General features: G+C 32.2%; 58 protein-coding genes and 1 pseudogene (1 of these 59 running past the window's edge). 40 read left to right on the top strand and 19 right to left on the bottom strand.

The features are described 5' to 3' along the window. The 4 genes from K8Z87_RS05300 to groL form a co-directional block, all read left to right on the top strand. Positions 1 to 560: the 3' portion of a hypothetical protein gene (locus K8Z87_RS05300; RefSeq protein ID WP_227476450.1), read on the top strand. 358 nt of this gene lie to the left of the window's left edge; 560 of the gene's 918 nt are visible here — the last part of the coding sequence; its start codon lies beyond the left edge, outside the window; the stop codon is at positions 558 to 560. Continuing rightward, entirely contained in the window at positions 557 to 910 is a 354-nt protein-coding gene (gene secG / locus K8Z87_RS05295) for a preprotein translocase subunit SecG (protein ID WP_227476449.1), read from the top strand. Before K8Z87_RS05300 ends, secG begins: the two co-directional genes overlap by 4 nt. 147 nt (positions 911 to 1,057) lie before the next feature. Continuing rightward, the gene (locus tag K8Z87_RS05290; RefSeq protein WP_227476448.1) at positions 1,058 to 1,333 is read left to right on the top strand and encodes a co-chaperone GroES; all 276 of its coding nucleotides are present in this window, start codon (positions 1,058 to 1,060) and stop codon (positions 1,331 to 1,333) included. A gap of 154 nt (positions 1,334 to 1,487) precedes the next feature. After that, positions 1,488 to 3,119, top strand: a complete 1,632-nt coding sequence (gene groL / locus K8Z87_RS05285) for a chaperonin GroEL (protein ID WP_227476447.1) — start codon at positions 1,488 to 1,490, stop codon at positions 3,117 to 3,119. A gap of 142 nt (positions 3,120 to 3,261) precedes the next feature. Here the strand turns inward: groL and K8Z87_RS05280 are convergent, their stop codons facing one another. The 8 genes from K8Z87_RS05280 to xrtF all read right to left on the bottom strand — a co-directional run bounded on the left by K8Z87_RS05280 (position 3,262) and on the right by xrtF (position 9,335). Beyond that, complete coding sequence (locus K8Z87_RS05280; RefSeq protein ID WP_227476446.1) at positions 3,262 to 4,992, bottom strand: amidohydrolase; 1,731 nt, start codon at positions 4,990 to 4,992, stop codon at positions 3,262 to 3,264. 77 nt (positions 4,993 to 5,069) lie between these two features. Continuing rightward, positions 5,070 to 5,801 (bottom strand): heavy-metal-associated domain-containing protein, encoded by a 732-nt coding sequence (locus tag K8Z87_RS05275; RefSeq protein ID WP_227476445.1) that lies wholly within the window; start codon positions 5,799 to 5,801, stop codon positions 5,070 to 5,072. 1 nt (position 5,802) lies between these two features. After that, positions 5,803 to 6,639, bottom strand: coding sequence for an NHL repeat-containing protein (locus tag K8Z87_RS05270; RefSeq protein WP_227476444.1), 837 nt, complete (start codon positions 6,637 to 6,639; stop codon positions 5,803 to 5,805). Between the two features lie 18 nt (positions 6,640 to 6,657). Next, entirely contained in the window at positions 6,658 to 6,996 is a 339-nt protein-coding gene (locus K8Z87_RS05265) for a heavy-metal-associated domain-containing protein (RefSeq protein WP_227476443.1), read from the bottom strand. 27 nt (positions 6,997 to 7,023) lie between these two features. Continuing rightward, on the bottom strand, positions 7,024 to 7,794 hold the full coding sequence (locus tag K8Z87_RS05260; RefSeq protein WP_227476442.1) for a hypothetical protein: 771 nt from the start codon (positions 7,792 to 7,794) through the stop codon (positions 7,024 to 7,026). A 110-nt stretch (positions 7,795 to 7,904) separates the two neighbouring features. Then, positions 7,905 to 8,306, bottom strand: a complete 402-nt coding sequence (locus K8Z87_RS05255) for an HYC_CC_PP family protein (protein ID WP_227476441.1) — start codon at positions 8,304 to 8,306, stop codon at positions 7,905 to 7,907. A 50-nt stretch (positions 8,307 to 8,356) separates the two neighbouring features. Next, the gene (locus K8Z87_RS05250) at positions 8,357 to 8,785 is read right to left on the bottom strand and encodes an exosortase F system-associated membrane protein (protein ID WP_227476440.1); all 429 of its coding nucleotides are present in this window, start codon (positions 8,783 to 8,785) and stop codon (positions 8,357 to 8,359) included. Continuing rightward, the gene (gene xrtF, locus K8Z87_RS05245) at positions 8,778 to 9,335 is read right to left on the bottom strand and encodes an exosortase family protein XrtF (protein ID WP_227476439.1); all 558 of its coding nucleotides are present in this window, start codon (positions 9,333 to 9,335) and stop codon (positions 8,778 to 8,780) included. The genes K8Z87_RS05250 and xrtF overlap by 8 nt, the downstream gene beginning before the upstream one ends. Positions 9,336 to 9,429: 94 nt before the next feature. On the opposite strand from xrtF, the gene K8Z87_RS05240 reads away from it, so the two are divergent. Further along, entirely contained in the window at positions 9,430 to 9,885 is a 456-nt protein-coding gene (locus K8Z87_RS05240) for a GAF domain-containing protein (protein WP_227476438.1), read from the top strand. A gap of 12 nt (positions 9,886 to 9,897) precedes the next feature. Here the strand turns inward: K8Z87_RS05240 and K8Z87_RS05235 are convergent, their stop codons facing one another. Next, a complete protein-coding gene (locus tag K8Z87_RS05235) occupies positions 9,898 to 11,148 on the bottom strand; it encodes an ABC transporter permease (RefSeq protein WP_227476437.1) in 1,251 nt (416 codons plus the stop codon). A 144-nt stretch (positions 11,149 to 11,292) separates the two neighbouring features. On the opposite strand from K8Z87_RS05235, the gene purH reads away from it, so the two are divergent. The 6 genes from purH (at position 11,293) to rodA (ending at position 18,491) form a co-directional block, all read left to right on the top strand. Then, positions 11,293 to 12,822: a bifunctional phosphoribosylaminoimidazolecarboxamide formyltransferase/IMP cyclohydrolase gene (gene purH / locus K8Z87_RS05230; RefSeq protein WP_227476436.1), complete on the top strand. Its 1,530-nt coding sequence runs from the start codon at positions 11,293 to 11,295 to the stop codon at positions 12,820 to 12,822. Positions 12,823 to 12,933: 111 nt separating this feature from the next. Further along, entirely contained in the window at positions 12,934 to 13,962 is a 1,029-nt protein-coding gene (locus K8Z87_RS05225; RefSeq protein ID WP_227476435.1) for a rod shape-determining protein, read from the top strand. A gap of 9 nt (positions 13,963 to 13,971) precedes the next feature. Further along, a complete protein-coding gene (gene mreC, locus K8Z87_RS05220) occupies positions 13,972 to 14,793 on the top strand; it encodes a rod shape-determining protein MreC (RefSeq protein ID WP_227476434.1) in 822 nt (273 codons plus the stop codon). Next, complete coding sequence (locus tag K8Z87_RS05215) at positions 14,786 to 15,289, top strand: rod shape-determining protein MreD (protein ID WP_227476433.1); 504 nt, start codon at positions 14,786 to 14,788, stop codon at positions 15,287 to 15,289. The genes mreC and K8Z87_RS05215 overlap by 8 nt, the downstream gene beginning before the upstream one ends. Continuing rightward, positions 15,286 to 17,208, top strand: coding sequence for a penicillin-binding protein 2 (mrdA, locus tag K8Z87_RS05210; RefSeq protein WP_227476432.1), 1,923 nt, complete (start codon positions 15,286 to 15,288; stop codon positions 17,206 to 17,208). The genes K8Z87_RS05215 and mrdA overlap by 4 nt, the downstream gene beginning before the upstream one ends. Before the next feature lie 2 nt (positions 17,209 to 17,210). After that, positions 17,211 to 18,491, top strand: a complete 1,281-nt coding sequence (gene rodA, locus K8Z87_RS05205; protein ID WP_227476431.1) for a rod shape-determining protein RodA — start codon at positions 17,211 to 17,213, stop codon at positions 18,489 to 18,491. Positions 18,492 to 18,543: 52 nt separating this feature from the next. Here rodA and K8Z87_RS05200 read toward each other — a convergent pair whose 3' ends face one another. Then, the gene (locus tag K8Z87_RS05200; RefSeq protein WP_227476430.1) at positions 18,544 to 21,180 is read right to left on the bottom strand and encodes a valine--tRNA ligase; all 2,637 of its coding nucleotides are present in this window, start codon (positions 21,178 to 21,180) and stop codon (positions 18,544 to 18,546) included. Positions 21,181 to 21,366: 186 nt separating this feature from the next. Here K8Z87_RS05200 and K8Z87_RS05195 point away from each other — a divergent pair, with 186 nt between their 5' ends. Next, entirely contained in the window at positions 21,367 to 21,792 is a 426-nt protein-coding gene (locus tag K8Z87_RS05195) for a DUF1573 domain-containing protein (RefSeq protein WP_227476429.1), read from the top strand. Between the two features lie 8 nt (positions 21,793 to 21,800). Here K8Z87_RS05195 and K8Z87_RS05190 read toward each other — a convergent pair whose 3' ends face one another. Then, positions 21,801 to 23,183 carry an aspartyl protease family protein gene (locus tag K8Z87_RS05190; protein ID WP_227476428.1) on the bottom strand — a complete coding sequence of 461 codons (1,383 nt, stop codon included), beginning with the start codon at positions 23,181 to 23,183 and terminating at the stop codon, positions 21,801 to 21,803. Between the two features lie 113 nt (positions 23,184 to 23,296). Between K8Z87_RS05190 and K8Z87_RS05185 the strand changes: the two genes are divergently transcribed. The 4 genes from K8Z87_RS05185 to K8Z87_RS05170 are packed head-to-tail and all read left to right on the top strand — an operon-like array spanning position 23,297 to position 26,885. Beyond that, positions 23,297 to 24,487 (top strand): pyridoxal phosphate-dependent aminotransferase, encoded by a 1,191-nt coding sequence (locus K8Z87_RS05185; protein WP_227476427.1) that lies wholly within the window; start codon positions 23,297 to 23,299, stop codon positions 24,485 to 24,487. Beyond that, the gene (murB, locus tag K8Z87_RS05180; RefSeq protein WP_227476426.1) at positions 24,487 to 25,500 is read left to right on the top strand and encodes a UDP-N-acetylmuramate dehydrogenase; all 1,014 of its coding nucleotides are present in this window, start codon (positions 24,487 to 24,489) and stop codon (positions 25,498 to 25,500) included. Before K8Z87_RS05185 ends, murB begins: the two co-directional genes overlap by 1 nt. A gap of 57 nt (positions 25,501 to 25,557) precedes the next feature. After that, on the top strand, positions 25,558 to 26,088 hold the full coding sequence (locus K8Z87_RS05175; protein ID WP_227476425.1) for an RNA polymerase sigma factor: 531 nt from the start codon (positions 25,558 to 25,560) through the stop codon (positions 26,086 to 26,088). Positions 26,089 to 26,099: 11 nt separating this feature from the next. Continuing rightward, positions 26,100 to 26,885 (top strand): RNA polymerase subunit sigma-70, encoded by a 786-nt coding sequence (locus K8Z87_RS05170; protein ID WP_227476424.1) that lies wholly within the window; start codon positions 26,100 to 26,102, stop codon positions 26,883 to 26,885. Positions 26,886 to 26,944: 59 nt separating this feature from the next. On the opposite strand, the gene aqpZ is transcribed toward K8Z87_RS05170, so the two are convergent. Continuing rightward, complete coding sequence (aqpZ, locus tag K8Z87_RS05165; RefSeq protein WP_227476423.1) at positions 26,945 to 27,631, bottom strand: aquaporin Z; 687 nt, start codon at positions 27,629 to 27,631, stop codon at positions 26,945 to 26,947. 135 nt (positions 27,632 to 27,766) lie between these two features. Here aqpZ and K8Z87_RS05160 point away from each other — a divergent pair, with 135 nt between their 5' ends. The 7 genes from K8Z87_RS05160 to K8Z87_RS05130 all read left to right on the top strand — a co-directional run bounded on the left by K8Z87_RS05160 (position 27,767) and on the right by K8Z87_RS05130 (position 35,071). Then, positions 27,767 to 27,970 carry a membrane or secreted protein gene (locus K8Z87_RS05160; protein ID WP_227476422.1) on the top strand — a complete coding sequence of 68 codons (204 nt, stop codon included), beginning with the start codon at positions 27,767 to 27,769 and terminating at the stop codon, positions 27,968 to 27,970. 7 nt (positions 27,971 to 27,977) lie between these two features. Then, the gene (locus tag K8Z87_RS05155; RefSeq protein WP_227476421.1) at positions 27,978 to 29,087 is read left to right on the top strand and encodes a glycosyltransferase; all 1,110 of its coding nucleotides are present in this window, start codon (positions 27,978 to 27,980) and stop codon (positions 29,085 to 29,087) included. Next, positions 29,078 to 29,641, top strand: a complete 564-nt coding sequence (locus K8Z87_RS05150) for an RNA polymerase sigma factor (protein ID WP_227476420.1) — start codon at positions 29,078 to 29,080, stop codon at positions 29,639 to 29,641. Before K8Z87_RS05155 ends, K8Z87_RS05150 begins: the two co-directional genes overlap by 10 nt. Next, positions 29,625 to 30,869 (top strand): NRAMP family divalent metal transporter, encoded by a 1,245-nt coding sequence (locus K8Z87_RS05145; RefSeq protein WP_227476419.1) that lies wholly within the window; start codon positions 29,625 to 29,627, stop codon positions 30,867 to 30,869. The genes K8Z87_RS05150 and K8Z87_RS05145 overlap by 17 nt, the downstream gene beginning before the upstream one ends. 52 nt (positions 30,870 to 30,921) lie before the next feature. Continuing rightward, positions 30,922 to 31,797, top strand: coding sequence for a lipoyl synthase (gene lipA, locus K8Z87_RS05140; protein WP_227476418.1), 876 nt, complete (start codon positions 30,922 to 30,924; stop codon positions 31,795 to 31,797). Continuing rightward, positions 31,797 to 32,813 (top strand): type I glyceraldehyde-3-phosphate dehydrogenase, encoded by a 1,017-nt coding sequence (gap, locus tag K8Z87_RS05135; RefSeq protein WP_227476417.1) that lies wholly within the window; start codon positions 31,797 to 31,799, stop codon positions 32,811 to 32,813. Before lipA ends, gap begins: the two co-directional genes overlap by 1 nt. A 71-nt stretch (positions 32,814 to 32,884) precedes the next feature. Next, positions 32,885 to 35,071, top strand: a complete 2,187-nt coding sequence (locus K8Z87_RS05130) for an ATP-binding protein (protein WP_227476416.1) — start codon at positions 32,885 to 32,887, stop codon at positions 35,069 to 35,071. Here K8Z87_RS05130 and lpxK read toward each other — a convergent pair. Next, a complete protein-coding gene (gene lpxK / locus K8Z87_RS05125) occupies positions 35,068 to 36,069 on the bottom strand; it encodes a tetraacyldisaccharide 4'-kinase (protein WP_227476415.1) in 1,002 nt (333 codons plus the stop codon). The two genes, K8Z87_RS05130 and lpxK, sit on opposite strands and share 4 nt — an antisense overlap. Positions 36,070 to 36,112: 43 nt before the next feature. Between lpxK and K8Z87_RS05120 the strand changes: the two genes are divergently transcribed. The 15 genes from K8Z87_RS05120 to K8Z87_RS05050 all read left to right on the top strand — a co-directional run bounded on the left by K8Z87_RS05120 (position 36,113) and on the right by K8Z87_RS05050 (position 50,309). After that, the gene (locus K8Z87_RS05120; protein ID WP_227476414.1) at positions 36,113 to 37,207 is read left to right on the top strand and encodes a Nif3-like dinuclear metal center hexameric protein; all 1,095 of its coding nucleotides are present in this window, start codon (positions 36,113 to 36,115) and stop codon (positions 37,205 to 37,207) included. Then, positions 37,207 to 37,989 (top strand): zinc ribbon domain-containing protein, encoded by a 783-nt coding sequence (locus tag K8Z87_RS05115; protein WP_227476583.1) that lies wholly within the window; start codon positions 37,207 to 37,209, stop codon positions 37,987 to 37,989. Before K8Z87_RS05120 ends, K8Z87_RS05115 begins: the two co-directional genes overlap by 1 nt. Before the next feature lie 121 nt (positions 37,990 to 38,110). Then, on the top strand, positions 38,111 to 38,776 hold the full coding sequence (gene msrA / locus K8Z87_RS05110; RefSeq protein ID WP_227476413.1) for a peptide-methionine (S)-S-oxide reductase MsrA: 666 nt from the start codon (positions 38,111 to 38,113) through the stop codon (positions 38,774 to 38,776). Between the two features lie 229 nt (positions 38,777 to 39,005). After that, the gene (locus K8Z87_RS05105) at positions 39,006 to 39,689 is read left to right on the top strand and encodes a hypothetical protein (protein WP_227476412.1); all 684 of its coding nucleotides are present in this window, start codon (positions 39,006 to 39,008) and stop codon (positions 39,687 to 39,689) included. A 240-nt stretch (positions 39,690 to 39,929) separates the two neighbouring features. Next, complete coding sequence (gene kynU, locus K8Z87_RS05100; RefSeq protein WP_227476411.1) at positions 39,930 to 41,204, top strand: kynureninase; 1,275 nt, start codon at positions 39,930 to 39,932, stop codon at positions 41,202 to 41,204. A 288-nt stretch (positions 41,205 to 41,492) separates the two neighbouring features. Then, positions 41,493 to 42,893: an FAD-dependent oxidoreductase gene (locus K8Z87_RS05095; RefSeq protein WP_227476410.1), complete on the top strand. Its 1,401-nt coding sequence runs from the start codon at positions 41,493 to 41,495 to the stop codon at positions 42,891 to 42,893. A 209-nt stretch (positions 42,894 to 43,102) separates the two neighbouring features. Further along, the gene (locus K8Z87_RS05090) at positions 43,103 to 43,543 is read left to right on the top strand and encodes a RidA family protein (protein WP_227476409.1); all 441 of its coding nucleotides are present in this window, start codon (positions 43,103 to 43,105) and stop codon (positions 43,541 to 43,543) included. A gap of 24 nt (positions 43,544 to 43,567) precedes the next feature. Continuing rightward, positions 43,568 to 44,353, top strand: a complete 786-nt coding sequence (locus K8Z87_RS05085) for a DUF6090 family protein (protein WP_227476408.1) — start codon at positions 43,568 to 43,570, stop codon at positions 44,351 to 44,353. A 144-nt stretch (positions 44,354 to 44,497) separates the two neighbouring features. Further along, entirely contained in the window at positions 44,498 to 45,202 is a 705-nt protein-coding gene (locus tag K8Z87_RS05080; protein ID WP_227476407.1) for a DUF6090 family protein, read from the top strand. A 43-nt stretch (positions 45,203 to 45,245) separates the two neighbouring features. Further along, positions 45,246 to 46,685 (top strand): aldehyde dehydrogenase, encoded by a 1,440-nt coding sequence (locus K8Z87_RS05075; RefSeq protein WP_227476406.1) that lies wholly within the window; start codon positions 45,246 to 45,248, stop codon positions 46,683 to 46,685. A gap of 283 nt (positions 46,686 to 46,968) precedes the next feature. Then, positions 46,969 to 47,751, top strand: coding sequence for an SDR family oxidoreductase (locus tag K8Z87_RS05070; protein ID WP_227476405.1), 783 nt, complete (start codon positions 46,969 to 46,971; stop codon positions 47,749 to 47,751). 33 nt (positions 47,752 to 47,784) lie between these two features. Beyond that, positions 47,785 to 48,321 carry a 3-hydroxyanthranilate 3,4-dioxygenase gene (locus K8Z87_RS05065; RefSeq protein WP_227476404.1) on the top strand — a complete coding sequence of 179 codons (537 nt, stop codon included), beginning with the start codon at positions 47,785 to 47,787 and terminating at the stop codon, positions 48,319 to 48,321. After that, entirely contained in the window at positions 48,314 to 49,399 is a 1,086-nt protein-coding gene (locus tag K8Z87_RS05060) for an amidohydrolase family protein (protein WP_227476403.1), read from the top strand. The genes K8Z87_RS05065 and K8Z87_RS05060 overlap by 8 nt, the downstream gene beginning before the upstream one ends. Before the next feature lie 11 nt (positions 49,400 to 49,410). Further along, positions 49,411 to 49,638 carry a hypothetical protein gene (locus K8Z87_RS05055; RefSeq protein WP_227476402.1) on the top strand — a complete coding sequence of 76 codons (228 nt, stop codon included), beginning with the start codon at positions 49,411 to 49,413 and terminating at the stop codon, positions 49,636 to 49,638. A gap of 29 nt (positions 49,639 to 49,667) precedes the next feature. Beyond that, the gene (locus tag K8Z87_RS05050) at positions 49,668 to 50,309 is read left to right on the top strand and encodes an O-methyltransferase (RefSeq protein WP_227476401.1); all 642 of its coding nucleotides are present in this window, start codon (positions 49,668 to 49,670) and stop codon (positions 50,307 to 50,309) included. Positions 50,310 to 50,315: 6 nt separating this feature from the next. Here the strand turns inward: K8Z87_RS05050 and K8Z87_RS05045 are convergent, their stop codons facing one another. The 6 genes from K8Z87_RS05045 to K8Z87_RS05020 form a co-directional block, all read right to left on the bottom strand. Continuing rightward, a complete protein-coding gene (locus K8Z87_RS05045) occupies positions 50,316 to 50,606 on the bottom strand; it encodes a Sec-independent protein translocase subunit TatA/TatB (RefSeq protein ID WP_227476400.1) in 291 nt (96 codons plus the stop codon). A gap of 78 nt (positions 50,607 to 50,684) precedes the next feature. Further along, complete coding sequence (locus K8Z87_RS05040) at positions 50,685 to 52,982, bottom strand: M1 family metallopeptidase (protein ID WP_227476399.1); 2,298 nt, start codon at positions 52,980 to 52,982, stop codon at positions 50,685 to 50,687. Between the two features lie 63 nt (positions 52,983 to 53,045). Next, positions 53,046 to 53,549 carry a DUF6702 family protein gene (locus tag K8Z87_RS05035; protein WP_227476398.1) on the bottom strand — a complete coding sequence of 168 codons (504 nt, stop codon included), beginning with the start codon at positions 53,547 to 53,549 and terminating at the stop codon, positions 53,046 to 53,048. Positions 53,550 to 53,592: 43 nt separating this feature from the next. After that, a complete protein-coding gene (locus K8Z87_RS05030) occupies positions 53,593 to 54,390 on the bottom strand; it encodes a carboxypeptidase-like regulatory domain-containing protein (RefSeq protein WP_227476397.1) in 798 nt (265 codons plus the stop codon). Beyond that, on the bottom strand, positions 54,380 to 55,156 hold the full coding sequence (locus K8Z87_RS05025; protein ID WP_227476396.1) for a carboxypeptidase-like regulatory domain-containing protein: 777 nt from the start codon (positions 55,154 to 55,156) through the stop codon (positions 54,380 to 54,382). The genes K8Z87_RS05030 and K8Z87_RS05025 overlap by 11 nt, the downstream gene beginning before the upstream one ends. Further along, positions 55,146 to 55,922, bottom strand: a complete 777-nt coding sequence (locus tag K8Z87_RS05020) for a carboxypeptidase-like regulatory domain-containing protein (RefSeq protein ID WP_227476395.1) — start codon at positions 55,920 to 55,922, stop codon at positions 55,146 to 55,148. The genes K8Z87_RS05025 and K8Z87_RS05020 overlap by 11 nt, the downstream gene beginning before the upstream one ends. 118 nt (positions 55,923 to 56,040) lie before the next feature. Between K8Z87_RS05020 and pepE the strand changes: the two genes are divergently transcribed. Continuing rightward, the gene (gene pepE, locus K8Z87_RS05015) at positions 56,041 to 56,754 is read left to right on the top strand and encodes a dipeptidase PepE (protein WP_227476394.1); all 714 of its coding nucleotides are present in this window, start codon (positions 56,041 to 56,043) and stop codon (positions 56,752 to 56,754) included. Positions 56,755 to 56,952: 198 nt separating this feature from the next. Continuing rightward, a pseudogene (locus tag K8Z87_RS13935) lies at positions 56,953 to 57,671 on the top strand (collagen-like protein); the annotation flags it as partial.

Here is a 57,671-nt window from a genome sequence, read left to right as displayed (position 1 = left end):
AACATATAAAAGCTACAGAAGGCGTTTTAGATCCGCATTTATTTGAAGAGAAAATCGTTTCAAAACCTATAATAGAATCCGAGAATGCTATTGAAAATGCCATTATAGATATCGATGTTAAAAACATAAAACCTGAAACTAAACTTAATTTGGGTAAACCCTTAGAGTTTAACAAATCTGAAACCCATTCTTTTGCAGAATGGCTTAAGATTACAAGTTTTAAACCTATTATAAGAAACGATGATCTCGATAGTGATGTAAAAACTACATCATCTTTAGACGCAAAAATGACTACTATAGATCGCTTTTTAGATAAGAACCCAAAAATTAAACCTTCTACAAAAGCCCCTAAACCTAAGTTAGTTAACAATGATGACGCGTCTGAAGACCTTTTAATGACAGAAACTTTAGCTCGCATCTATTTAGAACAAAAAAATTACGATAAAGCCATTCAATCTTACAGAATTTTAAGTTTGAAATATCCAGAAAAAAGTAGTTTCTTTGCAGACCAAATAAAAGCAGTAAAAGAATTAAGAGAACATAACAATACAGAACAATGACAAAGTTTACCATATTTTTAATACTAATCGTAATTGTCGCTTTTTTACTCGTTGTAGTAATTATGGTTCAAAATCCTAAAGGTGGAGGATTATCATCATCTTTTGGCGGAGGCGGAACTCAACAATTAGGAGGTGTTAAAAAAACAGGAGATTTCTTAGACAGAAGTACTTGGGTTTTAGCAACAGTACTAATAGCATTAATATTATTAGCAAACGTAACTATACCTGGCGCTGGTGGTGTTAGTGATTCTACAGCTTTAGATACTGACGAAGCTACTACGCAACAACCTGTAACAGCACCAGTAGAGACACCAACAACTCCAACTAATGATACTACAGATTCTAATTAATAGTATTTGAAAAAAGATAATTAAAAAGTCAACCTTAGTGTTGACTTTTTTTATGACTGAAACTTTGTCAGTTCGTTTCTAATGGCACAATTTTAGAATAACGCTTAAGCGTTAAATAAATTTCAAAATAACTTAAAACATATAAAAATGGCTTTAAACATTAAACCTTTAGCAGATCGTGTTCTAGTAGAACCTATGGAAGCTGAAACTACTACAGCCTCTGGTATTATTATTCCAGATAATGCAAAAGAGAAACCGCAAAAAGGAACTGTTGTTGCTATTGGCAACGGAAAAAAAGACGAACCTTTAACCGTAAAAGTTGGTGACACTGTACTCTACGGAAAGTACGGAGGTACAGAACTTAAATTAGAAGGTAAAGATTATTTAATGATGCGCGAGAGCGACATCTTAGCGATTATTTAAATTCTTATTCGCTTTTGGCTATTAGCCTTTAGCACAATAAAAAACACAATAAACTAACATTTTAGCTAAAAGCCAAGAGCTAGCAGCTAAAAGCAAAAATTAAAAACAAACAGATTTCCATTTTCGTGGAAACGCTAAAATTAAAATTTTAACGATGGCAAAAGATATAAAATTCGATATTGAAGCACGCGACGGACTTAAACGTGGTGTAGATGCATTGGCAAATGCTGTAAAAGTAACTTTAGGACCAAAAGGTCGTAATGTAATTATAGGTAAATCTTTCGGCGCACCACAAGTGACTAAAGATGGTGTTTCTGTAGCTAAAGAAATTGAACTCGAAGATGAGTTAGAAAACATGGGAGCACAAATGGTAAAAGAAGTCGCTTCTAAAACTAACGATTTAGCTGGTGATGGTACCACAACAGCTACTGTATTGGCTCAAGCTATTGTAAAAGAAGGTCTTAAAAATGTTGCTGCTGGTGCAAACCCTATGGATTTAAAACGTGGTATTGACAAAGCGGTAAGTGCTATTACTTCTGACTTAGAAAAGCAAACAAAAAAAGTAGGAAACTCTTCTGAGAAAATTCAACAAGTTGCTTCTATTTCTGCAAATAACGATAGTACTATTGGAGAGTTAATTGCTGAAGCTTTTGGAAAAGTTGGTAAAGAAGGAGTGATTACTGTAGAAGAAGCAAAAGGAACAGATACTTATGTAGATGTTGTTGAAGGTATGCAGTTTGATCGCGGTTACTTATCTCCATATTTTGTTACTGATGTAGACAAAATGATTGCTGATTTAGAAAATCCGTATATTTTATTATTTGATAAAAAGATATCTAATTTACAGGAGATTCTACCAATCCTTGAACCAGTAGCACAATCTAGTCGTCCGTTATTAATCATTGCTGAAGATGTTGAAGGCCAAGCCTTATCTACTTTAGTAGTGAACAAATTACGTGGTGGATTAAAAATTGCTGCTGTAAAAGCTCCTGGTTTTGGCGACAGACGTAAAGCAATGTTAGAAGATATTGCCATCTTAACTGGTGGTGTAGTCATTTCTGAAGAAAGAGGTTTCTCTCTAGAAAATGCTGATTTATCAATGTTAGGTACTGCTGAAACGGTTACTATTGATAAAGACAACACAACAATTGTAAATGGTGAAGGAAAAGCTTCTGATATTAAAGCTAGAGTTAACCAAATTAAAGCGCAGATAGAAACGACAACATCTGATTACGATAAAGAAAAACTTCAAGAGCGTTTAGCTAAATTAGCTGGTGGAGTTGCTGTATTATATGTTGGTGCTGCTTCTGAGGTTGAGATGAAAGAAAAGAAAGATCGTGTGGATGATGCTTTACATGCAACAAGAGCTGCTGTAGAAGAAGGTATTGTTGCCGGTGGTGGAGTTGCTTTAGTACGTGCTAAAAAAACTTTAGAAAAAATTACTACGGATAATTTAGATGAAACTACAGGTGTACAAATCGTAAATAAAGCAATTGAGTCTCCTTTGCGTACTATTGTTGAAAATGCTGGTGGTGAAGGTTCGGTAGTGATCAATAAAGTTTTAGAAGGTAAAAAAGATTTTGGTTACGATGCTAAGTCTGAAACGTATGTTGATATGCTTAAAGCTGGTATTATAGATCCTAAGAAAGTAACACGTATTGCATTAGAAAATGCTGCTTCTGTTGCTGGGATGATCTTAACTACTGAATGTGCTTTAGTAGATATTAAAGAAGATGCTCCTGCTATGCCGCCAATGGGTGGCGGTGGAATGCCAGGCATGATGTAATTTCGACAAGCTCAATTACCGCGGCGAGTCGCCACAGACAAATAACTCACTCTTGAATAAAAGATTTCAGTGAGTACATTGAATATAAAATAAAAGTCCTTGATTTTCATCAAGGACTTTTTAAATTATACTTTTTTAAAGTCTATTTATCCTCAAATACAACTTTGCCATCAAAAATAGTCATCACTACTTTTGTGTCAAGTACCTTATCTTCTGATACAGTCATTAAATCTTGATTATAAATAGCAAAATCAGCAAGTTTTCCTACTTCTATAGAACCTTTAATACCTTCTTCAAATGCACCATATGCCGCATCTAATGTATATGACCTCAAAGCTTGGGCACGAGTCATTTTTTGTTCTGGCTCGTAACCACCTTCCGGAAGTCCTTTCAATGTTTTACGGCTTATACTCGCATAAAAACTTGCTATAGGATTAACAGGCTCAACTGGCACATCTGTACCATTAACAATTGGCACACCACTTTTTAATAGATCTTGCCACATGTACGCTCCTTCTTTAATACGTTTTTCGCCGAGGCGATCTATTGCCCATGGACGATCCGACGACATATGTACTGCTTGCATCGCCGGAATGACTCCCAACTCAGCAAAACGAGGAATATCATCCGGATGTAAATGCTGTGCATGTTCTATTCTAAATCTATGATCTTCTGTTTTTGCTTTATCATTAACACCTTTCATTGCCATTTCATAACGGTCTAAAATTTCTCTATTGGCTCTATCTCCTATAGCATGTGCGCAGACCTGAAATCCATTTCGTAATCCATTATAAGCTGTTTCTTTTACAAATTCCATTGGCAACGTTTCATGCCCAAAATGATCTGGACGATCTGCATAGGGTTCTAACAACCAAGCTCCTCTTGAACCAAGTGCTCCGTCACAGTTTAATTTTACGGAACGGATTGTAAATTTATGATTTGGATCAATTCTAACTCCTTTAGAATACCATTCATTCAACAGTTCTTTATCCCAACCTGTTAACATAGCATAGATACGCACATCCATTTTATTGTTAGCTTGCATCTCATCATAAAATTCAATCGTTTCTCTTGGAATACCTGCATCATGAAAACTTGTAATCCCATTTCTATGCGAAGCTTTAACGGCTAAATCAAAAGCTTGCCTATCGGTTTCTGTTGTTTTTTCAGGAATATGCTTTACTATCAAAGTTTGCGCACGTTCGTTAAAAACACCCGTTGGTCGTCCTCCTTGATCTAAAATCACTTCTCCTCCTTCAACCTCATAGGCTCCCAAACCTTCTTTATACAAACCTGTTAAACCAGCAATTTCCATGGCTTTTGCATTTGCAAAACCTGCATGTCCACTAGCATGACTTAAATACACGGGATTATCTGGTGACACATCACTCAACCTAAAATGTGTTTGAAATCCCTTTACTAAATTCTCTGGTAAAGAATCCCATTTGCTTTGATGCCATCCGCGACCTGTAATCCATTCGCCTGGTTTTGCTGTTTCTACACGTTTTGCTACAGCATCAATAATAGATTGGTAACTTGTTGTCCCCAATAAATCTAAACTAATTTCATTATAACCTAATCCCATAAAATGACCATGTCCTTCAATAAGTCCAGGTGTCATTGTTTTACCTTTTAAATCTATAAGTTCTGTTGTTTCACCTTTAAATACTTCTGCTTCTGCCATGGAACCAGCAAAAAGAATAGTATCGCCTTTTACTGCAACAGCTTCAACAGTAGTTTGATTATCATTGACCGTGTAAATGGTACCGCCGTAAATAAGCATAGAAGCTTCTATTTTTTTATCGTTTGTGCAAGATGTAAAGCACAATGTCAGTGCTACTATAATTAAAAAAAGATTTGAAATTGGTTTCATTAGAATGCTTTTAGTTTTGCCCTAAATTATAAAAAAAAGCCAAGCTAATAGCATAGCTTCTATCAATTAAATCATATTTATAGATATAATTTTAGCAACATCACTATTGCCATAACTATCATGATACTGTTTTCAATAAATGTTGCTTTGGTCATTGGCAATTTTAATGCTGTTCCTAAACATGCACATTGAATTTTAGTTTTTTTTCGCAAAACTCTTGTAACACCTATAGTGGTAATACCTAAAATTAAAAGTGTTAGTATTAAAGCCTTTTCTATTTGAAATCGGAATAAAAAAGCTAATCCTAAGGCAACCTCAATAAACGGATACGTATGTCTATATAGAGGCATTACTTTTGCTAAAGGATCGTACATTTTAAAACTTTGAGAAAAGCCTTTTAAATCTAGTAGTTTAAAGAAGCTAAAAACGATATAAAACAACCCCATAAAATCGAGCATAAAAGCTTCTGTATTCCATGGGTTATTATTTAATAATACTGCGGTTATTGTAATATACCCAAAGATTAAAAACAATGGAAATAGTTGTTTTAATTCAGTTTGCTGAGATTTGTTTATCTCGTTTTCTGAAGTAAGATTATGATCTACACCAACTTCTGAAATACGATATTTCTCTGGTAATGCGTTTTGAAGTTCTGAAACTCCAATAGGTGTTTTTAGTTTTAATGTTGCTTCTGCTTTTTCAAGATTAATAGAAACATCACCGACATTAGGAATCGCTAAAAGTGCAGACAGCACAGAGGCTTTGCAATTATTGCAGGTCATTCCTGATATTTTATATGTACGTGTCATTCTATTTTTTTAATACAGATTCTAAAACATATGCATTTATAGTGCTCTGCCTATAATTTAATGTATACAGAATATTTTCTTTTATAATCATATCCGTTGGCTTATTAACCTTGTCTTTTAATTCTTGTTTTAAAACTCCCTTATGATCAAAGATTAAAACACGATCGTTTTCAAAATCTGTTACAAAGACTTCATCTTTAGACACAAAAATGCCTGTAGCAGCATTAATACCTTGATCCCAAGCAATAGCTCTCACAAAAACACCTTTTTTATCAAATACTTGTACTCTATGATTATACGCATCTGCGACCCAAATTTCATTTGATGTAATCTGTACATCAGTTGGGTAATAAAATTGACCATTAGCATTGCCTTCACTTCCAAAACTACTCCACTGATTTCCATTGTTATAATGAATTTGATTGTTATAAAAATCTACAATAGCTAGTTCGTCTTTATAAGTAGAAACACCTGCTGGGGCATCTAATTCTATCTGTAATGGTACTACTTTCCGAGTATTATTCGTTAAAACTGTAACAGTATCTATACCATATTGAGGAACATAAATAGAGGTTGTATTAGCATCTATATGCATGGGTCTATCAAAATCATTAACTGTTTTAATAATATTTCCCGTAGTATCTATCTGTACTAATCGATTATGATCTGAATCGGACAACCATAATTCTTCACCTTTAAGGGCAATACCAATAGGGTTAATTCCATCTATTTTAATAACCTCTTTTAATGTCCATTCTTTAATTGTCTTTTTTTCTTCTTTTTTAGGAGAATTACAACTAACAATAATTATGCTTAATAAGATTAAAACTTTTTTCATAACTGTAACTTTTTAGGGTCATTCTTTTTCCTTTTCAGAAACCTCTATTTCTCCATTAGCCCTAGTAATTTTTATAGTTACTGGAGTATAACCTGCTTCTTCAACCTGAGTTTTAACTTGTAAAAGCGTTAATTTCTTGTCTGAAGGAAATGTAAATGTAAAATCACCCGTTTCAATATCTATAGCTACATTCTTTATACCTTTAAACTCTTTAAACTTCTTCTCTAATCCATATGCACAGAATGGACAACCTAACCCATCTACTTGAATTTTAAAATCATCACGTTGTTTTTGTGCTTGTATTGTTGATACTGAAACTAGTCCTAGAATCAGCATTATTATTATTTTTGTTTTCATAATTTTCTTTTTTAATTGTTATTCTATTTAAAATGTATATCTCCCGCCGATGAATAATGAATAATTTAATTCTCGGTCAGCATCTACATCATTAACTATCGGTATTTGAGCAGAGAGTTCAATTGTATAATCTTTTCCTGCATATTGAATGCCTTGAGCGTAAAGTAATTGGTACCAATCACGTTCAAAAATCCAAAAGCTACTGTATTCAAAATAGAGGTTGATTTGCTTATTAGGAAACTGTGGCTTTAATAAAGGCAGTCCAAATCCTAACTTATAACGAAGATGATCTAGTGTTCCATCAGGAATCCAATTATACCCTAGTTCACTAGTAATTCCAAACTTTAAAGATTCATAACCTCCTAAGATACCATAATAACCTTGATATAAACCTGTACTTAAGCCTATTAAATCTAATGATTCACCTGTCGGTAATGTTTGCTCTGTTTTAATTAATATTCTAAAGGTTTTGCCTGTGGCATTTTTTTGATAGAATTGGTATTTACCTGTTAATCGTATATCTGCTAAACTACTTCCGCTAGACCCTGATTCAAAATCATAATTAATAAAAGGAACATCAACTGTAAAAGTTGTATTAGATGTAGGCAAATAACTTAGACTAAAAGGTGTATACACAAAATCTCCTCGTTCTGTATTTCTGTATTCTGTTAATGTTCTGGCTGTAAAACTATTGCTCCCTAACAAAATAATTTTGTCTAATATTATTGGTGGACCTTGTGCTAACCCGATAAGGTTAAAAAGCATTATAGCTATTAATGATCCAACATATTTTTTCATTATTATTTATTTTAATTATTATTTCAAGTGAAATTATACACGTATAAAATATAGTATACGCGCACATAACAAGTTTAGAAAATCTTGTTATTGAGAATAATAATTAAAAATCAAATGAGATAAGCCTCGTCAAGCTTGTAGAGTTGCCTGACTATGAGAGGCGGAGGATATTCTATAAAAGCTGAGTTATCTTGGCGGTTCTCAAAACGTTCTAGATAACTATATGTAAATGAGAAAACAAATAACTGTTGTTCTAGATCTAAACCTTGAAACGGAGTTACCTTTAATTCGTCTTGTCCTTGAATAATTTCAACTTCATTTTTACAACACGGTTTCTTCATCTGTGATTCTGAAGTCATTTCCATACCGCAACCTTTTGCTTCAGAAAACAACGCCACATCAACTAATGTACCTCCACAAAAATGCTTTTCTACAGTAATTGACATTGTAGAACATAACACCAGTATGGATAACATTACTGAAAAACTCTTATGTAAAAATATAAGCTTCACACTGCAAAGTTATAAAAATATGATTTAACTGTTTTTATTTTATTGAAGTCTTAACGTTTTAGCTTATAATAGTAGAGTGCTGGAAGTAAAAGAATTAAGATTAATGGTTGTATTAAAAAACGTCTTACATTAAAAAACAGGTAATACTCGTCTTGCTTTGGGTTAATTACAAAATATAAAAACAGAATTAAGAAACACACATATGCAATACCATAGATTAAACTTGAAAATTTAAGAATATTTTTATCTCTAAAAAAACAATAAATGATTCCTAATGATAATACTGAATTAATAAGATATCGTAACGATGTAAATAATACCAATTTTGCCACTTCACGCCTTGGGCTATCTATGTATAAGTAATCGTTTTGAAAAAACAACAGGTAAGGGTCATAAAACAATTCTTCCTCAAAAAGACGCACTAAAACTAAAAGCACGAAAAGAAAAAATGCAAGTATATATGCTTTTACTTTAGACATTAATTGGCTTCTTTAAATTTTTAGAAAAATGATTTACCCAAAACATCCAAAGTAAAAATACCATTCCATAAATAATAAGCGGAAAAATAACTGTATGTAATTCTTCTCTTCTCCATGGGTAATGATACAAACCTATAGATAGTATAACAATGCGTATTAAATTAACTGTATATATTAATACACTACCTGCCAGAATAAAGAGAAGCGTACGTTTTAAATTATCTGAAAATGCCAGCACAAAAGAGATAAATAGAATAATAACACTAATAGAATTACAACCTTCTATAACTCTAGCAATATATTTATCTTTAATAATCACCATCATTGATGGCTCATTAGGGTGTTTTTGTATTACAGTTTCATAACCTACAGAATTTAGTACTGCATTACTTTGCTCTGCGACCATGTTTGTAAAATAATCTGGATAATATTTTGATCCATCTGAGTATTCTAAATAAAAATAATATCCTAAAGAAAGTACAGCATATACTAACCCAAACGTAAGTATAAAACGAATAACTAATTTATATTTTGTAAGCAATGTCTTCAAGGATAATAATCTATGTTATTGAGTTGTTAAATTTATAGAAATGAGGTTTGAAAGTATGACTTTTTAGATATTTTTACCAAAATTTTAATACAAAATGAGTTTAGAGGAATTAAAACCACAAATACAATCTATTTTAAATGATTCAGAATCAGAAGTTAATAATCGCCTATTCATGGTTTGTGAATTGTTAGAAGCACATATAGATTACTACAATTGGGTTGGTTTTTATTTTAAAAATGGTGACAAAAATGAACTAAAACTTGGACCTTATGTCGGTGAACCAACAGATCATACTATTATACCTTTTGGTAAAGGCATATGTGGGCAAGTTGCTGTTAGTAGCGAAAATTTTGTAGTACCAGATGTACATGCACAAGACAATTATCTCTCTTGTAGTATTACTGTAAAAGCAGAAATCGTTGTGCCTATTTTTGTAAATGGTGAAAACATTGGTCAGATAGATATTGACTCTAGTACAATAGATCCGTTTACTGAAGCTGACGAACGCTTTTTAGAGTTTGTTTGTAAAGAAGTTGCTAAGATTTTATAGGAAAATTTATAATTACATTCCGGTTCTTATCGCTTCTACAGGATCTAAACGAGATGCTGATATTGCTGGTATAACTCCAGATATTAACCCAATAAAAGTTGATAAACCAAATCCTATAGCCATATTTTTAAATGAGAGCACAAATTCAAAATCTCCTGTAAAACTTGATGAAATTACAGCGATTAAACCTACTAAACCTAAACCAACCAATCCACCAACTACTGCTAGTATTATAGCTTCAAACAAAAATTGTAATAAAATAAATCGATTTTTAGCTCCTAACGATTTTTGTATCCCGATAAGGTTTGTACGCTCTTTAACACTAACAAACATAATATTGGCTATACCAAAACCACCAACAAGGAGTGAAAAGAAACTTATAATCCACCCGATTAAATTCATCCCAGAAATTATACCATCAATTAAAGAAACAAACCCCGATACTTTAGATATAAAAAAGTCTTCAACCTCGTCTGCCTTTAATCCACGATATCCTCTAAATTTTTGCTTTAACACACTTTCAAAAGCATCTACATCAATACCTTTTTTTGGCTTAATAACTATAGCTCCTGGCAAACCATTTTTACCTGTATTGATAAGGCTTCTTACAAAATTTACAGGTATAACAGCTTGATCATCTGGCGAATCTCCAAAAGAAACACCTATTTTATCAAGCACACCAATAACCGTTAATTTGCGTCCATAAATACGAATTTTTTTACCTATAGGATTTGTATTATCAAATAAAGTCTCTGCTAGTGAGTAACCCAAAACAACTACTGGAGATCCTGAGTTAGATTCTAATTCTGTATAAAAACGCCCTTTGCTAATTTTAAAATCGTTAATTTTAGATATACCTTGAGATGCTGGGACAATAGTAACATTTTCTGCACTTTCTGATTGATAACGTACAGTTTCATTAGAACCAAAAATACTATAAGCTACAGCATCAATACCACTTACATTTTTTTTCACAAACTCATAATCATCATATTGTAAAGGTTCAAAATTATCTCTAACCCAACGCGGAATCTCAGATGGGCCAAAACTAAAATGTGTTAAATAAATGGTATTGCTATCAATCCCCGAAAGACTTTCTTTAATATTTCTATCTAAAGAATCTACGGCAGCTAAAACTGCTATAATAGAAAATATCCCAACGGTAACACCTAAAAGCGATAAAAAAGTACGTAGTTTATTGTTACGTAATGCATTTATAGCAAATGCAAAACTCTCCTTAAAAACACGTAAATAAACTAACATAGTTGGCTCTTTTTTTTCAAATATAAAGATAGGACGTTTTCAACAATATTTTGTTACAAAAAACTTAAACAAACTCGTTTTTATCAACGTCTCTTTTTTAACTAATATGTATTTTTACGCTTTTAAAATTCACAATACATCATTATGAGCAACAAAACCATTTCATCAGCACTAATTTCTGTATTTAGTAAGGATGGCCTAGAGCCAATTGTGCAAAAATTAGACGCTCTTGGAGTTACAATTTATTCTACTGGAGGCACAGAAAAATTTATTAAAGATTTAGGCATTTCAGTTGTACCTGTTGAAAACGTTACATCTTACCCTTCAATTTTAGGCGGAAGAGTAAAAACTTTACACCCTAAAGTATTTGGAGGTATTTTAAATCGTCAAAACCATGATGGTGATGTTGCCGAATTAAAGGAATTTGAAATTCCACAAATAGATTTAGTAATTGTAGATTTATATCCGTTTGAAAAAACGGTTGCTTCTGGTGCTAGCAATCAAGATATTATTGAAAAAATAGATATCGGTGGTATTTCTTTAATTAGAGCTGCTGCAAAAAATTATGCCGATGTTGTTTGTGTATCTTCTGTTAATGATTATTCTGAATTTTTAGAGGTCTTAAACACTAAAAACGGCGAAACTTCGGAAGAAGATAGATATAATTTTGCCAGAAAATCATTTAATATCTCTTCGCATTACGATACTGCTATATTTAATTATTTTAATGCTAATCATGAAGAAGCTGCTTTAAAAATTAGTGAAACTAATGGAAAAGTGCTTCGTTATGGTGAAAACCCACATCAAAAAGGCTTCTTCTTTGGTGATTTTGATGCTATGTTTACTAAACTTCATGGTAAAGAATTAAGTTATAATAATCTTCTAGATGTTGATGCTGCTGTTAATTTAATTTTAGAATTTAAAAATGAAGATCCAACATTTGCTATTTTAAAACATAATAATGCATGTGGTTTTGCACAAAGAAGCACCATTCATCAAGCTTATGTAGATGCATTAGCTGGTGATCCTGTTTCAGCTTTTGGAGGTATTTTAATTAGTAATACTGAAATTGATAAAGCAACGGCTGAAGAAATTCATAAACTATTCTGTGAAGTGGTAATTGCTCCTTCTTTCGCTGACGATGCCTTAGACATTTTAAAAGGCAAGAAAAACAGAATTTTACTAATTTTAAACAATGTAGAATTACCAAAAACAACAGTAAGAACTTGCTTAAATGGTGCTCTAGTACAAGAGCGTGATAATATTACAGATAGCGTTGATGATTTAACTAACGTTACAGAAGTAAATCCATCAAATAATGAATTAGACGATTTAATTTTTGCTTCTAAAATATGTAAGCACACAAAATCTAATACCATAGTTTTAGTAAAGAATAGACAATTATGCGCTAGTGGAACAGGACAAACCAGTAGAGTTGATGCTTTAAACCAAGCTATTCATAAAGCACAGTCCTTCAATTTTGATTTAAAAGGTTCTGTTATGGCTAGTGATGCATTTTTTCCTTTTCCTGACTGTGTAGAAATTGCAGATAATGCTGGCGTTTCTGCTGTAATACAACCTGGCGGATCTATTAAAGATGAGTTAAGTATTAATTATTGTAATGCCAATAAAATGGCTATGGTTTTTACTGGAACACGTCATTTTAAACATTAAAAAAAAATTAATGAATCAACGTCTATTCTAATAAAAATATCGTATAATTAAAAACATTTATAAGCATTCAATATTTTTACTAATACAACCCCAATTAATTAATAATCGCACATGGGCTTTTTTGATTTCCTAACTGAAGAAATAGCAATAGATTTAGGAACTGCTAACACCCTAATTATCCATAACGACAAGGTTGTTGTGGACAATCCTTCTATAGTTGCCAGAGATAGAATCACTGGAAAAATTATCGCTGTTGGTAAAGAGGCCAACATGATGCAAGGAAAAACACACGAAAACATTAAAACCATTCGTCCATTAAAAGATGGTGTTATTGCAGATTTTGATGCTTCTGAGCAGATGATTAGCCTTTTCATTAAGAATATTCCTGCATTAAAAAAGAAATTCTTTAATCCCGCACTTAGAATGGTGGTTTGTATTCCTTCTGGAATTACAGAAGTTGAAATGCGTGCTGTAAAAGAATCTTGTGAACGTGTTAATGGTAAAGAGGTCTATTTAATACACGAACCAATGGCTGCTGCTATTGGTATTGGTATAGATATTATGCAACCAAAAGGAAATATGATTGTTGATATTGGAGGTGGTACTACAGAGATTGCAGTTATCGCCTTAGGAGGTATTGTTTGCGACAAGTCTGTAAAAGTTGCTGGCGATGTATTTACAAACGATATTATTTACTACATGCGTACACAACATAATTTATATGTTGGTGATCGAACAGCCGAAAAAATTAAAATTCAAATAGGTGCTGCAACAGAAGATTTAGAATTACCGCCTGAAGACATGAGTGTTCAAGGTCGTGATTTGCTTACAGGAAAACCTAAGCAGGTACAAATATCATATCGTGAAATTGCAAAAGCATTAGACAAATCTATTTTACGTATTGAAGATTCTGTAATGGAAACACTATCCCAAACTCCACCAGAATTAGCAGCAGACATCTATAACACTGGGATTTATTTAGCTGGTGGTGGATCTATGCTTAGAGGTTTAGATAAGCGTTTATCACAAAAAACCGACTTGCCCGTTTATATCGCTGAAGATCCTTTGAGGGCCGTTGTACGTGGTACTGGTATTGTGCTTAAAAATTTACCTAAATTCAAAAGCGTATTGATTAAATAGGATTAAATAATGCAACAAATTTTCAATTTTGTAATTAGAAACAAAACATTCTTATTGTTTTTATTACTCTTTGGTATTGCATTAAGTTTAACCATACAATCTCATTCTTATCACCGCAGTAAATTTATTAACTCTGCAAATAGTATTACAGGCGGGGTTTACGGAGCTTTTAGTGGTATCGATCAATATTTTAGTTTAAAATCTCAAAATGCACTTCTATTAGAAGAAAACAATAAATTGAGATCTCAAATTTTCAATTATTCAAATGAAACGGATTCAATTCTGATTGACTCTAGTTTTTCAAAACAAAAATTCAGAAGTATACCTGCTAAAGTTTATAGCAATAGTTACTCTAGGCCTAAAAACTATTTAACTCTAAACAAAGGTAAAAGGGATAGTATAAAACAAGATTTTGGAGTCATTACTTCAAAAGGTATTGTTGGTATTATAGATAATACCTCTAATGGCTATTCTACAGTATTGTCTATTTTAAACGAAAACAGTGCTATTAATGCGCAATTAAAATCATCGAATCAAATAGGGTCTTTAAGATGGAATACCATATCACCTTATATAGTGCAATTAGAAGACATCTCAAAATTTGCAAATATCGCTATTGGAGATACAATAATTACAGGGGGTCAGTCTTCTATTTTCCCTAAAGGTATTGGTATTGGCACTATTGCATCTTTTGAGGAAAACACAAATGGAGATACTTATAATATTGAAGTTAAATTATTTAATGACATGACAAATATTGGGCATGTTTTTATTATTGAAAACTTAGATATTGAAGAAATTAAAACCTTAGAGCAAAACAACGATGAATAATATTGTAACAAATAATATATTTCGTTTTGTATTACTTCTCATAACTCAGGTAATTATTTGTAATAACATTAATTTTCTAGGATATATCAATCCATACATCTACATTATTTTTATTCTGCTTTTCCCTGTTACGAATAACAGACTTGTTTTTTTACTTGTTGCTTTTATACTAGGCATGTTAGTAGATATGTTTTCAAATTCTGGAGGAGTGCATGCAGCAGCTGCTGTTTTATTAGCATATACAAGACCTGTTCTATTAAAATTTTCATTTGGCATGTTATACGAACACCAAGCCATAAAGTTTAGTAACTTAGAGTTAGGTAGTCTTATTTCTTATGTTTCATTAGCAACCGTTATTCATCATTTAGTATTATTTTCATTAGAAATTTTTAACACTTCTCAAATACTTCAAATACTAGAAAAAACGTTATTTTCAAGTATTTTTACCATTATATTAAGCATATTACTCATCATTTTATTCGGGAAACGTAAATGAGAAAACTATTCCTTTTAATGACAGTTATTGGTGTCGGCTTAATTTTTTTAGCACGACTCTACTATCTTCAAATCCATAACACTGAATCTTATAATGTTTTAGAAGATAATGCTGTCCGTAAGGTTTACGATTATCCCAAACGTGGTTATGTCTACGATAGAAATGGTGTTTTACTTGTTGCCAACCAACCATCTTATGATGTTATGGTAATCCCAAGAGAAGTTGAAGCCCTAGATACCTTAGAGTTTTGTAATCTTTTAAAAATCACCAAAGAAGATTTTATTAAAAAATATAATAGAACTTATAGATATTCTCCGCGTTTACCACAAGTTTTTGTATCTCATTTGGCAAAAGAAGATTATGCGGTGCTTCAAGAAAAAATGCGGAAATTCGATGGGTTTTATATTCAAAAAAGATCGTTACGCTCGTATCAAACCTCAATTGGTGCAAACGTTCTAGGTGATATTGCAGAAGTGAATCAATCTACTTTAAATAAAAATTCTTATTACAGGTCTGGTGATTTAATAGGTAATCAAGGAGTTGAAAAAACGTATGAAAAAACACTCCGTGGTGTTAAAGGCATTAAGTTTATACAAAAAGATCGATTTAATAAAAATATTGGTCCATTTAAAGAAGGAACATTAGACACCTTATCACAACCAGGTAAAGACATTACAATTACTATTGATGCAAGCTTACAAGAGTATGGCGAATTGCTAATGAAAAATAAACGTGGTGGTATTATTGCTATAGAACCTAGCAGTGGTGAAATACTTGCTATGATATCTGGACCTAGTTATAACCCTAATTTATTAGTAGGTAGAGAACGCTCTAAAAATTTCACGGAATTGTATAGAGATAGTATTGCAAAGCCTTTATTTGACAGAAGTCTCCAAGCTATGTATCCACCAGGCTCACCTTTTAAAACATTAAATGCGTTAATAGCACTCCAAGAAGGAGTAGTTACCACACAAGAACGTTTTAGTTGTGCTATGGGTTATCGTTATGGAAATCGAAAAATGGGATGCCATGCGCATTCTAGTCCTGTAAATATGAACTTAGGAATAGCCGAATCTTGTAACGCCTATTTTGCTAATGTATATCGTAGAATTATAGATAAATATGATAAGCCTTCAATTGGTATGGACAAATGGAGTAAGCACATTAAAAGTTTTGGCCTAGGTAATTATCTCAATAATGATCTATCTGTTGGCCAACCTGGAAAAGTTCCTGACTCAAAAAAATATAATAGAGATTATGGCAAGGATAAATGGTATACAACATTTACCATTTCTAATGCTATTGGTCAAGGTGAAGTTTTAGCAACACCTATACAATTAGCAAATATGGCTGCTGCTATCGGAAATCGAGGGTTTTATTATACACCACATATTATTAAAAACATTCAAAACGATACTATTCCTAGCAAATACACTACACGCAAAGAAACCACCATCGACAAACGCCATTTTGAACCCGTAATACAAGGTATGTTCGATGTATACAACAAAGGTACTGCTGAAACTTTACAGATACCTGGAATAGAAATTTGTGGTAAAACTGGTACTGCTGAGAATTTTGCAATAGTTGATAGTGTAAAAACGCAATTAACTGATCATTCTATTTTTGTTGCATTTGCGCCGAAAGACAATCCTAAAATTGCGATAGCTGTATTTATTGAGAATGGATATTTTGGAAGTCGTTTTGCTGGAAGAATGGCAAGTTTAATGATTGAGAAGCATATTAAAGGAGAAATTAGCAGAACGGATATGGAAGATTGGATACTAACACACAGCCTAGAAAACGAATATGCTAAACCTCATTCTGGAGAACCTTTTAAAATTAATAGAGAAACCACATTACAAATTGTTGATAAAGATGATGTGAAATTAACTATAGAGCCGCCTATTAAATCTTAAGTATGCAAAGAGAAAACCATAGACGTTTTAAATTTGATTGGGCTATCATTTTACTTTTTTTATTACTGGTTTTTTTTGGTTGGGTAAATATATTATCTGCCTCGCATGAAGGCGAGATTACTAGTTATTTTGATATGTCTCAGCCTTATGGAAAACAAGGAGTATTTATCATACTCACTATTGTTCTCATCATAGCAATTTTGTCTGTTGAAGCTAAGTTTTATGAACGCTTTTCTAGTATTATATATCTAGCATCACTACTTTCATTAGTAGGATTATTTATTGCTGGAAAGAATGTTAACGGCGCCACATCGTGGTATGGGATTGGTGGAATGACGCTTCAACCTAGTGAGTTTGCTAAGTTTGCTACTGCTTTAGCTGTAGCCAAATATATTAGCGATCTACAAACAGATATAAAAACCTTTAAAGACCAGTTACGTACACTACTCATTATAATATTACCTGCAGTTTTAATTTTATTACAAAACGATGCAGGAAGTACCATTGTATACGCTGCATTCTTCTTTGTTTTTTATAGAGAAGGTTTACAACATATCTATTTAATCTCTGCTATTCTACTTATTTTAGTAGCCGTATTAGCTTTAAAATACGGGATTGTTGTCACTGGTGTCGTTTTAATTACTATTGCTTTAATTACAAATTTTACATTACGAAAACGAAAACCTCCTATATTAAAATCACTGATTGTAATTGTTGCTGGGATAGCAATTGCTTTTGGAGTAAAATTCTTCTATACTTCTATATTAAAACCTCATCAACAGAATAGAATAAGTTTATGGCTCCGTCTAGAAAAAGACCCTGCTAAATTAGAACAGATGAAAAAGACTATTCTCTATAATCTTAATGAATCTGAAAAAGCGATAAGTTCTGGAGGTCCTTTAGGTAAAGGTTTCTTAGAAGGCACTAGAACTACAGGCAAATTTGTGCCAGAACAGCATACAGATTACATTTTTAGTACCGTTGGAGAAGAATGGGGTTTTTTAGGTACTTCAATAGTCGTTATCCTTTTTGTAATGCTTATTGTAAGAATATTGTATTTAGCGGAATCTCAAAAAACACAATTTAGTCGCGTATATGGTTATGCTGTAGCTTCTATATTATTTGTACACTTCACCATAAATACAGGTATGGTAATGGGGCTTATACCTACGGTTGGTATTCCATTACCGTTTTTTAGTTATGGTGGCTCTGGGTTATGGGGCTTTACTATATTGCTATTTATTTTTGTAAAACTCGATTCTAACAAGATTAATGAATGGTAAAAAAAAAGCCATTCTTCTCAGAACAGCTTTAAATTATATATATAATTACGAGTTATTGTAAACTCGCTAAACTTGCTTTTAATGTTTCTATTTTAGCCACTGCATCTGCTTCTTTTTTTCGCTCAGAGGCAACGACTTGCTCTGGAGCATTATTAACAAAACGTTCATTAGATAGCTTTCCTTGAACTGATTTTAAAAACCCTTCAGCATATTTTAATTCTTCATTTATTTTTTTAATCTCCTCCTCTACATTTATAGCACCTGCCATTGGAATAAAATATTCATTAGACTTTACTCTAAAAGTTAGAGCACCTTCAATAGGTTCAGAGATATATTCTAACGTTTCTAAATTTCCTAATTTGGAAATAACAGCATCAAAAGATGTATTTAAATTCTCGTTGTTTATAACTGAAAAATGTATGGCATCTTTAAATGCAATGTTTTTCTGTTTACGAATGTTTCGGATCCCTGATATTACTTCTGAAGCAAAATCAAATTCTGAAATCAGAGTATCATTTATTGGTTTCGCTTCTGGCCATTTGGATATTATTAAAGCCTCTTCTGGTGTTCGTTCCGATATATAATGCCATAAGTCTTCAGTTATAAAAGGCATAAATGGATGAACGATTTTCAAATTCTCTTCAAAAATAGAAATTACCTTTTTTAATGTTTTAGCATCAATTGGTTGTTGATACGCTGGTTTTACCATTTCTAACATCCATCCACAGAAATCGTCATATATTAACTTATAGATTGCCATTAAAGCATCACTTAATCTGTATTTACTAAAATGATCTTCTATTTCTAATAATACTTTTTGAAATTTAGATTCGTACCATGCAATTGCTATTTTACTTGACTCTGGTTGCGAAATTGTATTATCAATCTTCCAGCCATCAATTAAGCGATAAGCGTTCCATATTTTATTACCAAAACCTCTTCCTTGTTGACACAATGCTTCATCAAACATTAAATCATTACCAGCAGCACTACTTAAAAGTAAGCCTACTCTAACTCCATCTGCACTATATTCTTCTATTAATTTTAAAGCATCAGGAGAATTTCCTAAAGATTTTGACATTTTTCGACGCTGTTTGTCTCTCACTAAGCCAGTGAGGTAAACATTTTTAAAAGGTTTTTCTCCTTTATACTCATAACCAGAAATAATCATACGAGCTACCCAGAAAAACAAAATATCAGGTCCAGTAACTAAATCGTTTGTTGGGTAATAATAATTGATTTCTTCATTTTCAGGATTTCTAATACCATCAAAAACACTCATTGGCCATAACCAAGATGAAAACCAAGTATCTAATGCATCAGTATCTTGGCGTAAATCATTAATTGTCAATTGTGAATTAACAGTTTTCTTTCTCGCTAATTCTATAGCATCATCTATAGTTTCTGCTACTACAAAATCTTCTTTTCCGTTACCATAGTAATACGCTGGAATCTGTTGCCCCCAAAGTAATTGACGAGATATATTCCAATCTCTAATATTCTCCATCCAATGGCGGTAGGTGTTTTCAAACTTTTTTGGAAATAATTTAATATCTGGATCTTCTCCTAAAACAGCTTCAATAGCTGGTTTTACAAGTTCTTCCATCTTTAAAAACCACTGATCACTTAAACGTGGTTCTATTACTGCTTTTGTACGTTCAGAAGTACCAACCTTATTAATATGCGTCTCCGTTTTGGCTAAAACTCCTGTCTCTTCTAATAATTTAGCTACAGCTTTTCTAGCCACAAAACGATCTTGTCCTTCAAATTGTAAACCATAACTGTTTAGCGATGCATCCTCGTTAAAAATATCTACAACTTCAAGCTGATGTTTATCTCCTAAAATCTTATCATTCTCATCATGAGCCGGAGTTACCTTTAAGCAACCTGTACCAAATTCAATATCTACATAGTCATCTTCAATAATAGGAATTACACGATTACAAATAGGCACAATCGCTTTTTTACCTCTTAAATGTGCAAAGCGTTCGTCATTAGGGTTTATACATATTGCCGTATCCCCAAAAATGGTTTCTGGGCGTGTTGTTGCTATTGTTAAAGTTTCATCACTACCTTCTAATTTATAATTTAGGTAATATAATAAGCCTTGGCGTTCTTCGTGATTCACCTCTTCATCAGACAATGTTGTTTTTGCCTCAGGATCCCAATTCACCATACGATATCCACGGTAAATCAACCCTTTATTATATAAGTCTACAAAAACTTTAATTACAGCTTCAGACATATCGTCGTCCATTGTAAACTTGGTACGATTCCAGTCACAAGAACAACCTAACTTTTTTAATTGTTCTAAAATAACACCGCCATACTCGTTAGTCCAATCCCAAGCATGTTTTAAAAATTCATCACGTGTTAAATCATTTTTATCAATACCTTGTTCTTTTAATTTAGCAACAACTTTAGCTTCAGTGGCAATAGATGCATGATCAGTACCGGGAACCCAACAGGCATTCTTTCCTTTTAAACGTGCATGACGAATCAATACATCTTGAATGGTATTATTAAGCATATGCCCCATATGTAATACGCCAGTTACATTTGGAGGTGGAATTACTATTGTATAAGGCTCTCTATCATCTGGTATAGAATGAAAATAATTATTTTTCATCCAATACTCATACCACTTGTTTTCTACAGCAGAAGCGTTATATTTTAAAGGTATTTCCATGTGTTTGGTATCGTTTTTGATCTATAACTCGCAAAAATACTTATATTTCTTTTTTTGAGGAATTATTAATTAGATAATGTATTATTAAATACTTATTTCATGTTAAATAAATTACATTACATCTAATTAATTTTGCCAAAACTTAAAAAGTGAGTAGCTTTGATTATAACTTTAAAAACTAGAGTGATGAAAAATTTAATTACAATTTTATTAGTGGGTATGATAAGTTTGGGAAGTTTTGCCCAAAAGAAGGTCGCAAAAATTGAATTTAAAACTGATGTTATAGATTATGGTACTATTGAAAAAGGTGCCGATGGCGTGCGTGTATTTGAATTTACTAATACTGGTGATGCTCCTTTAATAATTTCTAACGTAAAATCTACATGTGGTTGCACCGTGCCAAAAAAACCTAAAGGCCCTATAATGCCTGGTGAAACGGGAGAAATTGAAGTGAAATATGATACAAATAGAGTGAATCCTATTAGAAAAACAATTACTGTAATTTCTAATGCCGAGACTCCAACTGTAGCACTAAAAATAAAAGGCTTAGTAGTTGACCCTGCGAAATCTAGTGTTTTAGAAAAGAAAAAGAAAAGTTCAGTAGAACAATAATAACAAAATTAACTTTTTGATATTACAACAGAGTCTTCTTTAGGAAGGCTCTTTTTTTTGAATACATTATCTAGCTTAAATTGAATATATATTTCTTCTTCATCTCGCTCTACCCGTATTCTAATGGTTTTACCCTCTTTGTCATGAAATACAGCATTTACTTCTTGTAGGGACATTTGGCTCGTCTTCTTATTATTTATAGATACAATAATATCCCCTAATTTTACACCAGCTGCTTTAGCATTTGATGACTCACGCAATTCTACAACCTGAAAAGCTGGTTTTAAAGTATATATATAGCTTAAAGCAAAATCTACACCTAGCGCCCCATCGTTATTTTGACTCCTGTAGATATCAAAACTATTTTTTCTATCTTGTTCTTTTACAATTCTAGTACCTCTTTGTTCTAGAGTAATACCGCTATTATTATAATAAAATGGTTCTTTAAAATTTGTGTTTTTCTTAAGCTGCATTTTCTTTCCCGCATAGTCCATATAAATATTAAAACGCTTTAATAAATATCCTGAAATACTTCCATTTCTATCTTTATAATTCCGTGCTGTACTTAAAGACAGTGAGTCCGGAAAGGCCACATTAACATTATCTATATTAAAAGAATTTAATTTAAATCTATTCGCCTTAGATCGTTTTCCATAAACAGAACCACTTAAACCTTTTCCTAAAAAATCATCGAAATAAAGCTCTCCTGGTGGCATTATCCCTAAATTTTCATCTTCAAATAACCATAATGCATCACTTCCTCCAGAATCAATAAGAAGTTTAACATGCTTAATCTCTGATTCAATCTCTACTTCAGCATTTAAATAAGGCTTTCTATTGTATAAACTAATAGGGATCGTTTCCCATTTAGAAGATGTTTTATATTTAAATGTTTCTGGTTTATATAATCTTATATATTTAGAACTATAATTAATCTCTACTACAAAATCTTTAAACACATCATAACCTATAATACCATGTACTGGTATACCTAATCTTGGAGTAAAATTTATAGAAGCATCAAAAACTACTGAAACATCTTGATTAACACAAATAGCTTCTCCTATTTTTAAAATGTTACGTCTTGACCTTAAACCTCTAATTGATCCACCTCCTCCTAAACCTCTTAAGTATACAGTCTCAGTATTTTTAATTTGCAAAGAATCAGAATTTACTAAATTAAAAAGTATAGGCTTGCTTACACCTGTATCTAAAACAAATGATAATTCGGCTCCATTAAGTTCTACAGGTATAACTATTATATTATTAACAAGTTTAAATTTAATTTTGGAGCTTTTCTCTTTAGACAAATTAAAAGCACCTTGCCCAAATGTGTTTGCACTAAAAAAGACAGCTATAAATAAAGTAATATATCTTAAACCATTCGTCATTAAAATCCACTTTATATTAAAAATACAAATCTTTATTAAAGTAAATAATTTTAAGGCATTTTTTTAAATAAACTTTAAGTTTTTTCAGAACTTAGCACTTTAAACAAAGAATTATGCCATCTATTTCAAATAAAGGCCATAAAATGCCTCAATCCCCAATTAGAAAATTGGTTCCTTATGCTGAAAAAGCTGTTAAGGAAGGAAAAAATGTTTATTATCTCAATATAGGACAGCCAGACATAAAAACACCAGAAGTTGCTCTTAATGCTATTAAAAATTCTACCATAGATATATTAGCTTATTCAAGATCCGAAGGCTCAGAAACCTACCGTAAAAAAATCGCTAATTATTACAGTAAAAATAACATTCAAATAAAGCATAATGACATTATAGTCACTACAGGAGGAAGCGAAGCTCTTTTATTTGCTTTTGGTAGTATTATGGATTCTGGCGATGAAGTTATAATTCCTGAACCTTTTTATGCAAATTATAATGGATTTTCAATAGCATCTGGTGTCAATGTAGTGCCTGTAATTTCTAAAATCGAAAACAACTTTGCGCTACCTCCAATAGAAGATTTTGAAAAACTAATAACACCAAAAACTAAAGCTATCCTTATATGTAATCCTGGAAATCCAACAGGATATTTATATTCTAAAGAAGAAATAAAAAAACTCGCTGCATTAGTAAAAAAACACGATTTGTTTTTAATTGCTGATGAAGTATATCGAGAATTTGCTTACGATGGAATTTCACATTATTCAATTCTTGAAGAACCTGGATTAGAAGATTATGCTATTGTTATAGACTCTGTATCTAAACGTTATAGTATGTGTGGCGCACGTATAGGTTATTTAGTATCCAAAAACACTGCTATAGTTAGCACAGCATTAAAGTTTGCTCAAGCCAGATTAAGCCCACCTACTTTAGCTCAAATTGCAAGCGAAGCGGCTTTAGACACACCTCAATCTTATTTTACAGAAGTTATTGAAGAATACGTAGATCGACGAAATACATTAATTTCTGAACTCGAAAAAATTGAAGGTGTAAAAGTAGCTAAGCCCAATGGTGCTTTTTACTGCATAGCAGAATTACCAGTAAAAAATTCTGATGATTTTGCACAATGGCTATTAGAAAGCTTCAGCTATGAAAATGAGACTGTTATGGTTGCTCCTGCTGCAGGCTTTTACTCATCGCCAAACATGGGTTTAAACCAAATTAGAATTGCATACGTACTTAAAGAAGAAAGCTTAAAAAAAGCAGTAACAATTATACGAGAAGCTTTAAAAGTCTATAACAATTAATGATTATTCAAAAAGATATTTCTTTAGAGAATTACAATACATTTGGCATTAATGCCAATGCAAAGCAATATCTTAACATTAATCATATAGATGAACTTAAAAAAGCTTTAAAGCTGTATCATTCTAAAAAATTATTAGTTCTAGGTGGCGGCAGTAATCTGTTAATTACTAAAGATATTGATGCACTTGTGCTTCATATTAATCTAAAAGGCATTCGTATTAAAAGTGAGACCGAAACACATGTCATTATTGAAGCACAAGCTGGAGAAAATTGGCATAATTTTGTACAGTGGTGTTTAGAACGAAATTATGGAGGTATTGAAAATTTATCATTAATTCCAGGTAATATTGGTACAGCTCCCATGCAAAATATTGGAGCTTATGGTGTTGAAATTAAAGATGTTTTTGAAAGCTGCGAAGCTATAAAAATAGACAATCAATCTATAAGAATATTTTCTAATAACGATTGCCAATTTGGTTATAGAGAGTCTGTTTTTAAACAGTCGTTAAAAGAACAATATATCATTACTAGTGTCTGCTTAAAACTAACAAAACATAACCACAATCTAAAAACAGGTTATGGAGCTATTAAAACTGAATTAGAAATCTTACAGATAGAAAACCCTACTATTCAAGATGTTTCTAAAGCTGTAATCGCAATCCGAGAAAGTAAATTACCTAACCCTAAAGATATTGGTAATAGTGGGAGTTTTTTTAAAAATCCAATCATTTCAAAGCCTCAATTCTTAAATCTTCAAAAGGATTTTCCAAAAATTCCACATTATGTGGTTTCAGAATCAGAAATTAAAATTCCTGCTGGTTGGCTTATAGAAACTGCAGGTTTTAAAGGCAAACGCTTTGGAGATTATGGTGTCCATAATAAACAAGCACTTGTACTCGTTAATTATGGCAATGCAGCTGGAGAAGACATTTTTAAACTTGCTCAACTCATACAAAAAACAGTGTTACGTCTATTTAAAATAAATATTGAGACAGAAGTAAACATTATTTAATTTGTATTTTAACACTTTATAACTCTTAATTACATCAACTAAATTAACACTAAAACTTTGAGTTTAAATACTGAACAACGTATTATTCAACTACTACAACGCGAAGATAAATATGCGTTAAACTTATTGTATGAAAATTACTCAGCTAGTTTATATGGTGTTATTTTAAAGGTAACCCAAAATGAGGAAGTTGCTGAAGACGCATTGCAAGAGACATTTATAAAAGTTTGGAAAAATGCAAAAAAATATGATGCAACAAAAGCTAAATTATTTACTTGGCTCTATAGAATTGCCCGTAACACTGCCATTGATAAACTTAGGAGTTTTAATAATCGATTTCATAAAGAAGTCCAAATCGATAAATCTAACGTATATATACTCCCTTCAATAAACTTTAACCAAGAGGTTATGGATATTAAGGAACATGTTGGACGTCTTGAAGAAAAGTATCAAATTGTATTAAATGCACTTTTCTTTCAAGGCATGACACAGCAAGAAGCAAGTGATGAACTTGAAATTCCTTTAGGTACAGTAAAATCGAGATTAAAGATTGGTTTAAGGGAATTAAAAAAAGTTTACGACGTATAAATTATTAGTTTATGGAAGAAAAACTACATACTTTTTTACAATCTGGTTTACTAGAAAAATATCTAGTCGGAGATACTTCTATTGCAGAAAATTTGGAAGTAGAGCATTATATAGAATCTTACAAAGAAGTATCAGATGCTTACAACAAATTACAAACAAACCTAGAAATTGTTGCTAAAACTAACGCAGTTGAAGCACCTTTAGGAGTTTTAAACAATGTTTTAGAGGCTACAAAGAAAGACCCTAAGGTTATAGTTATACCTCAGCATAAAACATCTTGGTATAGTATTGCCGCAACCATAACTGCATTTCTATTTGCAGGGTCGAGCTTATATTTATATCTAAAAAATCAAGATTTAAATTCTGAAAATCAAGTCGTTATTGAAGAAATTTATGATTTAAGAAGTGATATAGATCAAAACAATTCGCAACTAAGCAAGCTGTCTTCTGAGCTTAACAAATTAAACAACCCTGATACTCAAAAGTATGTACTTAATGGTAATGAGCGCGCTAAAGATTTAAAAACAGTAGCTTACATTAACCCTATTGACAAAACATCAATGATTGATGTCATTTCTTTACCAAAACTACCTGAAGAACAATATTACCAAATAAGAGCTGAGTTTGAAGATAAAATGGTAAGTTTAGGATATTTAGATGATTCTGAACGTCGATTAAGGTCTATACCTTATCTAGAAGATGCTTTAGCACTTAGTATTACTATTGCTAATAAAAACGGTGAGTCTTCACTCGAAGATAAAGAAGTTGCTGAAATTTCTTTAAAAGGAGATAATTAATATATCATAAAAAGTTAATTAAAAAAGCCACCTATAGGTGGCTTTTTTAGTAACAATCGTTATTCTTTATCAAAAAATACTTTGTGTATTAACCCCGCTACAATAGCTCCTGCAATTGGAGCTACCCAAAACAACCACAATTGCCCTGTATAATCTCCGCCTGCAAATAAAGCTTGACTTGTTGAACGTGCAGGATTAACCGAAGTATTTGTAATAGGGATGCTGATTAAATGAATCAGTGTCAACCCTAAACCTATAGCTATAGGCGCAAACCCTTTTGGTGCTCTAGCATTTGTGCTTCCTAAAATAATTAATAAGAAAAAAAGCGTTAGTAGAAACTCTGCTATAAGTGCAGATTGCATGCTAAAGCCATCTGGTGACAATGCATCATAGCCATTGGCTGCAAAACCACCTATATCAGTAAAATCAGATTTTCCGCTAACTATAAGATATAAAGATCCTGCTGCTACAATAGCTCCTATAAGCTGCGCCGTAATATATCCAAGTAAAGACTTCGCTTCAAATTTGCCTCCAGCCCACAATCCTAATGATACTGCTGGATTAAAATGACCTCCGGAAATATGACCTACAGCATAAGCCATGGTCAGCACTGTTAAACCAAAAGCCAAGGATACACCTACAAATCCAATACCCAAGTCTGGATATCCTGCTGCGAAAATTGCACTCCCGCAACCTCCAAAAACCAGCCAAAATGTTCCAAAAAACTCTGCAAATAATTTTTTCATATATAAATCAGTTATTAGTTAATATTCTATATATTAAGACTCTTAAATGCTGTTAAAAGTCACATTACGTTCAATATTAAATAAGTAAAAAGCACTATCTTTGTATTAAATTTATTTAAAATTATTAGCTTTAAGATGAAACTCTTCTTTATAACATTAGGTTTATTAGCAATTGCTTTCGCTGGAATAGCAATAAAAATTTGGGCAAAAAAAGATGGTAAGTTTGCTGGTACTTGTGCAAGCCAAAATCCTATGTTAAACAAAGACGGTGAAGCCTGTGGGTTTTGCGGTAAGCTACCAGATCAGTTTGATAGTTGTTCTGAACCTCAACACTCATAGATTTTAAATGATTATTACGGTTCTTTTCTATAGTTTTATTGCTATTACCGTAATTCAATCTATTTATTACTTTCTTTTTTTAAATTATTTTTCCTTATCAAAACCAGAGTCTGGCAAACTTAAAAACGTTCCGATCTCTGTTATTGTTTGCGCTAAAAATGAAGCTGAAAATTTAAAAGAGAATTTACCTCTTATTATAAACCAAGAGTATTCAAATTTTGAAATCGTTTTAGTTAATGATGCTTCTTGGGATGATACTTTAGAGGTGATGAAAAGTTTTAAAGCACAAAATGATAATATTCAGATTGTAGATGTAGAAACTATTGAACAATTTTGGGGAAACAAAAAATACGCTTTAACCTTAGGTATTAAAGCTGCAAAAAATGACTTCCTTTTATTTACAGATGCCGACTGTAAACCTGTTTCTGAATATTGGATTTCAAAAATGAGTTCGCATTTTTCAAATTCAAAATCATTGATTTTAGGTTATGGCGCTTATAAAAAAACCAAACACTCTTTTTTAAACAAACTAATACGGTTTGAAACCGTATTAACCGCCATTCAATATTTTGCCTATGCAAAACTAGGAATGCCTTATATGGGTGTTGGCAGAAACTTAGCCTACAGAAAAGAATTGTTTTTTAACAATTCAGGGTTTATGAATCATATGAGCATTAAATCTGGAGATGATGATTTATTCGTAAACGAAATCGCTTCAAATAAAAATACAGCTATTTGTTTTTCTAAAGATAGTTTTACCGTTTCTGAGCCTAAAACCAGTTTTAAAAATTGGTTTATTCAAAAAAGAAGGCATGTGAGTACTTCTAAGTACTATAAAAAAAGTCATAAATTAATTTTAGGCCTTTTTTATATTAGTCAAATATGTTTTTGGGGCTTAGCAATTACTTTGTTAATCCTAAATTTTCAATGGCAAATTGTCTTAGCTTTAATTTTGTTTAGGTTTGTGATACAGTTAATTAACTTTGGTTACGCTGCTAAAAAACTAGATGCCTTAGATCTTTTATTTCTTGCGCCAATTTTTGAACTCTTTTTAATTAGCATGCAATTATCTATCTTTATTGCTAATCTTATTTCAAAACCAAATCATTGGAAGTAAAAGAGGCTATTAAACTTGCTAAGCAAAACAATCAGATTGCATTTAATTTTCTGTTAGATAAATTCTGGAATAGTGTATATGGTTTTCAATTAAAACGTACTGAAAATGAAAATGATGCTGAAGATATTTGTATACAGACATTTTCTAAAGCTTTTGATAAAATTGAAACTTATGATAGTAAATATAACTTTAAGACTTGGTTGATTACCATTTCAAAAAACCTTCATGTAGATTTAATCAGAAAACATAAATCTTCAATTAATAGCAAGATTCAAGATAATAGCAATGATGACGTTTATAATATTGTTGACGAATCTCCAACACCCGAAGATAAAATTATTACAGAACAAAATTTAGCAAAACTTTTACGAGACATAAAACAATTAAAACCACATTATCAAGAGGTTATTAACTTAAGATACTTTCAAGAATTGAGTTATAAAGATATTTCTAAACAACTCAATGAGCCTATCAATAATGTAAAAGTAAAATTATTAAGAGCCAAAAAACTTCTCGCAGACATTATAATAAAAACAGATGATTACAACACTTAAAAAACTTGGCCCAGGACTTTTATTCGCTGGTGCTGCTATTGGTGTATCACATTTAGTGCAATCTACTAGAGCTGGCGCAGATTTTGGTCTAGGTTTATTATGGGCATTACTACTTGCTACTTTATTTAAATATCCTTTTTTTCAGTACGGCGCGCGTTATGCTTCAGCTACTGGTGAAAGTTTATTAGATGGATATAAGAAATTAGGCACCCCAATTCTCATCATTTACTACATTTTATCATTTGCTACAATATTTACTATACAAACTGCAGTTACTATTGTTACTGCAGGCTTAGCTACAACACTTTTTGGGGATTTTTCCCCAATAGTAATTGGAGGTACAACTATTTCTAGTATTCAAATTTGGACTGTTATAATAACTATAATATGCTTAGCTATTGTGCTAAGAGGAAAATACAAGTTATTAGACGTCCTAATGAAAGTAATCATTATCACGTTAAGTATTAGTACAATAGGAGCAGTAATTGTAGCGCTAACAAATACTACTGAGCCTCTTAATTTTACACAAGTATTCCCTAAAGGCACTATTGAAATAGGCTTTTTAGCCGCTTTTATGGGCTGGATGCCAGCGCCTTTAGATATTGCTGTTGCTCAATCTTTATGGACAGTAGAAAAAAAGAAAGACACAAAATCATTCAATACTAAAACTGCACTTTTCGATTTTAATATTGGGTACATAAGCACTATAGTATTAGGGGTTTGTTTTGTTTTTTTAGGCTATTTAATAATGTATGGTAGTGGTGAAACCTTCAGTAATTCTGGTGCTTCTTTTTCTAATCAACTGATTCAAATGTATACATCTAGTTTAGGGAATTGGGCATATATTATTATTGGTATTGCAGCATTCACCACCATGTTTAGCACTACGTTAACGACCTTAGATGCGTCACCAAGAACAATGCATCGTTCTTCTCAATTATTATTTAAAAAAGAATTTTCTAAAGGATTTTTATTTTGGGCTTCAATTTTAGCTATTGGGACTATCATCATCTTTTTTGCTTTTGCTTCAGAAATGGGATTATTAGTAAAAATAGCAACCATATTATCTTTTATAACAGCCCCATTTTACGCCATCATTAATTATTGGCTTATTAGAAGTAAACATATGCCTCAAAATGCTAAACCTCAACGTTGGCTTCATCTATTAAGTTGGGCTGGCATTATATTCTTAACCAGCTTTAGTATTTGGTATCTTACCACACTATAAAGATTTTTTTAACGTAATACTTTGTATCTTTGTTTTCTTATTTAAGATTTTAATGCATACTGATATTACAACACCTTCAAAAGAACGCCAACCTAAGCCAAAATGGTTACGTGTAAAACTACCTACAGGTAAAAAATACACTGAACTTAGAGGCCTAGTAGACAAGTATAATCTTAATACGATTTGTACCTCTGGAAGTTGCCCTAATATGGGAGAATGTTGGGGAGAAGGCACAGCTACATTTATGATTTTGGGAAATATCTGTACGCGTTCTTGTGGTTTTTGTGGTGTAAAAACAGGACGACCAGAAACCGTAGATTGGGACGAACCTGAAAAAGTAGCACGCTCTATAAAAATTATGCAAATTAAACACGCGGTTTTAACCAGTGTGGACCGTGATGACTTAAAAGATATGGGAAGTATTATGTGGGCAGAAACTGTAAAAGCTGTTCGCCGAATGAATCCTGAGACTACACTTGAAACTTTAATCCCTGATTTTCAAGGAATAGAACACCATATCAATCGTATCATTGATGTTGCCCCAGAAGTGGTTTCTCATAACATAGAAACTGTTAGAAGACTTACTAGAGAAGTACGCATACAAGCAAAATACGATCGCAGTATGGGAGTCTTAAAATATTTAAAGCAACAAGGACAACGACGAACTAAATCTGGTATTATGTTAGGTCTTGGTGAAACACGAGAAGAAGTCATAGAAACACTCCACGATTTAAAAGCTAATGATGTGGATGTAGTAACCATTGGTCAGTATCTTCAGCCTAGTAAAAAACATCTCCCTGTAAAACAATTTATTACACCAGATCAATTTGAAGAATACAAATCTATTGGTCTTGATTTAGGATTTAGACATGTAGAAAGTAGTGCACTTGTACGCTCATCTTATAAGGCGCAAAAACATATTAACTAATGATTAAAGTAGCTATCAATGGTTTTGGTAGAATTGGACGACGTGTTTTTCGTTTAGCGCTTAACAATCCTTTAATTAAAATTGTTGCTATTAATGATTTAGCTGATGCGCATACATTGAGTCATTTATTAAAGTACGATAGCATTCATGGGGTTTTAAACCAATCTGTTGGTTATAATGAAGAAGGTATTAGTATTGAAGACGAAGTTATTCCTCTAATAAATCAAAAAGATATAAAGCAGATTAATTGGACTGACTTTCAACCCGATTATGTTATAGAGTCTACTGGGAAATTTAAAACAAGTCAACAACTTAACTATCATATTAAAAATGGAGCTAAACGTGTTATTTTAGCTGTACCGCCTGCAGATGACAGTATAAAAACTATAGTCTTAGGCATAAATGAATCTATTTTAGATGGTGATGAAACCATCATTTCTAATGCGTCTTGTACTACAAATAATGCAGCACCAATGATTGCTTTAATGCATAAACACTTTACGGTAAAACAAGCTTATATTACCACTGTACATTCATACACAACAGATCAAAGTTTACACGATCAACCTCACAGAGATTTAAGACGAGCTAGAGCTGCAGGACAATCCATTGTTCCTACTACAACAGGTGCTGCTAAAGCATTGACAAAAATATTTCCTGAATTATCTAATGTTATTGGAGGTTGCGGCATAAGAGTTCCTGTTGCTAATGGATCTTTAACTGATATTACTTTTAATATTCAAAAAAACGCTGATATAACTGCCATAAATGCTGTGTTTAAAAACGCTGCTACTAATGAATTAAAAGGAATTTTAGAATATACTGAAGACCCTATAGTTTCTATTGATATTGTCGGAAATACAAATTCTTGCATCTTCGATGCGCAAATGACTTCTGTTATAGGAAATATGGTGAAAATCATCGGTTGGTACGATAATGAAACAGGTTACAGCAGTAGAATTATTGATTTAATTTGCAATTTATCGAAGAAAAATGTGCTTTTGTCGGATAAATAGTTATATTTGTTCTTATTAAGTATACTGAAATGTCCCAAATCAGAAACTACATATTTGTTTTTTTAATAGCTATGAGCACTTTTTCTTTTGCTCAAACTCTTAATACACAAGACACCAAAGCTTTAATTGAAATGCTTGATGAGCATCTTAAAGAACACAAAAAGCACATCGATGTTAGAGATTATTTTAAGGCTAAAGAAAGTTTAACTAAAGCTAAAGAAATTGCCGTTAAACTTAACAACCCTAAAAATGAGGCTATTATTTATACTAAAATGGCCAAGAATGAATATTATTTAAATGAGTTAGATAAGGCTTTTGAATTTTTAGATAGAGCTACAGAGATTCAACGTAATCCAGAATATGAAATTGATCTTGCCCTAACCTATAAAGTCAGAGGATTTATACTTAGTAGTAAAAACGAATTTGACGACGCCTTACAATATTACAAATCAGCTTTAGACATATTTGACAAACTTGGCAAAGAAAGATACAAGCCTGAAGTGATGTTAAATAAAGCTAGAGTATTCATCAGTCAAAAGGAATATACCAAAGCAAAAGATCAATTAGAGTCAACCATTGAATTAGCCGAAAAGCATGATGAAAAATTAATACAAAGTGATGCTTTAATACAAAGTGCAAAAGTATATTCAAAGTTAGAGAATAATAGTATCGCACAAATAAATGCTAATGATGGCCTTAAAATAGCTAAAGATAACAACTACTCAAGAGTCATTAATGATGCTTATTCTACATTAAGTGAAATTTATGGAAAATCAAAAAACCTTGAAAAAGAACTTCTCTATTATAAGAAACACATTGGCATGTCTGATTCACTTCAAAATATTCAGCGTGAAGATTTTTCAATAGAACAAGGAATTATTAGTGTTCAAAAAAACAGTTCAGATGAGCAGCTAAAAGATCAAATTGACGAAGCTTTTGCGGATAGTAATTTAGCACGTATAACTACCATTTTAAGTATTTCTTTAATTACAATCTTATCATTATTAACACTGTCGCTCTATAAGAACAACAATATTAGATTAAGAACTAACAATATGCTTCATAAAAAAAATGATGAACTTATTGTGGCTAAAGAGAAAGCCGAATTAGCTTCTAAAACTAAAGCTAATTTCTTATCTACGGTAACGCACGAGTTAAGAACACCTTTATATGCTGTTACAGGTCTAACTAATATGTTACTAGACGAAGGTCCTAAAGAAAGTCAAATTTCACATTTAAAATCATTGAAATTTTCTGGAGATTATCTATTGACTTTTATTAATGATATTCTTCAAATTAATAAAATTGAAGCTAATAAAGTAGAGTTAGATCCAGAGCAATTTAATCTTAAAAAGAAAATAGGAAATGTTATTTCTGCCCTTAACAATTCAGCATTAGATAATGGGGTAGAAATACATTACGACTACGAAAAAGATTTACCTGAAACTTACATTGGAGATCAACTTAAAATATCTCAAATTTTAATTAACCTATTGGGTAATGCCATTAAATTTACAAAAGATGGTGATATATGGGTAAGAGTTACTAAGATCAATCAAAATAAAAATGATTATCGTTTACGTTTCGAAATTGAAGACAACGGAATAGGTATTTCGCAAGAGAAACAAGATAATATGTTTGAAAGTTTCTCTCAAGGTTCTGTACAAATCAACAGAAAATATGGTGGTACAGGTTTAGGCTTGTCTATTGTTAAAGGATTAATTCAAATCTTAAAAGGTAAAATTTCTTTAAAGAGTGAACTTGGAAAAGGAACGACATTCTTCTTTGAAATACCACTAACCTACCAAGAGCCTAAAAAAGCAGTACCAAAAATCAGTGAACAATCTAAAAACTTCAAAGAATTGGATTTAAGTAATATTAAAATTTTAGTTGTGGAAGACAACAAAATCAACCAAATGATCACCAAGAAAATCTTAAATAAAATGGGATTATTCTGTGAAGTGGTAGATAATGGTGAGGAAGCTGTAGAAAAAGTACGTAATACAGAATATGGCGTTGTTTTAATGGATATACATATGCCAGGTATTAGTGGATTAGAAGCTACCAAACGTATTAGAGTATTTGATAAAGAGCTTACCATTTTTGCTTTAACAGCTGTAACACTCGAAGATAAAATGCATGAGTTTGACGAAGCTGGTTTTGATGATATCATCTCTAAACCGTTTAAGCAAGAAGACTTTGAGAAAAAACTATACCATGCACTTGCCGAAGGAGAAAAAACAGCTGCTAACAGTTAATTTACAAACGTTGTAACCATAGTATTAAACGTATTAGAATCATCAATTTCTAATGTAATAGGCAAATAATACAATTTATCTCTTAACAATTCAACCTCAGATAGGCGTACATAATCTTTTTCCGTAGTTACTATAAAAGATTTCTTTTCTAGCAATTCAATATCTTTAGGTCTAAAGCTATAATGATCCCCATACTCTAAGTGTTCAAAATTTAATGTTTTTGAATGTAAAAAATCAACCAAAGGTTTTGCATTTGCAATTCCTGTCACTAGAGTAAAATGAGGCAGTTCTTGTAAAGACATCTCAGAACTCCAAGATTGCACAGAATTTGAATAGTCTATTGTACTAAAAAACACTGTTTGATTAGGATTTGGCTGTATTCTCTTTTTAATATCTTCTTTTTCAGAATCACTTAAATCTTTAGGGCATTTTGTCACCACAATTATATGAGCTCTTTCTACTCCTTGTTTAGGTTCTCTTAAATTACCTGTTGGTAAAACAATATCTTTATAAAACAGATTATTATACGCTGTAAGCACAATATTTAAACCTGAATTTACTTTACGGTGTTGAAAAGCATCATCTAACAAAATAACATCTGGCGTAGGTTGCAAAGCTAACAACTCCTCAATACCATGTTGTCTATCTTCATCTACAGCTACAACAATATCATCTTTAAATTTTTTATAAAACTGAAAAGGTTCATCACCTATTTTATCTGCATTTGCTTTTGCATCTGCTAAAACATAACCACTACTTACTCTTTTATAACCTCTACTTAAAGTAGCCACATGTTTTGTGGGTTGCAACAAACGAATGAGATACTCAATCATTGGTGTTTTTCCAGTACCACCAGTACTTAAATTACCAACGCATATCACTGGTAAATCATAAGATTTTGAAGATTTATAACCAGAATCATACATGCGATTTCTCAACCAAGTCACTGAATAGTATATGGGCACAATTGGAAATAATATGATTCTTAGAATTTTCATAATAACGAAAGTAATTATTTATATTTGAACAAACACAGATTTTATGATTGTACAAGACGTTATAGATCATTTACACGATTTAGCACCTCTAGCTTATGCTGAAGATTTTGACAATGTTGGTCTTTTAGTTGGTGATAAAAACCAACCCATAACAGGTATTTTAGTCACTTTAGATACGCTTGAAGCTGTTGTAGACGAAGCTATTGAAAATAGCTGCAATCTTATTGTTAGTTTTCATCCTATTATATTTAAAGGATTAAAAACATTAACTGGCAAAAATTATGTAGAACGCACTGTCATTAAAGCAATACAACATAACATTGCCATATTTGCAATACATACTGCTCTAGATAATGCTTTTGTTGGAGTTAATTCTATTATTTGTAATCAACTAGGTTTAAAAAATAAGCACATTTTATTACCTCAAAAAGGCACTATTAAAAAATTAACAACTTATGTTCCTAAGGAAAATGCAGAAACATTGAGACGAGCATTATTTAATGCTGGCGCAGGTAACATAGGTAATTATGATATGTGCAGTTTTAACACCAATGGCATAGGCACGTATAAAGGTAATGCAAATTCAAATCCTGTTGTTGGAAACAAAGAAGAATTACAACAAGCTGAAGAAATCCTTATAAGTCTAACATTTCAAAAACATATAGAAACTAAACTATTAAACACACTCTTCAAAGAACATCCGTATGAAGAAGTAGCTTTTGAGGTAACTACGCTAGATAATGTTAACCAACACATTGGTATGGGAATGGTAGGCGAAATAGATCAACCATTAAGTGAAATAAAGTTCTTACAACATATTAAAACCAGCATGAATGTCAAGCATATTCGGCATTCTAAACTCTTAGAAAAACCGATACAGAAAGTAGCTGTTCTAGGAGGTTCTGGAAGTTTTGCTATTAATGCAGCTAAAGCTGTTGGTGCTAACATATTAATTACTGCAGATTTAAAGTATCACGACTTCTTTTCTGCTGAAAACAGCATTGTATTAGCAGACATTGGACATTATGAGAGCGAACAGTTCACAAAAACGTTTTTAGTAGACTATCTCTCGAAAAAAATTACTAATTTTGCAATCATTTTATCAAACACAAATACAAATCCGGTAAAGTATTTTTAATTATGGCAAAAAAAGAAGTTTCTGTTGAAGAACGATTAAGAGCATTATATGATTTACAATTAATCGACTCTAGAGTAGACGAAATTAGAAATGTCAGAGGAGAGCTTCCTTTAGAAGTTAGAGATTTAGAAGACGATGTTGCAGGACTAAACACAAGACTAGAAAAATTAAATGATAGTCTAGAAACTATAGATGAAGAAATTAAATCTAAAAAGAATTTAATTGAAGAGTCTAAAGCTTTAATAAGCAAATATAGTGAGCAACAAAAAAATGTTAGAAATAACAGAGAATACAATTCTTTAACAAAAGAAGTTGAGTTTCAAGAATTAGAGATTCAATTGGCTGAAAAGCACATTAAAGAATTTAAGGTACAGATAGAACAGAAAAAAGAAGTTATCACAGAAACTAAAGATAAATTAAAAGACCGCAGTGCGCACTTAAAGCATAAAAAAGGTGAGCTTAATGAAATCCTTAAAGAAACTGAAAAAGAAGAAAAGGCATTAATTGCAAAATCTGAAGAGTTTCAAACTAAAATAGAAGACCGCTTAGTAAAGGCTTATCATCGTATTAGAAATAACGTTAAAAACGGCTTAGCAGTTGTTGCGATAGAACGTGGAGCTTCTGGTGGATCTTTCTTTACAATTCCTCCTCAAGTACAAGTTGAAATTGCTTCTCGCAAAAAAGTAATTACAGATGAGCATAGTGGACGTATCTTAGTTGATGCTGCTTTAGCAGAAGAAGAAAAAGTGAAAATGGCAAAACTTTTTGCTAAACTCTCTTAATAAAATCTATAAAGTTTATAAAGCCTCTGTAATTGCAGGGGCTTTTTTATTTAATAAAATTCTAAAAAAAGAGTTAAGGATTTGTAATTTTATCCGTCTATAGAAAGAGAAAAAGATAATTATGAAAAAAATAGTTCCTTTATTTATTATTGCATTATTGTTTAGTTGCAATAATTCTGCTCAAAGTATAAACCCAAAACAAAAGGCAGTTATCGAAGCTGATCCTATTGAAGTTCCTGTAAAAGATGGAAAAGCACGTGCTTATTTTGCTAGTGGTTGTTTTTGGTGTGTTGAAGCTATATATGAAAGTGTAAAAGGTGTTGAAGAATCTATTAGTGGTTATTCAGGAGGTTTTACTGAAAATCCAACTTATGAAGCTAGTAACACTGGTAGAACAGGACATGCTGAAGCTGTAGAAATTATTTACGACCCAAATGTAGTGAGTTTTGCAACACTTGTTGATGTTTATTTTGGATCACAAAACCCAACACAGTTTTATGGTCAAGGTCCAGATAGAGGTTCACAATACCGTTCTATTATTTTTTATCAAAACGATGAACAGAAAAAAATTATAGAAGATAAAAAAGCGGCTTTAGCTAAACAATTAGATACAAAAATTGCTGCTGAAGTTTATCCGTTTCAAAAATTCTGGGTAGGAGAAGATTATCACCAAAATTATGAACGTAGAAATCCTAATCAGGGTTATATAAGAGCCGTATCTATACCTCGCTTAAGACGTTTTCAAGCTAAGTTTCCGCATTTATTAAAAAAAGGAGAGAAACACTAACTATATAAAATCTTGTTTATAACAACATTAAAAAGTCTAAGTAGTTAGACTTTTTTTATGCTCTTAATTTCAAACAGCATCGAGAATAATTGATTCTTTATTTTACACATGCCGTTTTTAGCATGTATAGCAACTTTTTGATTTCAAGCAACTTTATTTCCTTCAAAATAATTAGTGTTGTCTCCCATCGTTGGTTAATTTTGCTTGTAATTTAAAACACACTTTTAATATGAGATCATTATATCTAGGTTTGATTTGTCTATTCTTAGTTTCAGCATGCAAATCCGAAAAATCAGAAACACCAATAACAGAAGAAGTTAAAGAATTAACTATTGCCGAAAAGATCGCTAATGCACATGGTTTTAAAAACTGGGACGATGTGTCTGAAATAAAATTTACGTTTAAAGTCGATAGAGATACTATTAAAGGTAACGGAAGAGTTTGGACCTGGAAACCAAAAATAAATATAGTTTCATTGTCTACAGACACAAGAAATATTACTTATAATCAAAATGAAATAGATAGCACTAATAGAAGAACCGATCAAGCCTTTATCAATGATAAGTTTTGGCTATTAGTACCATTTCAACTGGTATGGGATAACACTGCTACTATTTCTAACCCTGTTAAAGCAGAAGCACCAATAAGTAAAACCCAAATGGATATGATAACTATTACCTATGCGCAAGAAGGTGGTTATACACCAGGTGATGCTTACGACATTTTTTATGGAGAAGATTATCTCATTAAAGAATGGGCATTCAGAAGAGGTAATGGAGAAACAATAGACATAGCAAATACCTTTGAAAATTATCAAGATTTTAATGGCATTAAGATAGCTATAGACCATAAGCGTAATAATGGAAAATGGAATTTAAATTTTGGAGATGTTAGTGTTAGCATAGATAATTAAAAAATGGCATGTGTTTTGATATAAATATGTAAGAACACTAACTAAGTTACGACTTAGTATTTGTATCAAATAATTTTCCGCTATACGCGTCTACATATATTCACCTGCGCTTTGTTTCAAAGCGCTTTTTTTATTTATCTCGTTGAAAAACGAGATCTTATTCTTATACCATATAAAATGTATATCTTCATTCAATCATATTAAATTCCTATTTTTGTTAGACATCAATATTAATCAACTGTGCTTAATTACAAAACAGGTTTAGACTTTGCAAAATCAAAAGATAAAAATGATCCTATAGCTTCGTATAGAGAACTATTTCATATCCCAAAAGACAAAAATGGGGATGACATTATTTACATGACAGGAAATTCTCTTGGTCTACAACCTAAATCTACACATGCTTATGTAGAGCAAGAATTAAAAGATTGGGCCGAGTTAGGAGTCGATGGACATACACATGGTAAAAATCCGTGGTTACATTATCATGAATTGCTCACCGAAAATATGGCTACTATTGTTGGAGCTAAACCTATAGAAGTTGTAATGATGAATACATTGACTACCAACTTACATTTAATGATGGTGTCATTTTACAAACCAACATCAAAACGCTATAAAATACTTATTGAAGGCGATGCATTTCCCTCAGATAAATATGCTGTAGAATCGCAATTACGTCATCATGGGTATGATGACAAAGAAGGTCTGATCCTTTGGAGCCCTAGAAAAGGAGAAGAATTATTAAACTACGAAGATTTAGAAACTATTCTTAAATCTCATGGTGATGAAATTGCCTTAATAATGATTGGCGGAGTGAATTATTATACTGGTCAATTTTTCGATTTAAAACGAATTACGCAACTAGGACATAACTACGGATGTGTTGTAGGTTTCGATTGTGCACATGGTGCTGGCAATGTAAATTTAGATTTGCATAACTCTAACGCAGACTTTGCCATTTGGTGCAGTTATAAATATTTAAATTCAGGACCAGGAAGTTTAGCAGGTTGTTTTGTACATGAACGACATGCATATAATAAAACATTGAATCGTTTTACAGGTTGGTGGAGCCATAATAAGGAGACACGTTTTAATATGCGTGACGATTTTGATATGCTTCCTGGTGCCGAAGGTTGGCAACTCAGCAATCCTCCAATATTATCTATGGCAGCTATTAAAGCCTCTTTAGATATGTTTAATGAAGTAGGAATGGATAAACTATATAAAAAATCGAAACAACTTACAGGCTACTTTGAGTTTTTATTGAAAAACCTAGGTGAAGATATTATAAGAGTTATTACACCAAGCAACCCTGATGAACGTGGTTGCCAACTATCAATTCAAGTGTTAAATGCAAACAAATCATTACACAATAAATTAACTGAAGCAGGAGTTATTTCAGATTGGAGAGAACCAGATGTCATTCGTTGTGCTCCTGTACCGTTGTATAATTCTTTTGAAGATGCGTATAAATTGGTGGAACGATTAAAATTCATCCTTGTAAAGGAATGATAGTAGTTTTAAAATAATTGAATTTATAACAAATTGAACTTGAAATTCCGACAACGTCGGAAACATCAAAATTCAGAAATAATGAACGAAGGAATGTAGATGCGAAGCAAAGCTTCAAGCACGAAATTCCGAAAGTGAAAGATGCTTATGCAATTTCCTAATTTTGATTGTGATTTTTTGGTTCGTTTTGTATCAAGACAAAATGAACAGAATAAATTAAGAAAAATGAGATTCTGAAACAACACTTCGACAAGCTCAGTGTGACAGTTCAGGATGACAAAAAACAGAATGATTAACAACCAACAAAACATACTTATCATCGGCGCAGGACTCTGCGGAAGCCTCTTAGCATTACGTCTAGGGCAACGTGGCTACAACGTTACTGTTTACGAAATGCGTCCAGATTTACGTAAAACCGATATTTCTGCTGGTCGTTCTATAAATCTCGCATTTTCAGATCGAGGCAATAAAGCGATGAAATTGGTTGGTATTGAAGATAAAGTAAAAGACTTATGCATTCCTATGAATGGACGCATGCTTCACGATAAAGGCGGAAATACTTTTTTATCTAATTATAGTGGTCGCGAACACGAATATATTAATTCTATTTCGCGTCAAGATTTAAACGCACTATTATTAGATGAAGCAGAAAAACATAAAAATGTCAACATTCATTTCAATAAAAAATGTTTATCAGTAGATTTTAAAAATACTACAGCTCTATTTCAAGACTACGCCACTAAAGACGAGTTTATAGAAGATGCTGATACTATCATTGCTACCGATGGCGCTGGCTCTGCATTGCGTAAAAGTTATTATCTAGAAAAAGAATTTTTATTCAGTTTCTCTCAAGAGTATTTAACGCATGGTTATAAGGAACTCAGCATTTTACCCGCTAAAGATGGTGGCTATAAAACCTATAAAAATGCATTGCATATTTGGCCTCGTGGTGATTTTATGCTCATAGCTTTACCCAACTTAGATGGGAGTTTTACGGTAACCTTATTTTTAAGTTATGCAGAAGGTGAGTACAATTTTAATAATCTCTCAACACCAGAGATAGTAACTGAGTTTTTTCAAAAAGAATTCCCAGATGCTTTAGAACTCATGCCTAATCTGGTTGAAGATTTCTTTGAAAACCCAACAGCACCTTTAGGAACCGTAAAATGTTCACCATGGCATTACAAAGGCAACACACTATTAATGGGAGATGCTGCGCATGCCATTGTACCATTTTATGGTCAAGGTATGAATGCATCTTTTGAAGATGTTGTAGAGTTTGATAAAGTCCTCGATAAGAATTTAGACAATTGGGAAGCTACTTTTAAAGCCTACGAAAAGAATCGAAAAAAAGATACAGATGCAATTGCAGATTTAGCCGTTGATAATTTTCATGAAATGAAGGATCATGTTGGTCAAGCGATATTTCAAGAAAAACGAAAAATTGAAATGGCACTTGAGAAAGCATTTCCAAAAGACTATTCTTCAAAGTATAGTTTAGTTACCTTTAATGAAAATATTGGTTATAGAGAAGCCATGTTAAAAGGACGAGCGCAAGACAAAGCCATTTTAAATATGTTATCTGATGGCGTAATTTCTACAGATGATGATATTGCAGCTATTTTAGATAAAGTAAAAACTGAAACCAAAGCCATTTTAGAAGATGATAGAATTGCGGGGTTGAAATAGGTGTTAGGTGTTAGATGTTAGATGTTAGATGTTAGATGTTAGATGTTAGATGTTAGATGTTAGATGTTAGATGTTAGAAATATTAAAAAATGATATCAATTTGAAGAATTGAGCATCAAAATTCAGAAATAATAAACGAAGAAATGCAGATGAGAAGCGCAGCTTAAAAAAAGGTCTCGACTGCGCTCGACCAAACAAATAAAAATAGTATGAGTAACAAAAATGATAAAATCCCTGTTTCTACAGGGAATAATGTAACACCAAGAGGTGCATACCCACATACAAAGCAGGTAGGAGATTTTATATTTGTATCTGGCACAAGCTCTCGTCGACCAGATAATACCATTGCCGGGGTTGATATTATTGACAACATGGGCACAAAACATTTAAACATAGAAGTACAAACCCGAGAAGTGTTACAAAACATTGAAAAGAATTTAATTAAAGTCGGAGCTTCAATGAGTGACGTTGTAGATGTCACCTCTTTTTTAGTTAACATGAATGACTTTGCTGGCTACAATAAAACTTACGCAGAATTCTTTAGCGCAGAAACTGGCCCTGCACGTACTACTGTAGCTGTGCACCAATTACCGCACCCAGATTTGGTTGTAGAAATTAAAGTTATGGCTTATAAACCAATTTCTGCGTAGGCAGAAATCTTATGAATAAAACCAATGATTAAATTCTTCCGTCATATCCGTAAATCATTACTCATGGAAAACAAAACAGGCAAATACTTTAAATACGCCATTGGAGAAATTATTCTTGTGGTAATTGGTATTTTGATTGCTTTACAGATTAACAACTGGAATGAGAATAGAAAAGAACGTGTTCAAGAACAAGCGCTGTTAGTTCAACTTCAATCTGAATTCAATAGCAATATCAAACAATTAGATGAGAAAATTACGATTAGAAGAAATATGTATAATTCATCTCTAAAGCTGTTACATTATATAGACAATCCTGTTGGTATTAATAACGACAGTATTTTAAAGCATCTTGTACAAACTACATTGTCGCCTACATTCAACCCAATAAGCACTGATTTTGTAGGCACTGGTAGAATTCAACTTTTACAAAACAATAGACTAAAAGAATTATTAACGCGCTGGTCTAGCGAAATTGTGGCTGTTACAGAAGAAGAAATTCAATGGCTCGATTATTCACAAAAGCATTATACGCCTTTCCTGCTAGAACATACTTCGTTTAGAAATGTATTGAATTCTTATTGGGAAAATAATACCACAGATGCCTTTAATCTTGACAAGGGAAAAACAATACAGGTCAACCTAAAAAAATCAAAAACTGATTTTGATGAATCAAAAGTGCTTCACAACCCTAAACTTGAAGACCATATGGCCTTTTGCGCATCAATGGCTATAATTGCGAATAGTCAATCCACAAGTTTAAGACAACGCATAGTCGAAATTTTAGATTTAATAGGACAAGATTTAAACTAATGATTAAATTCTTTAGATTATCGAAATACAATTTTGTAAAACAAAATCAAAGGTCTAGTAGACCTTTGGTGAAGATAGCCGCTTGCGGAAAAATTAAAATCAACAAACATGATTAAGTTTTTTAGACGAATCAGATATCAACTTATGAGCGAAAACAAAACATCCAAATACTTTAAATACGCCATTGGCGAAATTATTCTTGTGGTGATTGGGATTTTAATCGCACTTCAGATTAACAATTGGAATGAAAGCAGGAGGGAAAACTCAGAAGAGAATAACATCATTCAAAATTTAAATGATGAGTTTTCCGAGAATAAGAAATTATTTGACAAAAATATGGCTGTAACTAAAATTTCAAAACAAATAGGATTCAGCATAATGGACCTTATGGGAAAACCAGAGGAGGAATTAAAAACACAAAATATAGATAGTCTATTATTTACGGTTCTTGAAACTGGTGAATACCGTCCGAGTGAAAATACGATTAATGATCTTATTCAGTCTGGTAGGCTAAGACTATTAAAAAATAAAAAACTTAAAATATTACTTTATAATTGGCAAAGCGAACTCAAAGATGTGCATGTTGCTTTTGAGCGTGTAGAGCTAAAAATTGACAATGAGCTCATACCATACCTATCAAAACATTATGCATTAAAAGACATAGACAAATACGGTGCTTTAAATTGGAAAGAAAACACAAATCTTAAAATAGACAAATATGCCATTTTTAATGATATTGAGTTTGAAAATATTAGTGATGATTACCTTTACAGAGTGGTTTCAGCTGAAAACAGTTTAAAACGAATCGGAATAACTTTAGATGCTATTTTAGAAGAGACGAATGATTAAATTCTTAATAAAGAATATCCCAATAAATCTTTAAATTGCATTAATGAATATCAAAAACTACATAAACGGAGAATTTGTAAATCCAATCCAAAATAAATGGTTAGACAATTACAATCCAGCAAGTGGCGAAGTATATAGCCAAATTCCAAACTCATCAAAAGACGATGTAGAAAAAGCGTATCAAAGTGCTAAATCTGCTTTTCCTTCTTGGAGTCAAACTACCTTTGAAGAACGTAGTAAAATACTACTTAAAATTTCTGAGCTCATTGAGGCCAATTTAGATCAACTTGCTGAAGCCGAAAGTAAAGATAACGGCAAACCTTTATGGCTAGCTAAAAAAGTAGATATTCCAAGAGCATCATATAACTTTCGTTTTTATGCTAATGCCATTACACAATTTGCTAGTGAAAGCCACGAGAGTGTTGGACAAAACATGATGAATTATACCTTACGCCAACCCATTGGAGTTGTGGGTTGTATTTCCCCTTGGAATTTGCCACTCTACCTCTTTAGTTGGAAAATTGCACCTGCAATAGCAGCAGGTAATTGTGTGGTTGCCAAACCTAGTGAAGTCACACCAATGACTGCGTATCTACTTGGAGAAATTTGTAATGAAGCAGGCTTACCAAAAGGAGTACTAAATATTGTTCATGGGCTTGGAGGTTCTACAGGACAAGCCATTGTTGCACACCCCGATATTAAGGCCATTAGCTTTACAGGAGGCACAGCTACAGGAGCACATATTGCAAAAGTTGCAGCACCACTATTTAAAAAATTATCTTTAGAACTCGGCGGAAAAAACCCGAATATCATTTTTGCAGATTGTGATTATGACGATATGTTGAATACAACGGTTCGTTCCTCTTTTGCAAATCAAGGTCAAATCTGTTTGTGTGGGAGTCGCATTTTTGTGGAAGCATCAATTTATGAGCAATTTAAAACAGATTTTGTCGCAAAAGTAAAAGTTCTTAAAGTAGGCCATCCGTCACAGCCAAATACTAAAGTTGGTGCTTTAGTTTCAAAATCGCATTTAGAAAAAGTAAAGGCGTATATTAATATTGCAAAAGAAGAAAACGGAACTGTTTTATGCGGCGGAAATGAACTTAGTATTGAAGGTTATGAAAACGGTTATTATCTAGAGCCTACAATAATAGAAATAGCAACTAATGAGTGTAGAATTAACCAAGAAGAAGTTTTTGGTCCGGTAGTAACCATTATGCCATTTGAAAAAGAAGAAGACGTTTTAGAAATGGCCAATGCTGTAAAATATGGCTTATCAGCTACGTTATGGACAAACAATTTAAAACGTACCATGCGTATGACCAACAAGCTCGAAGCTGGCATTATATGGGTAAACACCTGGTTAATGCGTGATTTACGCACCCCTTTTGGTGGTGCTAAAGCTTCTGGAGTTGGACGTGAAGGTGGTTTTGAAGCCTTGCGCTTTTTTACCGAAGCTAAGAATGTGTGTATAAAGTATTAAAAGAATATAGAAACAAGATAATAGACTTAATATCTCTTTTCTCAATGATTAATGAAACATAAATCAATTCAAAGAATTGAACATCAAAATTCAGAAATAATGAACGAAGGAATGCAGATGCAAAGCGAAGCTTTAAGCACGAAATTCCGAAAGTGAATGGTACAGAGTAATTTCCTAATTTTGATTTGACTTTTTTGGTTCGTTTTTGTGTCAAGACAAAAATGAACATAAATTAAAAACAAGATTAACATTAAAAAGATTCCTGCCTTCGCAGGAAATAAATATGAACTTAGAATTAAACAACAAATACGCATTAGTCTGTGGAAGCACAGCAGGAATAGGAAAAGCCACAGCAATGGCCTTAGCTGAAGAAGGTGTAAACGTCACTTTAATCGCAAGAAATGAAGACAAATTAAAAGCTACTCTTACCGAGTTACCTCAACACAGAAATCACGATTATATCGTTGCCGATTTTTCAAATCCTTCAGAATTAAAAACTAAAGTATCTAATTATATAAACAACAATCACGGTTTTCATATTTTAATCAATAATACTGGAGGCCCAAAAGGAGGTCCTGTATTTTCAGCTGAAGTAGATGAATTTGAAAATGCCTTTACTCAGCATTTAAAATGTAATCATCTATTGGCGCAAACCGTTGTTCCGTTTATGAAGAGTGAAAGTTATGGTCGCATAATCAACATTATATCCACTTCTGTAAAGCAACCTTTAGATGGTTTGGGAGTTAGTAATACCATACGTGGTGCTGTTGCTAATTGGAGTAAGACTTTAGCAAATGAACTTGGTCAGTTTGGTATTACCGTAAACAACGTATTACCAGGAGCAACTGGCACTGAAAGACTCACACAAATTATTAAAAACAAATCTGCTAAAACAGGTAAATCTGAAGAAGAAGCTGCAAATGCTATGAAAAATGCGATACCGGCTAAACGCTTTGCTAAACCAGAAGAAACTGCCGATGCTATTACATTTTTAGCCAGCGAGCGTGCTTCATATATAAACGGAATTAATCTTCCGGTTGATGGTGGACGCACAAAAAGTTTGTAACTTTATAGAATTACCATATAATATGATTATATCATGAGTAAATTATATCCACCCATAAATTTCAAAGCTTGGATTGAAGAAAATCGTCACTTATTAAAACCACCTGTTGGTAATAAAGTCGTTTGGAAAAATGGTGACTTTATCGTTATGGTTGTTGGTGGACCTAATAGCCGTAAAGATTATCACTATAATGAAACCCCAGAATTTTTCTACCAAGTAGAAGGAGATATTGTTTTAAAGGTTATTGATAATGGCGCACCAAAAGACATCCACATTAAAGAAGGTGAGATCTTTTTATTACCACCAAAAGTGCCTCACTCACCGCAACGTGGTGCAAATACGGTTGGTCTCGTTATTGAATACCCAAGAGAAAAAGGTGTTAAAGATGCTTTGCTTTGGTTTTGTGAAAATTGTACAACCAAGTTATATGAAGAAGATTTTACTTTAGACAATATAGAGACAGATATGCCTGTTATTTTTGATAATTATTATGGAAACAAAGACAAGCGTAGCTGCCCAAATTGTGGCCAAGTAATGCAACCACCAAAAAAGGTTCAGTTAGATGAATAAACGCAAACTAAGAATAAACGGCCATTCACACCTTCTTCCCTATCCTGAGCAGATTCCTGATTTTATGAAGGAAAAAGAAATTTTCTGGGTTGATGATGAGCGTAAATATATGCTTCAAAAAGGCTGGAAACGTCCAGTTACAGATTCTAGTTTTTTCTTAGACGAGAAATTAGAATGGATGGATAAAAACCGTTTAGATCACGCTGTAGTACTTAATTTATCGCAATTATACGGTAACGGATTACGTTTGGAAGAAATGAAAAAAGCATTGCGCTTTCAAAATGATTTCAATGCCAAAGTACAGCACGATCACCCTCAAAAGTTTACTTGTGGCTTTGTCGTACACCCCGGATTTATTCATGGAGCATTATGGGAAATTGAACGTTGTGTTATTGACCTTGGTTTAAGCGTATTGTGTTTGCCTACACATTTTATGGATTCTATAGGGCAATGGCGTTCTGTATTTGATAAAGAAAATGATCCGATTTTTGAACTTGCTGACAAATATAAACTCGCTATAGAAATTCATCCATACGATGGTGACAAAATGATTAATTTAGAAAACACTTCTTGGCGTTTTCATTTAATATGGATGCTTGCCCAATGTGGTGATGCTTATCATTTTTATACACTCAATGGCATGCAAGAACGTTTTCCAAACATTAGAACTTGTTTTGCTCATGGCGGACAATTAGCACAAATGAATTTAGGGCGACGGATACAAGGTTTTGATGGCCGACCTGACTTATTTAAAGGCAAACATCACCCAAGAAAAGCTGTAGGGCATCCTAATATCTATTTTGACACTTTAGTGCACGACACAGACTCTTTAAAACTAATGATTGATCGACAAGGCTCTAAACAAGTTATTATGGGGCTCGATGATCCGTATCCTTTAGGTGAGATGGAAAGTGATGCACAATCGTCTTATCCTGGTAAAATTTTAGATTTGGCCATTGACCGTGATATTATTAACCAAAATGAATATGACGAAATTTGGGAATGTAATGTTTTACGTTGGCTTTGTGGTGGTGATAAAGACAAGCGACAAAAGTTAATTGATAGAATTACTAACTAAACTTTATAATTATGAAAAAAATCGGAGGTTATATTGCTTTCTTTGGAGCACTTGCAATCGTTTTAGATCTTTTTGATCGTGTACCAACTTTATTACAATGGATCTACAACTGGGGAGATACAACTGCTTGGGCAATAAAAATTGGATTTATAATTATAGGTGCTGTTCTCTATTTCAGGGGAGGTAAAAAACAAGAAGACACAACGGTTGAAGCTTCTAATTCAGAAGATAAAAACTAATATTTCATTACGCTTTACTAAACTTAAATATGCATTTTCTACCTGAAGCTATAGATAATTATGTGGTTGCTCATTCTGAAACTGAACCAGAATTATTGCAGCAATTAACACGAGAAACTTACCAAAAAGTATTACAACCTATAATGCTTAGCGGTCCTTATCAAGGACGTGTTTTAAGCATGATTTCGAAATTAATTAACCCTAAATCTATATTAGAATTAGGTACGTTTACTGGATATTCAACATTATGCTTGGCTGAAGGTCTAAAAAAAGATGGCACTATAGACACTATAGACATCAATGAAGAATTAGAAGGCTTTCAGCGAAAGTATTTTGACCGATCAGACTATGGTCATCAAATTATTCAACATACAGGTAATGCTTTAGATATTATTCCTGCATTAAATAAAACATTTGACTTAGTATTTATCGATGCTGATAAACCTAATTATTCTAATTATTTTCATTTAATCATTGATAGACTTAAACCAGGTGGTATTATTCTCTCAGATAATGTATTATGGCATGGAAAAGTTGTAGAATCATTAAACCCAAAAGATCTATCTACTAAAGCTGTTTTAGAATATAATACATTACTTAAAACGGATACGAGAATAGAAACTGTTGTGTTACCTATTAGAGATGGATTAACGATTAGCAGAAAAATATAACTGTTGTTATAGCTTTCGTTTTACCGATCCGGCAAACTCTTCAACCTCATCTCTCACTTTATTAATCTCATCATTAATGTCTTTAGTAACATCTGTATCTATGAGACCTTGTTCTTTTGCGCTTTTTGTGACTTCATTTTTAATATCATTAGTAGCATCTTTAAGTTGACGCATTCCTTTACCAAGACCACGAGCAATCTCAGGAATTTTATCAGCACCAAAAACCATAACTACTATAAATAGAATGAAAATAATTTCGGTACCTCCGATAAATAATAATGTGGGTTTAAATATCACTTTGCAAATATAGGTTGACTTTTGGATAATAAAAAAGCCGACTCTATAAAGTCGGCTTTTTTATGAACAAAATTATAATTAGTCGTCTTTTGATCTGTTTTTAAACGCATCAAAATCACTTTGTTTTACTTCTTTTGGCCAAGAGTTATTAGTAACATCTACATCTGCCGTTTCTAAATCTGGATCTACAGTTATTGAAACGATTTCTTTTTCACTAGCTATAGATTTACTTGCTCTATTATCATTTAATCTCCATATTTGAGCTGGATATGTAATCTTTTCCTTTGTACCATCTGCATACTCGTACTGAACAATTAAAGGCATTACTAATCCGCCAGGTTTCTCAAAAGTAACTTGATAGAAGTATTTAGGAGACTTTAGGTCTTTACGTTCTTCAGCCGTAAAGTTATCCATAATGTATTCTTTTACCGTTGGTAAACCTTCTAAGCCGTTTGCATTTTTGCTTGCTTCATCATAACCATCTTTTCCTTCTTCTACAAAATAAACTAAACTTTTAGGATCTAAACGGAAACGATCTGCCATTCTTTTACCATCTTCACTAGGAGTTGTTGTTATTGCAAATTTCTTTACCTCACTAACAGCTATATCTGTATAGTCCGTAGTATAAAACCATCCTCTCCAAAACCAATCTAAATCTACTGCAGATGCATCTTCCATAGTACGGAAGAAATCTTCTGGGGTTGGGTGCTTAAACTTCCAACGGTTTGCATATTCTCTAAATGAATAGTCAAACAAATCACGACCCATAATAGTTTCACGTAGAATATTTAAACCTGTTGCTGGTTTAGAATATGCGTTACTACCAAATTGATAGGTATTTAAACCTTTAGTCATAATAGGCGCAATAAAATCTTGATTGCCTCCCATATATCTTACAATATTTCTTGCAGGTCCACGACGCGATGGATACTTAGTTGCTCCTTCTGGTAAAACTTGAGGGTATTTTTCACCAAAATCTTGTTCTGCTACATACTGAACAAATGTATTTAAACCTTCATCCATCCATGTCCATTGACGCTCATCACTATTTACAATCATCGGAAAGAAGTTATGTCCAACTTCGTGGATAATCACTCCAATCATTCCAAATTTAACTCGGTCTGAATAAGTTCCATCTGCATTTGGACGTCCAAAATTATAACAAATCATTGGATACTCCATACCCATTGGCGCATGTACTGAAATTGCTTTATGATAAGGATAATCAAACGTCATACGAGAATAAGACTCTAATGTACTAGCTACTGTGCGTGTTGACCATTGCTCCCATAATGGATTTCCTTCTTTAGAATACATAGAAACAGCCATTACATCTTGATCTCCTACCTTAACGGCCATCATATCCCAAATGAATTTACGAGATGTTGCAAAACCAAAATCACGCACCATTTGTGCAGATAATTTCCATGTCTTTTTATCTTTACTTTTCTTCTTTTCTGTTTTCTCAGCTTCTTCTTGTGTTACAATAATAACTGGCTTATCGAAAGTTTTTTTAGCTTTATTATAACGATCCATCATCGTTTTAGTAAAAACTTCTTCTCTATTAGTTAAGTAACCTGTACCATCTAAAATATGATCTGCTGGCACTGTAATGTTAACATCGAAATTACCAAATGGTAATGCAAATTCATCACGTCCCCAAAACTGAGAATTCTGCCATCCTTCTACATCATTATAGACAGCCATACGTGGATAGAATTGCGCCATTACATAAATTCTATTATCATTTTCAGGAAAATATTCGTAACCAGAACGTCCGCCATCTTTAACATGGTCATTGATGTTATACCACCATTTAATGCTAAAAGAAAATTTATCCCCAGTATTCATAGCCTTTGGCAACTCAACACGCATCATAGTACGGTTAATCATATGCTGTAATGGTTTACCATTAGTATCTGTAACCGATTCTATATTAAAACCACCATCAAAACGTTCTTTTAAATAAGAGGTTGTTGCATTAGCAGCTGTAGTTGCTGGACCAATACCAGAGCTATTAATTAATGGACTTTTTGAATCTCTAGCACGCATATTTTGATCGAGTTGTACCCAAAGATATTTTAATTCATCTGGCGAATTGTTTGTGTAAGTAATGGTTTCATTACCATGTAACCTTGCCTTATCATCATCAATTTCAATATCCATTTTGTAATCTGCTTGCTGTTGGTAATATGCTGGTCCTGGTGCTCCAGATCCTGTACGAAACATATTAGGCGTTGCAAACTCATCATACAATTGCTTGAATTTGTTGTTGTTAGTGTGGCCTTGTGGCTTGGCATCAGCTGCTTGGTCTTGCGCAAATGCACCTACTGACACAAAAAGAAATGCCAATAAAAAATACTTGAAAATTTTCATAATTAAGTTTAGTGTTAAAAAATGATGCCTAAAGTAGCAAATTTGATGCGTTTACAAAGACTTTTAGTCAAAGTTTAACACACCTATATTATTCTGCGGAATTAGTAAAAAACTCTTCTTCTTACCGTTAATTTCTGTTCTTACAATATTTTGCTGTTCTTCAAAGACATCGAATAGAAGATCATTAGTGATTTCTATAGTTTTAACTTCTGAGATATTTTCGATTTCGAGATAGCAGTAGACAATATCCTCTTTATATTCTTTACCTAAATATTTATAGTCTATGTTTTTAGCATTTATTTTAAGTTTAAACTTGCCTTTAAGATATCTTTCTATATAATCGTCTAACTCTTTTGGTTCTTTCCCTGTGGCTAATTCTATAGACTCATCATAACGTTCTCGAAGTAGTTTTTCAAAATCGTCAATAAATATTTGACTAATAATTTGTACTGACTTTTTTTCTTTTACATATTCTATTTTGGTAACGCTTACATAGTATTTATGGACTGTTGTTGCTGTCAACATCGGAAATGCAAGTAATAGAACAATTATATATTTTAATTTCATTTGTTTCTTTTAATTCTTTAATTATTCAAAAAGCATTCCACTCTTAATCATTATCTGTAGAATTACGATTTGCCATATATGCTTTTAATTTTTTTTGTAAAAATTCTAAAGTCACTACTCCATTATCAATTTTACAGATTTCGTCAAAATTAGCATCGTCTGAGCAAAAATAAAAATAATCTGTTTTTAAAGAATCTGCTAAAACTTCTTTCTGAAAAATAATATCTTGATAATGATCTCGCATACGCCGAACACATTTTTCATTTGCATCTAATCTTACGATCTCTCTTAATTTTTTAGTTCTTCCACTAACTCTATTAAGTAACTTATGAAAGTTAACACTAAATCCTAAACCGATACTTCCCCATGGTCCTGAATCTGCATCATGTAGTTTTCGCTCGTTTTGCGTTAAAGGTTTACCTGTATATCCTGGAATCCCTAAGTCGTAAAAATTAAGTTCCTCTTTTATTTCTGTGTTTTTTATATCTGAGTTTAAATTTCCTGTAAAAAATCGTCCTACTATAACTTCATCAAGCTCAGTAACACGCTCATCTAATGCAACTTCTAAAAAACCTAAATCAATCATCGATTTAGTTACAATAATAGTTTTATGTATATATTTTAAACTCGAAATCATCAATGAATCTGATACTTTTGCTAAAATTTCAAAAGAACCATCCGTATCTGTTACCGTATATTTTAAAGCTGTTTTATTAAGTATGTGTATGCCTTCTACTTCTTCATTAGCTATAACTTTGCCTTTTAATGTTTTTAATTGGGCAGACGCAAATCCGCTTAAAAAGCATATGAGTATTATAAATAATGACCGATTAATCTTCATCTTTAGACTTAATTTGAATTTTGAAGTCTTTTAATTTTTGTATTAAAAATTCTAATTGATTCAATGACCCTTTCTCTTTGCAGATAGATTCAAAATTAGAATCGTCAGCCGCATATTCAAAATATTGTAATTTTAGTGAGTCTACCATTTTTTTATTTTCAAAAATAGACTCAGAATAAGCATCTTTTAATTGATTTAAGCAACGTTCTCTCCTTTCTAATTTTACTAAAGATTTATAATATTTTGTCTTACCTGTTATTGCATTTATTAGGCCCACAATAGAAACGCCACCACCACTACCTGTAGCCGCAATTAGTTTTCTTTCAGCCAAAGTAGGCAATTTCCCTGTATAACCAGGAATACCTAAATCATAAAAATTAATATCTGTCTTAACATCTAAATTATTGATATCTGAATCTAGATTTCCTGTTAAAATTTTGCCTATAACAACTTGATCTAACTGATTAACTTTCTCAGTTAAACTTACTTGAATATAACCTATATTAAGAATTTCTGTGGTAATAACAACCTCTTCTAATTGATATTTAAGACTAGAAATTGTTAAAGTGTCTGTTACTTTAACTAAAATTTCAAAAGTTCCATCTGTATTTGTTGTTGTAAACTTTAAGGCTGATTTATTAAGTACGTGTATATTTTCTACATCATCATCAGCAACAACTTTGCCTTTAAGTGTTTTTAATTGGGCAGTAACAAACCAATTAAAGAATAAAGCACAAACAAGAAATAACGTTTTATTAATTTTCACTTTCAAATTCTAAAAACAATTTACTTTCAGAAAGTAAATGCTCTAAAAGTTGTAATTCTTTATTCTTATTTAAAAGTGATTGATCAAAAGTTTTAGATTCTACAAAATCTATAAATGCTTCAGATCTATCTGTAGGTATATTGAGATATGTCAATAAATAATTGGGTGTAAAACGTTTAGTAAGTTCGCTTGCTTCAGGTCTATTCTTATCTAATTTATCATTCTGCCTAACAAATAGGCCTACTATATTTACAATATTTAACCCATACAGTAATCTGTTTTCAACTAAAGGGTTATTAATTTTAGACAAGTAATCTTCAGTAAAATTATAATCGTCTAAATCTTGAATGCCAATATATATTTTATCTATATCTACATTATAGGTTCTGACGGCTTCAAGATCAACATTTAAATTTCCTGACAAATCGTAGGGTAATATTATTACTTCATCTAATCGATTTATTTTTTCAACTAACTGAACTAAAACTTTTTTAGAGTCTATGATACGTTCATCAATAGTAATTTTAAACTTTTTAAATTGTAATGCAGAAAAAACTAATGTTTCATTTAATGCAACTTCTATTGTAAACGCTCCTTTCTCGTCAGTAACAGTTCCTCGGTTTGAACTTTCATTAAAAACCGTAATACCTTCTTTCTCTTCGGTGGCAATGACTATACGTCCAGAAATTTCAATCCTCTCTATGTTTTGTGCACTAATAAAACCTATTGAAAAAAATAGAGCAATAAAAAGTAAATGCTGTTTCATTAGGTTGTGTGGTTTTGTTAGCGTCATAAAGTTCGTTTTTCTAATCTTAATAACTTGTCAATGCGGTGGTAAATTTTTGTTAAACTCGTCAATTACCTAAATTTACAAAAAAATCAGTTTGAAAAATATCATTATAGCAAGTACATCTACTGTTCATGGAAGTGGATACCTAGAATACATTTTAGAATCCCTAGAAGTACTTTATAAAAACACAGACGAAATTATTTTTATTCCTTATGCCAGGCCAAGCGGAATATCACACAACGCATATACGGATATTGCAAAAAAAGCTTTTAAAACTATTGGTAAATCTGTAAAAGGCCTTCATGAATTTAAAGACCCTAAAGCAGCTCTTAAAAACGCTAAAGGCATTTTTACAGGAGGCGGAAATACATTTGTATTAGTAAATCAACTTTATACAAACAATTTACTAAAAACCATATCTAATGTTGTTAAAGAAGGAACTCCATATCTTGGTACTAGCGCTGGTAGTAATATTTGTGGTTTAACAATGCATACTACTAATGATATGCCTATTGTCTATCCTCCTAGTTTTAAAACATTAGGTTTAGTTCCTTTTAATATTAATCCGCATTATTTAGATCCTATTACTAATAGTAAACATATGGGGGAAACTAGAGAAACTCGTATTAAAGAATTTCATAAGTTTAATACACAACCTGTTATTGGACTTAGAGAAGGCAGTTGGCTTGAAGTAAAAGGAAGTTCAATAACACTTAAAGGCAATTTAAAAGCTCGCATTTTTGAATACAATAAAACTCCTTATGAAATCGCTACAAATTCTAATTTAGAGCTTTTAAATCGTCTTTAAATATTAACTTATATTTAATTTTACAACACTATAAAGAATGATATTTTTAGTTAAAAAATTATATTTTTATTAATATTTTTATTAAAATTCTATTCTATTGTAATTTTTTTGTCACCTGAAAAACATTTTAAAATAATTCGTTTTATGTGACTATTTTTGCGCCTTTGTGTCTAAACTTTATAATAAACCCTATTAGTTATGAAGAAGTTATCTCTATTTCTTATATTTTTAAGCTTATCTTTTTTTTCGTATAGTCAAGTTAAGGTAGGATCTAATCCTAATCTTATCAATCAAAACTCATTATTAGAGCTTGAAAGTTCCGATAAAGTTCTTGTCGTCACTAGGCTAACAAATACTCAAATGAATGCGATAACTCCTCTTAACGGAGCTTTGGTATATAATACTGATGAAAATTGTCTTTTTCAGTTCAGAAACAATGCTTGGGTTAGCCTTTGCGTTGATGTTATGTCAAATGAGACTGTAACCAGTTTTGTATTAAATTCAGATGGCACATATACTTACACTAATGAAATTGGGACTACAACTAATATAAATATTAACGATCCTGATTCAGATCCTACAAATGAATTGCAAAATTTATCTATTCAAGGACTGAATCTATCTCTTAGTAATGGAGGTACTGTAACACTTCCAACCATTGCCGGACCGCAAGGGGAAATTGGACCGCAAGGTCCTGCTGGACAAGACGGCGCAACAGGTGCTACCGGCGCACAAGGACCGCAAGGTGAAATCGGACCACAAGGTCCTGCTGGTGCTGCTGGTGCTGATGGTGCAACAGGTGCTACTGGTGCACAAGGACCACAAGGTGAAATCGGACCACAAGGTCCTGCTGGACAGAATGGTCAAGATGGACAAGATGGTGCTACAGGTGCCACTGGAGCAACTGGCGCACAAGG

The sequence above is a fragment of the Winogradskyella immobilis genome (assembly GCF_021887715.1).
Lineage (GTDB): Bacteria > Bacteroidota > Bacteroidia > Flavobacteriales > Flavobacteriaceae > Winogradskyella > Winogradskyella immobilis.
The sequence above is the reverse complement of the archived record's forward strand: the minus strand, read 5'-3'. Positions and strand labels throughout refer to the sequence as shown.

What these genes read in the sequence shown, in the direction of transcription:
- K8Z87_RS05060 (WP_227476403.1), top strand. Translation starts at nt 48,314, where the DNA reads ATGAATAAACGCAAACTAAGAATAAACGGCCATTCACACCTTCTTCCC.
- rodA (WP_227476431.1), top strand. Translation starts at nt 17,211, where the DNA reads ATGCAAAGAGAAAACCATAGACGTTTTAAATTTGATTGGGCTATCATT.
- gap (WP_227476417.1), top strand. Translation starts at nt 31,797, where the DNA reads ATGATTAAAGTAGCTATCAATGGTTTTGGTAGAATTGGACGACGTGTT.
- K8Z87_RS05065 (WP_227476404.1), top strand. Translation starts at nt 47,785, where the DNA reads ATGAGTAAATTATATCCACCCATAAATTTCAAAGCTTGGATTGAAGAA.
- K8Z87_RS05265 (WP_227476443.1), bottom strand. Translation starts at nt 6,996, where the DNA reads ATGAAAACAAAAATAATAATAATGCTGATTCTAGGACTAGTTTCAGTA.
- K8Z87_RS05130 (WP_227476416.1), top strand. Translation starts at nt 32,885, where the DNA reads ATGAGCACTTTTTCTTTTGCTCAAACTCTTAATACACAAGACACCAAA.
- K8Z87_RS05085 (WP_227476408.1), top strand. Translation starts at nt 43,568, where the DNA reads ATGATTAAATTCTTCCGTCATATCCGTAAATCATTACTCATGGAAAAC.
- murB (WP_227476426.1), top strand. Translation starts at nt 24,487, where the DNA reads ATGATTATTCAAAAAGATATTTCTTTAGAGAATTACAATACATTTGGC.
- K8Z87_RS05185 (WP_227476427.1), top strand. Translation starts at nt 23,297, where the DNA reads ATGCCATCTATTTCAAATAAAGGCCATAAAATGCCTCAATCCCCAATT.
- K8Z87_RS05155 (WP_227476421.1), top strand. Translation starts at nt 27,978, where the DNA reads ATGATTATTACGGTTCTTTTCTATAGTTTTATTGCTATTACCGTAATT.
- K8Z87_RS05190 (WP_227476428.1), bottom strand. Translation starts at nt 23,183, where the DNA reads ATGACGAATGGTTTAAGATATATTACTTTATTTATAGCTGTCTTTTTT.
- aqpZ (WP_227476423.1), bottom strand. Translation starts at nt 27,631, where the DNA reads ATGAAAAAATTATTTGCAGAGTTTTTTGGAACATTTTGGCTGGTTTTT.
- K8Z87_RS05120 (WP_227476414.1), top strand. Translation starts at nt 36,113, where the DNA reads ATGATTGTACAAGACGTTATAGATCATTTACACGATTTAGCACCTCTA.
- K8Z87_RS05020 (WP_227476395.1), bottom strand. Translation starts at nt 55,922, where the DNA reads ATGAAACAGCATTTACTTTTTATTGCTCTATTTTTTTCAATAGGTTTT.
- K8Z87_RS05080 (WP_227476407.1), top strand. Translation starts at nt 44,498, where the DNA reads ATGAGCGAAAACAAAACATCCAAATACTTTAAATACGCCATTGGCGAA.
- groL (WP_227476447.1), top strand. Translation starts at nt 1,488, where the DNA reads ATGGCAAAAGATATAAAATTCGATATTGAAGCACGCGACGGACTTAAA.
- mrdA (WP_227476432.1), top strand. Translation starts at nt 15,286, where the DNA reads ATGAGAAAACTATTCCTTTTAATGACAGTTATTGGTGTCGGCTTAATT.
- mreC (WP_227476434.1), top strand. Translation starts at nt 13,972, where the DNA reads ATGCAACAAATTTTCAATTTTGTAATTAGAAACAAAACATTCTTATTG.
- K8Z87_RS05095 (WP_227476410.1), top strand. Translation starts at nt 41,493, where the DNA reads ATGATTAACAACCAACAAAACATACTTATCATCGGCGCAGGACTCTGC.
- K8Z87_RS05240 (WP_227476438.1), top strand. Translation starts at nt 9,430, where the DNA reads ATGAGTTTAGAGGAATTAAAACCACAAATACAATCTATTTTAAATGAT.
- K8Z87_RS05050 (WP_227476401.1), top strand. Translation starts at nt 49,668, where the DNA reads ATGCATTTTCTACCTGAAGCTATAGATAATTATGTGGTTGCTCATTCT.
- K8Z87_RS05030 (WP_227476397.1), bottom strand. Translation starts at nt 54,390, where the DNA reads ATGAAGATTAATCGGTCATTATTTATAATACTCATATGCTTTTTAAGC.
- K8Z87_RS05260 (WP_227476442.1), bottom strand. Translation starts at nt 7,794, where the DNA reads ATGAAAAAATATGTTGGATCATTAATAGCTATAATGCTTTTTAACCTT.
- K8Z87_RS05195 (WP_227476429.1), top strand. Translation starts at nt 21,367, where the DNA reads ATGAAAAATTTAATTACAATTTTATTAGTGGGTATGATAAGTTTGGGA.
- K8Z87_RS05280 (WP_227476446.1), bottom strand. Translation starts at nt 4,992, where the DNA reads ATGAAACCAATTTCAAATCTTTTTTTAATTATAGTAGCACTGACATTG.
- K8Z87_RS05040 (WP_227476399.1), bottom strand. Translation starts at nt 52,982, where the DNA reads ATGAAAATTTTCAAGTATTTTTTATTGGCATTTCTTTTTGTGTCAGTA.
- K8Z87_RS05170 (WP_227476424.1), top strand. Translation starts at nt 26,100, where the DNA reads ATGGAAGAAAAACTACATACTTTTTTACAATCTGGTTTACTAGAAAAA.
- K8Z87_RS05290 (WP_227476448.1), top strand. Translation starts at nt 1,058, where the DNA reads ATGGCTTTAAACATTAAACCTTTAGCAGATCGTGTTCTAGTAGAACCT.
- K8Z87_RS05270 (WP_227476444.1), bottom strand. Translation starts at nt 6,639, where the DNA reads ATGAAAAAAGTTTTAATCTTATTAAGCATAATTATTGTTAGTTGTAAT.
- K8Z87_RS05145 (WP_227476419.1), top strand. Translation starts at nt 29,625, where the DNA reads ATGATTACAACACTTAAAAAACTTGGCCCAGGACTTTTATTCGCTGGT.
- lipA (WP_227476418.1), top strand. Translation starts at nt 30,922, where the DNA reads ATGCATACTGATATTACAACACCTTCAAAAGAACGCCAACCTAAGCCA.
- K8Z87_RS05075 (WP_227476406.1), top strand. Translation starts at nt 45,246, where the DNA reads ATGAATATCAAAAACTACATAAACGGAGAATTTGTAAATCCAATCCAA.
- K8Z87_RS05090 (WP_227476409.1), top strand. Translation starts at nt 43,103, where the DNA reads ATGAGTAACAAAAATGATAAAATCCCTGTTTCTACAGGGAATAATGTA.
- K8Z87_RS05105 (WP_227476412.1), top strand. Translation starts at nt 39,006, where the DNA reads ATGAGATCATTATATCTAGGTTTGATTTGTCTATTCTTAGTTTCAGCA.
- K8Z87_RS05225 (WP_227476435.1), top strand. Translation starts at nt 12,934, where the DNA reads ATGGGCTTTTTTGATTTCCTAACTGAAGAAATAGCAATAGATTTAGGA.
- K8Z87_RS05055 (WP_227476402.1), top strand. Translation starts at nt 49,411, where the DNA reads ATGAAAAAAATCGGAGGTTATATTGCTTTCTTTGGAGCACTTGCAATC.
- K8Z87_RS05275 (WP_227476445.1), bottom strand. Translation starts at nt 5,801, where the DNA reads ATGACACGTACATATAAAATATCAGGAATGACCTGCAATAATTGCAAA.
- K8Z87_RS05200 (WP_227476430.1), bottom strand. Translation starts at nt 21,180, where the DNA reads ATGGAAATACCTTTAAAATATAACGCTTCTGCTGTAGAAAACAAGTGG.
- purH (WP_227476436.1), top strand. Translation starts at nt 11,293, where the DNA reads ATGAGCAACAAAACCATTTCATCAGCACTAATTTCTGTATTTAGTAAG.
- K8Z87_RS05250 (WP_227476440.1), bottom strand. Translation starts at nt 8,785, where the DNA reads ATGTCTAAAGTAAAAGCATATATACTTGCATTTTTTCTTTTCGTGCTT.
- K8Z87_RS05070 (WP_227476405.1), top strand. Translation starts at nt 46,969, where the DNA reads ATGAACTTAGAATTAAACAACAAATACGCATTAGTCTGTGGAAGCACA.
- K8Z87_RS05235 (WP_227476437.1), bottom strand. Translation starts at nt 11,148, where the DNA reads ATGTTAGTTTATTTACGTGTTTTTAAGGAGAGTTTTGCATTTGCTATA.
- msrA (WP_227476413.1), top strand. Translation starts at nt 38,111, where the DNA reads ATGAAAAAAATAGTTCCTTTATTTATTATTGCATTATTGTTTAGTTGC.
- K8Z87_RS05160 (WP_227476422.1), top strand. Translation starts at nt 27,767, where the DNA reads ATGAAACTCTTCTTTATAACATTAGGTTTATTAGCAATTGCTTTCGCT.
- K8Z87_RS05215 (WP_227476433.1), top strand. Translation starts at nt 14,786, where the DNA reads ATGAATAATATTGTAACAAATAATATATTTCGTTTTGTATTACTTCTC.
- secG (WP_227476449.1), top strand. Translation starts at nt 557, where the DNA reads ATGACAAAGTTTACCATATTTTTAATACTAATCGTAATTGTCGCTTTT.
- K8Z87_RS05035 (WP_227476398.1), bottom strand. Translation starts at nt 53,549, where the DNA reads ATGAAATTAAAATATATAATTGTTCTATTACTTGCATTTCCGATGTTG.
- lpxK (WP_227476415.1), bottom strand. Translation starts at nt 36,069, where the DNA reads ATGAAAATTCTAAGAATCATATTATTTCCAATTGTGCCCATATACTAT.